Origin of the sequence: Streptomyces antnestii, from assembly GCF_004005495.1 — a bacterium.
Lineage (GTDB): Bacteria > Actinomycetota > Actinomycetes > Streptomycetales > Streptomycetaceae > Streptomyces > Streptomyces antnestii.
Map to the genome: position 1 here is coordinate 1 of NZ_RZYA01000032.1, position 54,303 is coordinate 54,303.

Sequence of the window (54,303 nt, forward strand, 5' to 3'; positions counted from 1 at the left end):
CCTGCTGCGACGAGAACGACCAGCGGCCCTGACGTTCCGGGGCGAACGCCCGGATGTCCTTGAGCTGTGCGGACTGCTGCCCGTACTTGATGCTCGTCTTCGAGACGTGTCGGTAGGCGTCGCGGCGCTCCTGCAGCGCACCGTTGTAGAGCGAGCAATGATCGCGCAGCATCTCGCCGAGCGCTGCCGCCTGGCCCACGGTGGGCCGCATGAGGAACTTGTACGCACGGATCATCCAGCCCACCCCCCTTCACATCGGTTCGCGTGATCTTACTACACTTGGTGTATGTCACCACGCTGGGAACCAAACCCCGATATTCGAGCTGGCCGTCACGTCGCCCACAACCTGCACGCACACTTGGTGTTCGTCACCAAGCACCGCAAGGACGTCTTCGATGACGCCATGCTGAAGCGGTGCGAGGAGATCATGCGGGAGGTGTGCGCCAGCTTCGAGACGGAGCTGACGGAGTTCAACGGCGAACGCGATCACGTACACCTGCTCGTGCACTACCCGCCGAAGGTCGCCCTGTCCAAGCTGATCAACAGCTTGAAAGGTGTCAGCTCCCGATACCTGCGAGCCGAGTACACCGGCCGTATCAACCGCATCGGGCTGGGCTCCGTGTTCTGGTCCCGGTCCTACTTCGCCGGATCGTGCGGCGGCGCACCGATCAGCATCGTCCGCCAGTACATCGAGGACCAGAAGCACCAGATCTGACCTCACCGAAGACACGGAGAGAACTCCGGCACTGCGCGCCTTCGATCCGAGGATGCGTATCCCTCCTCGCCTGAAGCCGGGGATACCCACGCTAGATCAGGGATGGCATCCTTGAACCGCTTTAGACGGTTCAAGAAGGGGCGCTTGGCGTGAGCAGCATCGCGGTCATCGGTCTGGGAGCCATGGGGAAACCCATCGCGCGCAACCTCGTGAAGGCGGGCCACGACGTCGTGGTGTGGAACCGTTCCGACGGGCCCACGGACGAACTCGTCGCAGCGGGCGCCCGTCCTGCCGCCTCGGTCGCGGAGGCCATGCGCTCGCCAGTGGTCTTCTCGGTCCTGTCCGACGACCGGGCCGTCGCCGAGACGTTCATCGACTCAGGTGTCCTGGCCCAGACCCCTGGCGGGACTGTTCACGTCAACCTCGCCACGGTGAGTGCCGACCTGGCCCGCCGAGCCGGCGCAGCGCACGCCGAGCATGGTGTCGGATATGTCGCGGCACCGGTCTTCGGCCGTGTTCCGGTCGCCGAAGCCGGAGCACTCAACGTCCTTGCGGCCGGTGAGAATGCGCTGCTCGACCAGGTGCAGCCGTTCTTCGACGTGATCGGCTCGCGGACCTGGCGACTCGGCGACCGTCCGGAGCAGGCCAACATCGTGAAGATCCTCGGGAACTACCTGATCGCCTGCGCGATCCAGTCACTGGGCGAGGCCGTCAGCGTCGCGGAAGCCGCCGGTGTCGACTCCGGGCAGTTGGTCGAGCTGTTGACCTCCACACTCTTCCCCGGAGCCGTGTACACCGGCTACGGGTCGATGATCGCCGAACGGCGCTACCGGCCGGCCGGATTCACCACAGTCCTGGGCCGCAAGGACCTCCACCTCGCGCTCGATGCAGCGACCGACCAAGACATTCCGCTCCCGATCGGTCAACTGCTGCGTGCTGTCTTCGACGAGGCCATCGCCGAGGGTCGCGGGGCGGACGACTGGGCGGTCATCGCGGAACAGCAGCCGCGGTGACTACCGCCGACCAACGGACGCCCGGGGTGGAGACGACCAGGTCGGTGTAGCCGTCCTGGTCGTAGTCGACGGTGGCCGGCGACTGACCGAAGCCGTCGTTCGGCTTGGCTCCGCCGGGCACCCGGCCCAGGTCCTGGTCGATCTGGGCCGTGCTCTCGCTGCCGCCGTACACGACCCGCACCAGACCGGCACCGGCGTCACCGCCCAGGCCGGCAGGTGGCGGATGTTGCGTACCCGCACCCGCACCCGCACCGGGGCCGCGGCCTGACGTCCGTTCAGGCGGGCGTGCGACTGCCCCGCGGCCGGTGTGGCCCGCGGGGCAGAACGCTCGGGTGGCGCGTACGTCATCCTCCGGACGAGTTGGTCACCACTCGCCGGGGCCGCCGCCCGGGTTGCACTTCTGGTTGACCGTCTCCCAGTAGCCGACGTCGGGGCGCCACTCGTCCAGGTTCCAGGTGGGCTTGTTCGGGGAGTAGAGCGCGACGAACTGCTGGTGGCAGATGTACTGGTTGCGCATGCTGCCCAGATTCGTGTTCAGACCGCGGTCCTTGTACTTGTCGTACAGCTCGTCCCAGCCCGCGGCACCGACGAGGTAGCCACCCGCGTTCGCGCGCGCCCAGCCGGTGGGTGTGACCATCAGCGTCCAGCCGCTGAAGTCGCTGCTCCATTCCCAGTCCGCGTGGTCGATCAGGTCGATCCACAGCCAGGGGTCGGCGACCACGGGATAGGCGGTGGACCGGTCGTGCGGGACCACCTGGACGACGGTGTCGCCGCGAACCTTGTAGTGCGTGGGCACGCTGCGCCCCGTGGCGTCCTTGGCCCACGGTGCGCTGAAGCCGCCGCGCGGCGTGCCGCGGGCGTCGAGGACGACGATGCCGCCGCCCTTGGCGAGTGCCAGTCGGCCGCCGGCCGGTACGTCGACGGGGTAGGCGAACTCGGACGGCGCGCTGTTGTCGCGCAGAACCGTGGTGATGCGGACGCTGCGGTCGAAGGATTCGACGGCGAGGTCGGTCGCCTTCGCGGTGTTCCGGTACGTCGCTGTGCCGTTGCGGGCGACGGTGGCCGGGTGTGGTGCACCGTTCGAGGGCAGAGCGACGGAGAGCCGGCGGTCCGGTCCGGTACCGCTGCGGCGGAGCTGGACCTGGCCCGCGTCGTCGGCCGGGATCCCGATGGAGACGGACCTTCCTTGTGCGGTGATCTGCTCGGCGGCTTGCTGGACGGGGATGCGGGTGCTGCCCGCCGCGTCCGGGGCGACGTGCTTTATCTGACGGACGATGCGGGCGGCGGCCGCCTGGTCGGTGTCGCCGGTGCCACCCGCGCTGTCGGCCAGGGCCTGCGGGGCGGAGGCGAACATCAGGGCGGCGGAGATGATGCCAACGCCTAAACGCATGCGTGATCTCACTGCTGTTCCTTTCAGCGGTCAGAATGTGGCACGAAGTGTCGAGGGCATGACAAGCCGCGATCGGTCGCGAGGGGCCGATCTCAACGTCTGCCTCGAGGTGGGGCGATTCAGGAGTCCGGAAGGGACAGCGTGCCCGGAAAGTTCTTCAGGTCCGTTGCTGGATCCGGACGCCCCGGAGCGTGCTGGAACTCGTAGACGAGGAATGCGTGCCCGGCCTTGTAGGGCTGCTTCTCGGTGCGCAGCTTCCCGATCAGGCCGGCCCTGTTGGACGGATCGGCATCCGCGCGGATGCCGAACATGCGGTCGGACTTCTGGCACGTGAACACCCAGTTGTCTCTGGCGTCCAGCCGGTAGTCCTCGAAGCCGTCGCAGTGGGCACGATCCGCCACCACTTGGGCCAGACTCCGGGCCGAATCCTCATCCTTGGGCCGGCTCCCCAACGACACGTCGGAATGCCCGCAGCCCGCCGCCAGCCCCGTCACCGCGACCACAACCACAGCGCAGAGACAGGCTTTTGCCGAAGCGAAGTGCACAACGCCTCCCCCGTCAGGCCATCAGGCCCTCTTTCGTGCATTGCCGTCCAATGCAAACGAATTGACCCTACAGTCGAACACAGGAGAACCGGCCATTCTGGTTGTGAATGCAAACGGCGGGCCCGGTGACAGACCTGAGAGCTTGGTAAACGATGAAGAACCTGCTGAAGCGGGAGCAGCTGCGCCGGAGGCCCTGACCCGGGCCCGGTTCGTGCTCTGCGCCCCACGAGGATGCCGACGGCCATTCAGCCCGCTCGGACGAACTCCATGTCGATCGAGTACATGAACTGGCCGACGCTCACGCACTTCCAGCCGACGGCTTCGACGGATCGCACGACCAGGTCGATCTCCTTGCGGATCTTCTTCATGGGGTTCCTGAGCCGGGCCATGGCTCGGGGGTCGATGTCGATGGACGCTTCGAAGGTGTCGTCGCCTTGCGCGTGTGCGTGCCTGGCGTCCGCGACGAGTTTCTGCATCCGGATCGCGTGCAGTATTCCCATGTGCGCCTCCCGCTCTGGGCTGCCGCGGGCCCGTTCGGCTTCCCAAATGCCTGACGGGCCCGCGTGATTGCTGACGGAAAATCTTCTTCGGGTGGTTGTTCTACTGGACGCGGTCGTGGCCGTAGCCGTGGCCACTACCGGTCGTTGGACGCACCGCCGGTAGCGATGGCGTGGTCGCGGGTTTGGGCAGGTGGGTGGGTGAGGTCGGGGGCGGGCGGTCTGGCGACGGGGCCTGGGGGGTGCGGGGGCGGGTGTGACTCGGGTGCACCGTCGTCGACGGGTGCGAGCCCCTTCCGTCTCCGCTTTCGCCCCCGCTTCCGGCCCCGTTCGCCGAGGAGCCGAGGAGATTGCCCGTCACCTGGACCGCGGCGCCGCAGACGAGCAGGGCTGAGGCCAGCACGGTCAGTCCGACGGAGGCGCGCAGGGGCCGGGATGCGGTGGAGCGCGGGTCGATGTCCGTCATCAGTCGACGTATTCCTGGGCGACCTCGACGTACTGGAAGCCCCTGACGTCGGTGGCGATCTGCATCTGACCGGTCTTCGACGAGGCGATCAGGGTGTTGAGCAGACCGGTGATCGCTGCGCTCAGCGCCGACTCGGTGTCCGAACCGTCGGCGATGAACAGCGCCTTGGTCGCCACCTGTTCCAGCACGTCGCGCTTCGCGCCGCCGAACCCGTAGGCGATCACGTGAGGGTGGCGCGGCCAGTCCCTGTCCACGAGCTGGCGGAAGGCGTCTTGCCAGCGCGCGTCGGTCGGACCGCCGTCGGTCAGGAAGAAGATCGTCGGCCGTAGCACGTCGAGGCCCTGCATCCGCAGGTTGCTGACGTCCTGTTCGATGCACTCCCGCACCCGGTCGAAGGTCTTGCCGTACTCCGTGCGCCCGCCGCAGATCACCTCGGGCATGGCCGGCACCTGCTCCATGTCCGACATCGGGATCACCACGTGCACATCGGTGGAGAAGGCGACCACGCAGACCTGGGCGAACTCCGAGACGCGGGGGTTCGTCGCCAGGTTGTAGTGCAGACGGGCGAGGGTCGCGTTGAGCACTCCCTCGTGCGGTTTCATCGACGTGGACGCGTCGATCACCACGTACGTAGGCAGGCAGAGTGACATGGTGCACCTCTGAGCTAGTGGTTGGAGGCGATGATGATCAGCAGGATCAGGCCGATGACGACCAGGACGATCCAGCCGGCCGCCGCATCGGTCTCGGGTTGCTTGGCGGGTGACGGCTCGGGCTTCTTCTCGGGCGTGTGAGGCTTCTTCTCTGGCGTGTGGCCGCTGGTGGAAGGCCGCGGGATCGGCTGCGTCGCCTGCGGAGGCAACGGAGGCAGCTCGGTGCGTGCCGGACGAGGAACGGTCCTGAGATAGGGGCCGCTGTTCAGTGCCTGGTTCAGCTGAGCGGCCGAGGGCCGGCGTTCGCGGTCGGTCGCGAGCAGCATGTCGAGCAGTACTTCGGAAACGGCGGGCTGTTCCTGCCAGGGGGACGCGGCGACACGGTGGAACGTGTGCGCGTCACGCCGGCCCGTCATGCATTTGGCGACGAGGAGCCCGAGCCGGTAACGGTCGGTGTACTCGTCCGCGTCGGTGCCCGGCGGTGTGAGCGGGTCGGCCCAGTTCGGCTGGTGGATGTCGGGCATCTTCTTCGGCTGGCACCCGTCTACATCGATGAGATAGACGGAGCGCTGGTCCGGGCTCCAGAAGGCGTTGGAGAACGACCAGTCCGAGTAGACCAGGCCCAGGTTCTCCAGGATCGCGGCGAGCGCTGTCAGTTGGCGACAGGCGGCGAGCCTGCCCGGGGAGCCGGGGGAGGGCAGCCCGACGCCCCGGATCGACTCGTCGGACTTCGCCAGCCAGTCGATCTCCACGAAGCGGCGCTCGCTGAATTTGCCGCGCCGCAGCTCGGATCGGTACTGCTCGGGAGCCATCGGGATCACGCAGCCGACGGCCGGGTTGCCGGGCTGGTGGATCCGGGCCGCGGGCCAGCAGGTGCCGGCGTACAGGAGCGCACGATCCGCCTCCGGCAGCGTGTCCGGAGCCGAGATCAGCAGGTCGAGCCGGTGGGCGTCCTCCGGGTGCTGGTCCGGCCGGTAGAGCTTGGCCAGCCAGCCGGGATGGTTCGTCAGTGGCTTCACGGCGATGGCCTGGCCGTTGTGTTCGGAGATCGGCTCGGCCAGTGGTCCGAGATCGCCGACGCTCACGGTCCGTGGCAGCACCCAGCCCCGCGGATCGGCCGCCGGGCCGGTGCCGGCACTGTCGTCGGCGCCGCCGATGACATGGGGTTCTGTCATGACCGGTCACCGTTCCACAGCACGACCGCGGTGCGGTCGTCGAGGCACTGCGGCGCGTCGAAGCCGACGTCGGCGGTGAACCGGGTGGCCGGGACCGGCGCGCGCCAGGCGTTCGCGAAGTACTCGTTGATATTGCCCGCCGGGTCCGCCCACGCGTCGCCGATCCCGTCCGTGACCAGGGCGAGGGCGGTGCCGGGAGCCAGCGTGACGTAGTGGTCCCTGGCCAGTTGCGGTGTGTCCGGCAGTCGCCCGGCGACCTCGTTCGAGACCACCGCGGCCGCGCGGTCCTTGGCCTCGCCGGCGGAGAACCGCCACAGCGCATCGTGCGGGTCGAGCGTCCAGGCGGAGCTGTCGCCGAGCCACGAGATCCAGGCCTTCGCGACGCCGTTCGCGTCCGGCTCGGCGAGCACCGCGGTGATCAGTACGGTGGCCATGTGCGAGGTGCCGACACCGCGGCCGGCCGCGTGCGCGGCGATCGATTCCGCGATCCGCCCGTACAGCTCTTTGACATCGAGCCCGTCGAAGCCCACGGTCGCGATCTGCTCGCGCAACAAGGTGACGGCCTGGCTGGAGGCCGTGGTGGCCCCGGCGTCGGACCAGGCCGCACTGGACAGGCCGTCGGCCACGGCCACGATCGCGTGCCGGCTGTCCGGGCTCCGCCCGATCCGGTAGGAGTCCTGGCGTGGTTCGGCGGGTCGGCCGCAGCGGTGGCCGGGGCCGATGACGGAGGCCGCGCGGAGGGTGAAGGCGCCGACCGTGGCCTCGTCGGCGGCGATCCCGTTCTGTACGGTGCGCTCCGGCAGCAGCCAGGGGTAGCCCTGGGCCCGGGCGCCGTCGCCGAAGCGGGGCACGCTCAGATCGGTCGGCCGCTCGCGCAGGAACGGCCGGGGCCTCGGGGGCTGGGGCTGAGGTTGTGGCACTGCCGGTCCGGTGGCGTAGCGGCAGATCGGAGCCGTTGTGCCGGCCCCGGATTCCGGTGCGAACCGGTCCCGGTCCCAGTCCCGCTCCCGTCCCTGCTCCCGGGCCGGCGTTGCGGCGGACTCGGACCCCAGTACGGCCGCCGCGCCGACGACACCCACGGCCGCGAGGGCGAACACGTCCACCAGTGGGCCGTATCGCCGATGCGGCATGCTGACCTCGATGAAGGCACCGATGACGATGGCCACGAACAGCACCGCCCGGAACCGCCCGTCCATGAGTCTGCCCGGCCGACTGTCGTGCCGGCTCACGGCCGTTCCCTGGAATCGCGGGAGTTCGGCCCGGAAGCGAAGTGCTGAGTGCCGTGTTGCACCGCGAACACCTCACCGGAAGTGGTGGCGGAATTGACCTGGACCACGATGTCCGGCCTTTCTCGGGATCGCAGCGAAGCCAGGGCCATGACGTCCTGGGCGAGATCCGGGTCCCGGTCGAGCAGCTGGGCCAGGGCTTCGGTCCAGTAGTCCACTGCGCCGGCGTCGACCGCTCCCCTCGCGGCGGTCGACGGCCGGTTCAGTGCGACGGACAGCTCGTTGCGTCGGCTGCCGCGTACCTGCGCGAGCAGGCGGTCCATCAGCCTCTTCGCCTCCTGCCAGAGGTCGGTGCCCATGGCGGAGACCAGAGCGGTGGCGCCGCTCGCGGCCAGCTCGGTGAGTTCCTCGTTCATCAGCGCGTATCAATCCCGGTCGTTGTGACGGATGTGCTGGTCGCCCCGGTGCACGGCGAAGACCGTTCCGTTTCCCGTGGCCCGGACGACCTGTTCCACGGTCCGCGGCTCGGGCGGCGCGGGCTGCTCACCCGGGCCGGAATCCCGGCCGGTACCGACCTGCGGCCCGACGGGGCTGCCCGGGTACCAGAGCCAGGCCCGCGCGGCGTACTCCTTGACCCGGACGTCCGCCGCGGTGAACGCGTCGGCTTCGAGCCCCTCGTGGCCGTGCCCGACTGTTTCCTCGTAGAAGTGGTGCGAAAGGATCGCGGCCAGCGGGGTGCCACCGGTACCGGCCAGGGTCGCGTGCCGCAGCGGGGCCGAGTCGAGCAGCCGGGCCAGCGCCTCGAAGGGGGAGCCGGAGACGGTGCCGTCCGGATCGAGCCGGATCTCCCCGGCGTGCACCGCGGCCCGCACCCGCAGTTGGGTGTCCGCGCCGGCGTGCCGATTGTGCTCCCGGATCCGTGAACACAGTTCCGGGAGCAGCGGGAACAGCAGCCCGGCCTTCGGCAGTGCGGCCGGGGCGACGAGCCGGCAGCCGTCGCCGGTGTCGGCGAAAGCGAAGTCCCGCGCGTCCAGATCCGCCACGCGCAGGGCGTCGAACAGCGCGGAACGCAGAACTCTGCGGATCTCCTGCAGCCGCTGCTCGCCGCGGCCCGCGGAGCCCGCGATGTCGCATGCCATCAGGGCTCGGTATTCGTACCTCGGATTCACTGTTCCTCCGCGATCACGACGGGCGCAGGCAATTCGACCAATTCGACGATCGAGTTGCTGTCGCCCGGACTGTCCGGTGTCGACCAGATCATTGACGAGACCGTAGAGGAGGGGTCCCCGGGTAGAACGGCTACTAATACGGCTTGTGCGGCTTCGGCCGCACGAGGAAGAGAGGTGTGGCCGATGAGCAACACACGTGTTCGCGGGGCCGTGGCCTACTGGCCGTCGGCCGGGCTGCTCGGCCGGGTCGACGACGCCGACCGCGGCATCCTCATGGGGCTCGGCCACGGCGTGGCCTACCCGGCCGGCCAGATCACCATCCGCGAGGCCGACACCACGGACTTCGCGCTGCTCCTGCTCGGCGGCATGGTGAAGGTCACCGCACGCGCGCAGGACGGCCGCGAGGCGCTGCTGGCCGTGCGGATGGCCGGGGACCTGGTCGGGGAGTTCGCCGGGATCGACGGTCAGCCGCGCGTCGGCACCGTGACCGCCTGCGGCAGGGTGCTGGCCCGCTACATACTGCGTTCCGAACTGCTGGAGTGCACCAAACAGCACCCCGCCATAGGACTCGCACTCAGCGCGAGCGTGGTGGCCAAGCTGCGCACGGCGACCGGCCGGATCGTCGACTTCACCGGTTGTGACGTGCTCGGACGGCTGGCCAGAATCCTGCACCACCTGGCCGTCACCTACGGGCGTCCCGGCCGGCCCCAAGCCCAACTCCCGCTGTCACAGCCGGAGATGGCCACCCTGGTCGGCGCGGCGGAGTCGTCGATCCACAAGGCCCTGCGGGCACTGCGGGAGTCCGGCGCCGTCACGACCGGCTACCGGAGGATCACGATCCTCGACCTGGACCACCTCGCCCGGATCGCCGTCGAGACGGGTGCCGACGGACCGCCGGGGATCTCACCGAACACGTCGAACACGTAAAAACGCCAGGTTCGCACGGCGGGGCGGCGCCAGCCTGACCGAAAGCCGTGGCCCGGGCGTTGGAGAGGACGAAGAAGCGGATGGCAGAGAACAACGGTGCTTCGGACCATTCCGGACGGTTCCGGTCCGGACGGATCCGGACCGGTGACGTGTCCGGAACGATAGTCATCGGCAACCACAACACCGTGAACAACCTGAACATCACCGCCGAGTCCGGTTCGACCCTCACCGTGCACGGGGGACCGCTGCCGGATCCGGTCAGACGTCCGTCGATCTCCCAGCTGCCGAGGGCCACCGCCGAGCCCCTGATCGGACGGGCGCGCGACGTGCACGTACTGCAGGAGGCGGTCAGGACCCGGCAGTTGGTGCAGGTCTGGGGCGAGTCCGGGGTCGGCAAGAGCGCGCTGCTGCGCCACCTCGCGTGCACGATGGCACGCGGGCCCGAAGGCACGGCCTATATCGAAGCAGGCGGTCGTACGGCTGATGACATCGCGCAAGCGATCTTCGACATCAGCTTCGAGGCGCCGAACTACAAGCCGTCACGAGAGGTGTTGAAGGAGCACCTGAAGACCCTGCGGCTGCGGATCTACCTGGACGACGTGGGGCTCGACGAGAACGACCTGCGCCGACTCGTGGACATGGCCGAGCACTCCACGTTCGTCTTCACCGCGCGGCAGCGGTCCGCGGTCGAGGGTGTGCACGCGATCCAACTCGCAGGGCTGACCGCCCCGGCGGCGGCGGAACTGGTGGCGGCGCTGCTGTCCCGCGAGCTGCGGCCCGACGAGGCACCGGTCGTGGCCGCGCTGCGCGACGCGGTGGACGGCAACCCGCTCCGGCTGCGGCGCATCGCCTTGTCGGCCGCGACCGGCAAGGGCCTGCCGGGCATCGCCGATCTTCCCGGACTGCTTCCCGCGCTGCTGAACAAGCTCCAGCCGCAGGAGCGCGACCTGCTGTACCTGCTCGGTTCGCTGTCCGGCGCCGAGTTGGCCCCCCGGCATCTCGACGATCTGCTCGGCCGGCGGGACACCGGCGCGCTCGCCGACGGTCTGGTGCGACACGGACTGCTGCTCGCCACGGAGACCGGCTACAGCTGTCCGCCGGATGTCGCCGCGTGCGTGCTGAACTCCCGGAAGACGGAGTTTCCCGCAGATCGGCTCTGCCGCGCGTTCACCGCGTGGGTCGAAGCGCGGGACACCACCCCTGACGACGTCGCGGCGCACTTCCAGGCCCTGGATGTCGCGGTACTGCGAGCGGAGCGGAGCGGACACGCGCGGCTCGGCGCGGCGCTGGCCCGTGCCGCCTCGCCGAAGCTGGCGCTGTCCCGGCAGTTCGACGCGTGGGGCAGTCTGCTGGGAGTCGGCTGGGCTGCGGCGAAGAGTGCGGGGGACAAGGCGGGGGAGGAGTTCTTCCTGCGGGAGGCCCGTGCCCGTAAGCGGGCGATCGGGCGGATCACGCAGGCGGCGGTCATGGGGATCGGGGCGGGCGTGCTGATGCATGAACTCGTCGCCCTGCATGCACATATGGCTGGTAGTCAGATCGCTGCCGCGATGTCGGCGGGTACGCAGGCGATCCCCGCGGCCATCCAGGGCGCGGCCCAGGCGCCGGTGACGCCGGTGCTCGTACATGGGCCTGCCGCCACGTCCGTCGGAACGGCTCACGCGCCTGCCGCCACGTCTGTCGGGGCGGCTCACGCGCCTGCCGCCACGTCCGTCGGAACGGCTCACGCGCCTGTCGCCCACGTGGTGAGGCCGGTGATCGACATGTCCTCGGCCTCCGTGCCGTCGCATGCCGCCACCCACGCGGCCCATGCATCCGCGACAGCCGCACAGGGACCACCGCCGATCGACCTCTCGGGCTCGGCGGTGCACTCTCACCCTGCCACCACGTCGGCCGCGGGCACGAGCCACCCGGCGCTCACCGCCGGTGGTGCCGCGAGCGCCAAAGGCGGAGTGTCGGCGCTGGCCCTCGCCTGCACGATCGGCGTCGCGGCGGTGCTGGGCGTGGGGGCCATGGCCTACGTGAACGACCAGCCGAGCCCATCTCCCACCGTCGCGGCCGACCCGATCGGCACGCCGGGCCCGATCGACGACACCTCTGCCTCGGCCGACCCCGTGTGTGCGAGCGTGCTCCCAGACCTGTCGTCGGAATCCGGGACGTTCAACACCGACAGCGCCCTCGCGAGCTCCGCCATCGATTCGTACAACACGGCCGTGGCCTCCTACAACTCAGGCGCCACGTCCACTGCTCCCGACGACAGCATGTTTCTCACCGAGACCGGCACCGTCGTCAGTGATCTGGAAGCCTTCGAGACCACGTTGCAGGAGGCCACCGCGCAGGCCCAGGACAGTTCTGTGTCATCGGACCTCGCCGACATGCTGACCGCCGCTCGGGACATCAAGAGCCAGTACGAGTCGTTCGGGGGCGATCAGGGAAGTTCGCAGATCGACACGACGAGTCAGGTTTCGGACCTGAACTCGGCCTGGTCCAGCCTGCAGACCGACTGCGGCGCGTGACCTTCCGCTCCAGGACCAATCGAGAAAGGCCGGCCATGTCCGCGGAATCAACCCACGGAGACATCCACACCGGGGACGTCTCCGGCATCTTCGTCGTAGGAGACAACAATCGCGTGACGCACACGATGCGTCACCCTGAGCAGCCGCAGCCGCAGCCGCCACAGCAGCAGAATTCAGCCGAGGGCCAGGCGGCCGTTTTCGCGGTCGAGCACGGCACCATGCACGTCACGTACAACGCCGCCGCCGCCGAGCGCCAGGCGGAAGATGGCTGAGTAACGCCGCGTGCCCCCCGGCCAGTGACCGGCCGAGGGGGTACGCACCTTGCACATCCGCTCAGTCCTTGTCGGCGAGCAGTTCCAGGTCCTGGGCGCTCAGTGTCGCTGTCTTCAGCAGTTCCCGGATCAGGTTGACGCTGAGGGTCGAGCCGACCGGCTCGCCGACCTCGTCACGGAGCAGGCCGCGCACGCCCCGGCGGTGCAGCCGCTCGCGCACGTCCTCGACCGTGTTCGCCACCGACTTGTGGGTCCAGGACTTGGTCGCGTAGAGGGAGGCGTTTACCAGACGGGCCGTGTCCTCCCAGGCAAGCGGGAGAGGGAAGGCGTCGTGGCCCTCCAGATAGCGCCGGGCGAGTGCGGTGAGCACCAGCCGTTCCTGCGGGGAGAGTTCGTAGACCGTCTCGGGATCCACGGTGTCCGCGCCGGTCGTGGACCGGGGGTTCCGGCTGTCCTCGTCCACGACGCGGACCTCCACCAGGTGGGAGCGCCGCTTGGACGAGTTGATCACCAGCGGGGTGTACCCAGGCCCGACGAGCCGCTTGTGGCCGGTGAGCATCAGCACGCCGTCGGGAAGCTCTATCGGCAGATTGCCGGTGTTGACCAGCCACCAGTCGCCGTCCGTCGCCGTGCAGGTGAACACCCCGTGCCGACGGCTGACGGTCGGGTCGTCGACCCCGACGGGCACATGTACGTCCTCACGGTCGCGCCCGAACAGTAACGTGTACCGGCGCGGTGGCACGGCGTACCCGCCCTCCGGGCCCAGTACGAAGATCGTCCCCGGCGGCGCCGAGGGCACCCGGTCGGAGGGGCTGCCCGGTGGCAGCATCTGGGGTGGGAAATTTCCGTTCGCCATGTCACATACCTCCGGATCGGATCGCGTCAGTGTAGGAGCACACCGCGGGGACCGGTCCTTCCGCAGATGGGTATACCGGGCATGGCGTATTCACGTCCAACTCGTTTTGTCTTGGCCTGACTTGCTCGATAACCTGCCCGCCTTGAGCGCGAGCGGGCGGGGAACTACTGATGGTGGATAGCGCGGTCGCCGAACCGCTCGGTTCGGACGATCCGCAGGAGATCGGCAGCTTCACCATCATCGGCCTGCTCGGCGTCGGCGGCATGGGTGAGGTCTACCTCGGGGCGTCCGGCAAGGGCTACGCCGCCGTCAAGCGCGTCCGCTCCCGGCTGGTCTCCCACGAACGCTTCGAACGGGAGGTCGGCATCCTCTACCGTGTGCCGGCCGGAGTCGGGCCGCGGGTACTGGCGAGCGACAGCACCGCGGAACGTCCCTGGTTCGCCACCGAGTACGTGCCCGGACTCACCGTGGACGAGGCGGTCCGGCTGCGCGGCCCGCTGCCCGCCGAGGCACTGTGGCTGCTACTGGCCGAGGCGGCCACTCATCTGGCGTCCGTGCACGCGTTCGGGATCGTGCACCGTGACGTCAAACCCGGCAACGTCATGCTGGTCCGGGACGGTGTGAAGCTGATCGACTTCGGCATCGCACGCGCCGCGGACCAGGCGAGGCTCACCAAGAGCGGTGGCAGCTACGGTTCGCAGGGATTCTCGGCGCCGGAACAGCAGGCCGGGGACGAGGACGTCGACGCGCCCGCGGACGTCTACTCGCTCGGGGCGCTCGTGCTCTATGCGGCTTCGGGCCGCACGCCCGGTGTCGTCCCCGACGCCGAGCCGCTGCGCGCCGTGGACGCCGGCCTCGCCGACGTCATCGGGTCCTGCCTCGCGACCGGCCCCGGAGCCCGCCCCACCGCCGGCGAGGTGGCGGAGGCGGCCCGCGCACACCTTCCTGTTCCTCCTCCCTCCTGGCCTTCCGAGGTCATGTCACGCATCGCCTCGCGGCGTGCCTTCGAGGCGACGCCGGTCAGCAAACTGGAGACCGTCCCACCGCCGGACCTGGATGCGGATCCGACACCGGACCTGGATGCGGATCCGACGCCGGTCCCGGGTGCGGATCCGACGCCGGTCCCGGGTGCGGTTCCGACGCCGGTCCCGGGTGCGGTTCCGACGCCGGAGGCCGTGACCCCGTCCGCCGCGGTACCTCGCCACCAGCGCAAACGCCTGCTTCTGACCGCCGCGGTGATCGCCCTCGGCGCCGTCGCAGGGTTCGTACTCGTCCCGTCCACTGCTCGTCACAACAGCGCTGCGCATACGTCCGACAGTGCGTCGCCCGGCGCCCGGTTCACGTCCGGGGCGCCACGGAAATCGTCCTCGAGCCCGAGCCGTTCGGGCTCGCCCACCAAGGAGTCCGGGCGCCCGACCCGGAGAGTCCCGGCCGCCGGCACGCACACAACCGTCCCGCCGCGCGCCTCCAGCGCGCGTTCGCCCTCCGGCCCCGTCGCGACCGCCGCGTCCTCGGCAGCCGCCACGCGCGTCACCTCGTCGTCGATCCCTGGGATCAACGGCAAGGACGACCCGGCGCAGGTCAAGGGCTCCGAGGCGGACACCTCCTGGGTCGGCAACGACGCCGCCTGCTCCGCGTGGCTGGACGACAACGGCTCCGCCGAACTCGCCGGCGTGCTCAACACCTCCCTGAACCAGAGCTGCACCGCCGAGCTCCACCGCAGCGACGGCATCGCGTACAGGTTCCATGCCTCCTGGGGCGCCGCGAAGACAAACTTCATCTCGGACGTCGGCCACACGATGTGGATCTGTGTCTGGAACGCGAGTGACCGATCCGACGAGCAGTGCTCCGCCCACTTCGCCATGAACGGCGGCACCCCGGTCAAGCAGTGACGCGAACGCTTCAATCGTCCGCCCCGGCCCACGTCGCGTTCCCAAAGGCCCCGGCCAAGGCCCCGGCCAAGGCCCCGGCCAAGGCCCTGGCAAAGGCCGCTGGCCTGGATGTTGAACTGATAGCGGCCCAGGAGGTCGGCGGACAGCGCGGGTAGTAGGGCTATCGCGCGTCGTCCGGGCGCGGGTGCTGGGGGCGGTGGTGCTCTGTCAGGACGGTGAGCAGGTGGGTGAGTTCGTCCTGCTGGCGGGGGGTGAGGGGGGCGAGGAGTTCGCGCTGGGCGTCGGTGATGAGCGTGTCGAGGCGCTCCAGGTGGCGGCGGCCGGCGGGCGTGAGTGTGATGACGTTGCGGCGGCGGTCGGCGGGGTCGGGTTCGCGGCGGATGTATGCGCCGTTGGCGAGTTCGTTGAGGACGGCGACCATGTCGCTCCGGTAGATGCCGGTGCTGCGGCTGAGATCGGCCTGGCTCGCGGCGCCGGACTCGGCGAGCGCGACCAGCACGGCGAAGTGCCACTTCCGGGCCCCTTCTGCGGCCAGGCGCTCGTTGACGAGCCGGTCGGCGACGATCGAGGCCCCGGCGAGCAGGCGGCTGGGAATGGTGCGCAGCCGCGCCGGCGCGGGTTCGGGGGTCGTGCTCATGAAGGCCCTCCGCATCTTGTGTTAGTGCCACTAACAGTCTACCTTTGTTAGTGGCACTAACGTTTTGCTTCGAACGAGACTCGCTGGAGTGATGGCCATGATCAAGCCGTTCCGTATCGACATCCCCCAGGCCGACCTCGACGACCTGACCGACCGCCTCTCCCGCACCCGTTGGCCCAACGAGGTCGCCGACGCCGGGTGGGACTACGGCTTTCCCCTCGCGCGGCTGAAGGAGCTCGCCGAGTACTGGCGCACCCGCTACGACTGGCGTGCGCACGAGGCCGCGCTCAACGAGCTTCCGCACTTCACCACCGAGATCGACGGCCAGAACATCCACTTCGTCCACGTCCGCTCCTCGGACCCGGACGCGCTCGCCCTGATCCTCACCCACGGCTGGCCCGGCTCGTTCCTGGAATTCCTCGACGTGATCGAACCGCTGTCGCGCGACTTTCACCTGGTGATCCCGTCCATACCGGGGTACGGCTTCTCGGGTCCGACCGACCGGCGCGGGTGGGACATCGTCCACGTCGCGCGGGCCTGGGCCGAACTGATGAGCCGCCTCGGGTACGAGCGCTACGGCGCGCAGGGCGGCGACTTCGGCGCCGGCATCTCCCTGGCACTCGGCGCCGTGGCACCCGAGCGGGTCGTCGGGGTGCACGTCAACTACCTGCCGACCCGTCCGGACCCGGACGCCCGCGTCGAACTGTCCACGACGGACGAGGCGCGACTCGACAAGATCCGGCAGCTGATGGCCAATCGCCCGCCGTACCAGGCCCTGCAGGCCACCACCCCGCAGACCCTCGGCTACGCGCTGACCGACTCGCCCGTCGGCCAACTCGCGTGGATCGCCGAGCGCTTCGCCCAGTGGACCGACCCCGCCTCACCGATCGGCGACGAGCGGATGCTCACCGACATCTCCTTGTACTGGCTGACCGCCACGGCGGCCTCCTCCGCTCGGCTGCACCGCGAGACGCCGCGGCGGATCGAGCCGTGCCCGGTGCCGGTGGGCGTGGCGGTGTTCCCGCACGACATCACGCAGTCGGTGCGACCGCTGGCCGAGCGCCTGTACGACATCAGGCACTGGTCGGAGTTCGAGCGTGGCGGCCACTTCGCCGCGATGGAAGTGCCGGAGCTGCTCGCCGAGGACGTCCGAGACTTCTTCCTCACCCGAATCAAGCACGACGAGCTGGTCGCCACCCGCTGAGAGGCCAATGGGTGGCATCCCCCTTGCCACGGCTCTGCTCAGTGTTCGGTCGCCGTGCGGTGGTGTCCCGTGCGGTGGTGTCCCTCGCGGTGGTGTCCCTCGCGGTGCGCGAGGACGTCGGCCATGTGCGTTTCGGCCCAGTCCTTGAGGCCGGCTATGACGTGGTTCAGGGACAGACCGAGGTCCGTCAGTTCGTATGTGACGGTGACGGGCACGGTGGGCGTGACGGTACGGGTGACCAGGCCGTCGGCTTCCAGGGAGCGCAGGGTCTGGGTGAGCATCTTCTGGCTGGCGCCCGCGAGCCGGCGGGACAGTTCGGAGTAGCGCATCGACCGAGGGCCGTCGCCGTGGTCCGCTCCCGGGCGGTGCGGGCCGTCGCTGCCGAGCGCCGTCGAGGTCATCGAGGTGCCCGTCGTCGATCCTGGCCCCGGCCAGATCCGCGTGGCCACCGCCGCTGCGACGGTCAACCCCACCGATCTCGGCGTCGCGGCGGGCTTCTTCCACTCGATCGGACTGGTTCAGCAGCCCGAGCACACGGGCCTGGGCTGGGAGTTCGCCGGCGTCGTGGACGCGGCCGGGCCGGGCGTCGACCTGACCGTCGGCACCCGGGTGGCCGGTCTGGTGGTCGGCTTCGACCGCGACTACGGCACCTACGCCGAGCAGATCGTGGTCGCGGCGGCTGATGTTGCCCTGGTCCCCAACGAGTTGGACCTGCTGGCCGCGACCACGGTCCCCCTCAACGGGCTGGCCGCCGCACATGTCGTCGACCTGCTCGGCGACGCGCCCGCCGGGGCCGCCCGGCTGCTGGTGACCGGCGCAGCAGGGGCGGTCGGAGCGAACGTCGCCGTCCTCGCCCGGGAACGCGGCTGGCAGGTGACCGGGCTCGCCCGCACCGGCGACGAGGAGTTCGTCCGCGGCCTCGGAGCCGACTTCACCACGCACGCCGAGCCGGAATGGGACGCGGTCGCCGACCCCGCCCAGTTGAACGAGGAAGCGCTCAAGCTGGTCCGCGACGGCGGAGCCTACGTCGGGCTGCGGCCAGGGCTCGGACCGTCCGCCGAGCGCGGGATCTCGGTCGCCTCCGTGGTCACCGCTTTCGACAGCGCGCGACTGGCCGACCTCCTCACCCGCGCCCGCCGCGGGCGAACTTCCGGCCCGCGTCCACGCGGTCGTCTCTCTGGACCAGGCCGCGGAAGCCCACCGGGCCACCGCCGAGGGCGGGCTCCGCGGCCGCTACATCATCTGCCCCTGACCAACCCGGTGCCGAGCACCCGGCCCCAATGCGACGGTCGAACTGCGGAATCGGGACACCGTACGATCGGTCGGTGATGGGGCCTGGCCGCCCGTCCTGGGCGGGTCACTGGTGGAGAACGGCCTGGATTTCGAGGCTGACAGACACCTTGTTGCTGAGCGCGACGCCACCGGTGTCGATGCCGAAGTCGCGCCGGTTGATCTCCGCGGTCGCGGAGAAGCCGGCCCGCCGTTCATCCCGCCGGCCCGAGGTGAAGGCGTTCACCTTGAGGGTCAGCGGCACCTGCCGTGTGACACCGTGCAAGGTCAGCTCACCGTCGACGGTCCAACCGCCAACGGTCTGGCGGATGCCGGTCGAGTGGTAGCTCATCGTCGGGTACGTGTCGACGTCGAGGTATCCGTCGGACTGGAGGTGGTTGTCGCGCTTTGCGTTGCCGGTGTCGATGGACGCGAGGTCGATCGTCGCGGTGACCGACGAGCGCAGTGGGTCCTCGTCCGTGACGAGCGTGACGTCGTGGGTGGTGAACCGGCCCCGCGTCTTGATGATCCCGAGCAGGCGGACAGAGAAGGCGATCTCGGAGTGCGCAGGGTCGGCCTTCCACGTGCCGGCCACATAGCCCGGAACCGCGGTGGTCGCGGGGGTGGTGTTCCTGGTTTCGGTCATGGCTTCCTCCATGGTTGTGCGGCCGCGACCACGGCCGCATGACGAGGGGGGATGGTGGGTCGGGGTCGGGGTCGGGGTCAGGGTCGGGGTCAGGGCTCGAGGCCGACCACTCCTTTGCCGCTCGCGATGTCGAGCGGCACCGAGACGTGGTCGTGCGTGAGCAACCACATGCCGTCGATCTTCCGGAAGCCGTACGTGACCCTGACCCACATACCGCCCATCGCCGTCCCGTCCTTCAGCGTGCCGCTGAGACGAGCGAAGGCGTGCCCGAAGGCCATGTCGTCGCCCACGGTGAGGGTCAGCTCGCGAACCTCGTAGGTCACGCTCTCGAAGAACGCGAACACGGGCGCCCAGTTCTTGAGTTTCTCCCCCACCCCCACGCTCTGGAGCGGCGGCTCGATGTCGAAGGACACGATGTCCGTTGCGTAGAACTTCTTCAGCCCTTCGGGATCCTTGGCCTGGAGTCTCTCGGCGATCATGCCGACTTGCCGGCGAATCTCGGCTTCGTCCATCTCGCGTTGTGCAGGCATCGCGACCTCACTTCTCCTTATGTACGCCGGACGAACTGAGCGCCGGCGTGCTCGCTGGGTGATGTGTTCGTCTCAGCGGTTCGACAACACAGCCCCGCAGAATGTGAGGCCGGTGTGAGGCCGGTGCGTCGCCTCACATTCCGCGGTGCTGTGCTGTCGAACCGGTAGGAGCAGACACGACGAAGAGCAGATACGCCAAAGAACAGATACGACGAAGGGAACGGTCGGCACGATGAGCACCCGATCCGAGCCAGGACACGGCCGGCCCGATCCGGGCCTGGACGCGCTCATGAGCGAGCGGCGCCAACTGATCAATCGCGCGTACCGGCTTCTGGGCTCCCTGACCGAGGCCGAGGACGCCGTCCAGGAGACCTACACGCGCTGGTACGCCATGTCACGGCAGCAGCAGGACGCGATCGAGAACCCCGGTGCCTGGCTGACGACCGTTGCCGGCCGTATCTGCCTCAACCTGCTCGGCTCGGCACGGGCCAGGCGAGAGACCTACGTGGGCGAATGGATCCCAGAGCCACTGCCCGAGCATTCGGAGTGGGCCAATGGGCGGGCGGACGGCGCGACGGCCGATCCGGCCGACCGGGTCACCCTGGACGAGTCGGTCAACCTGGCCTTCCTGGTCGTGCTCGAATCGATGACCCCGGCCGAACGCGTCGCGTTCATCCTTCACGACGTCTTCTGCCACTCGTTTGCCGAAGTGGCCGAGATCGTCGGCCGGACCCCGGCGGCCTGCCGCCAGCTGGCCTCCTCGGCCCGCCGCCGCATCAGGGCCGCGCAGTCCTCCACGACTGCGGCAGCCCAACGCGCCGCCGTCGTCAGGGACTTCAAGCAAGCCTGGGAGGCCAAGGACATCGACGCCCTGATCGGCCTGCTCGACCCCGATGCCACGGCGATCGCCGACGGCGGTGGCCGTGCCATCACCTTCCCGCACCCCATCGAAGGCGCCGAGCAGATCGCGTACGTCTGGCGAGAGATCGCCCGCCGCAAGCCCGACACCATGACGATCCTGGAGCGTACGGTCAACGGTCAGCCCGGTCTGGTGGCTCAGGAGGACGGCATCATCGTGTCGGTGTACGCGTTCGAGGTCGCGGACGACCGGATCAAGCACATCTGGGTCGTACGCAACCCCGAGAAGCTCCATCCGTGGACGACGGGTTGAGGCACGTACACCTGCAGTCGGGTGCGCGTCGCCTCAGTGCAGTTGCTCGGCCAGCCCGACGATGATGCCCTCCGGGCCGCGGACGTAGCAGAGCAGATAGCTGTCCTCGAACCGGGCGATCTCGCCGAGGAGTTCGGCGCCGTGAGGGCGCAGGCGGGCAACGGTATCCTTGATGTCGTCGACGGCGAACATGACGCGGTGTGTGCCCAGAATGTTGTGCGGCCTGTCGCGCGGACCGGCGCTGATCGCCGCGGGGTTGCGGTACTTCGCCAGCTCGAGCCGACTGTGACCGTCCGGGGTCCGGAGCATCGCGATGTCACAGCGGACGCCGTCGAGTCCGGTGCACTGGTCGGCGAAGAGGCCCTCGACCTCCGCCCTGCCCTCCAGTTCCATGCCGAGTTCCACGAAGAACGCGATGGCGGCATCCATGTCCTCGACGACGATGCCGACGTTGTCCATCCGCTGAATCGCCATGCCGTTTTCTCCTTCTTCCTCGTGCGGCCGGTGGTGACCGCTCTCATGAAGATGATCAGCCGCAGCGTGCCGTCTCCATCCTTACAATGCTTCCTCGGCGATTCGCAGCGTGCGCCCTTGAGTACTACGCCTCCCCAATCAATTCACGGTGCAGGGTCGTCCGCATGGCCGCAGGCTCCCTCACGGCCGCGGCGGCTGGCGGACCACGGACAGGAACACAGTGCCCCGAAAATCCTGAACCCCCTGATCTCGCGGCCATCACACCGGCCGGCGGCTGCGCTGAGGTTCACCGGAGCGATCCTTCTTCCGGGAACGCATGGGGCCCGTCCGCGCACTGAGCGGACGGGCCCCATGATCGAGCGCCGGGCAGGCCTTGCACCTGCATTTCCCCGCAGGAAGCGGGGCGTCTTTCCTTGGACCACCAACGCAACACCAGCCGACCGGAGTTGCGGCGACCAGCTCGTGATCAAGTGTAGCGGACACGGTCAGAGCCGCCGACCCGGCAGCGTGCTGGACCGGCCGCCGCCCCGGCGCGCAGCCATGCCCTTGAAGCCGTCGGCCGGCGAGAATTTCTCCGTCCGTCCGTCACATTCCCCGCTCGGCGCCCGTCAGGGAGGTGAGACAGACCGGCAGACGGAAGGACACCACAATGCTGACCAACATCATGTACGTGACGCTCTATGTCACCGACCAGGACCGCGCGCTGCGCTTCTACACGGAGCAGCTCGGCCTGGAGAAGCGCATCGACTTCCCCAACCCCGGCGGGCGATTCCTCACCGTGGGCGTCCCCGGCAGCCCCGTGGAGATCCTCCTGTGGGCGCATCCGGCGGCCGCGGGCCAGCCGGCCGAGGCAGGCGCCACGCCCGGCCCGGTCATCCTCGAGTCGGACGACCTGCGAGCGGACTTCAAAGTGTTCCGCGACCGCGGTGTGACCTTCGACGAGGCGGAGCCGGTGGAATACGGCTTCGGTGTTCGTATCGAGACGGCGGATCCGGACGGCAACCGCATCTCGCTGCGCGAGCGCAACAAGGCGGCCCGTGACAACGGCTGACGGTTCGTAGCCTGATGTGGCCGGCGCGGTCGGACGTGCCGGCCACAGACGCATGCCGGAAGATCGCGGTGCTCCTGGGCGTTGCCTCCAGGTATGAAGATCAGCGAGGCTTCCAGAGTCAGCGGTGTGAGTGCGAGATCGTTGCGGCACTACGAGGACGAGGGCTTGATCGTCCCCGGTCGTTTCAGTAACGGGTTCCGCGACTACTGCCAGTCCACGATCGACCGGGTGCTCGTCATCCGCACGCTGCTGGAGTCCGGGCTGCCCGTGCGATTGATCGGCCAGCTCTTCGGCGCAGGCCCCGGCCTTCAGGCCGGGGATAGCCGATCCTCGCACCGGAGCCGCGCAGTGGCGTAGTTCGCTGTGTTGTCAGTGGCCGCCGATAGAGTGGTCGCATCGGTTGGAGGGGGGTGTTCTCATGCTGTCGGGCCGCAGGTATCGGCTTGAGTTGACGGCCGAACAGGCGGAGATGTGCGAGGAGTTCGGCAACATCTGCCGGTCGGTGTGGAACACCGGCCTTCACCAGCGCCGGGAGTACCGGCGGCGCGGGGCGTGGATGAACTACGTGCCCCAGGCCGCCGAGCTGGCCGACGCGAAGAAAGAACACGCCTGGTTGAAGGCCGCGCCGTCGCATGTGTTGCAGCAGACCCTGCGGGACCTGGACCGGGCGTGCCGAGATCATGGCACGTTCAAGGTGCGGTGGAGGTCGAAGGTGCGTTGGTCGCCTTCGTTCCGGTTCCCCGCCGGGAACCACATCGAGGTGGAACGTCTGGGCCGTAAGTGGGGCCGGGCGAAGCTGCCGAAGGTGGGCTGGGTCCGCTTCCGCTGGTCGCGCCCCGTGGGCGGGGAGATCCGGTCCGCGACCGTGTCCCGAAAGGCCGGGCGCTGGTACGTCTCCTTCCTCGTGGACGACCAGGCCGTCACACCCGAGAAGCACGCGATGCCCGGCGCAGCGGTCGGGATCGACCGGGGAGTCAAGGTTGCGGCGGTCACCTCGGACGGCGACTTCCACGACCGGGAGTTCATCACCGCCGGTGAGGCTGGACGGTACCGGCGGCTTCAGCAGCAGTTCGCCCGCACCAAGAAGGGCAGCGCCAACCGGTCCAAGACCCGGGCGGCGATGAACCGGATCATGGGCCGGGTCACGGACCGGTGTGCGGATTTCTGTGCGCAGACCGCTTCCCGGATCGTCGCGAAAAACGCTCTGGTGGTGCTGGAAGACCTGCGGATCAAGAACATGTCCGCGTCCGCCTCGGGCACGATCGAGGCGCCGGGTTCCCGCGTCGCTCAGAAACGGGGCCTGAACAGGGCGATCCTCGACAAGGGATGGCACCGCCTCGAACTCGCCCTCGTGGGCGCCGCCCGGTACACGGGCACGACCGTGGTGAAGGTCAATCCCGCGTACACGTCGCAAAGGTGTTCCGCCTGCGGCTTCGCCTGCGAAGAAAACCGAGAGAGCCAATCGGTCTTCGTGTGCAAAGCCGAAGGCTGCGGACACACCGCACACGCCGACGTGAACGCGGCCGTCAACATCAAACACGCGGGCGGGCAGCCCGTGTCAGCCTGTGGAGACCTCGGCGCCAGCCGGTCCGCGAAGCAGGAACCCGTAAGCCGGGCGACCGGCCGAACCCCCTCATAGGGGAATCCCCCTCCCTTCAGGAGGGAGGAAGTCAACAGGGAACTCCTGCCCCGCCTCGCTGACGGATCCGGTGCCGGCACGGATGCGGTGTGCGCAGAGTTCCTGCAGGAGGTGCAGAGCTACCGCGATCGGCTCGCCGCCCGCATCTCCGTTCTCAGCGATCAGCAGGCGGCTCTCGACGGCTACCTGCGAGAGGCCCGAAGTGCTCGTCTCTGACCGCTACTTGACCTTGCCATAAGTGTCAGTCTTCTACGTTCGGTGCATGGAGATCAACGAGCAGCGGAACACCACCGAGCAGACGGTACGAGCACTGGTCCAGCGGACGCACCGGGGACCGGCGGATCTGGCCCTCACGGCCGATCAGCGGCGCCCCACCCCCGGGCCCGGCGAGTATGCGATCCGCGTAGGCGCCGCCGGGGTCAACTTCGCTGACGTCATGCAGACCCGTGGAACATACGGAGGAGGACCGCAGGCCCCGTATGTGGCGGGCTTCGAGGCCGCCGGCGAGATCGTGGGGGTCGGCCCGGACGTCGAGAGCCCGCTGCCGCTCGGCACCCACGTCGTCGGAGCCGGCCCGGGGACCTTCGCGCAGGACATGACGATGCCGGCCGCGGGTGTGCTTCCCGTACCGTCCGGCTGGAGCGACGCCGAAGCCCTCGGTTTGGTGCTGAACTGGGCCACCGCCTTGGCGGCACTGAAGCCGCTGGGCGAGATCAAGGCGGGTGAGGCAGTCCTCATCCATGCTGCCGCCGGAGGTGTGGGGCAGGCCGCCGTCCGCCTCGCCCGCCACTACGGTGCGCGTGTGATCGCCACGGCCTCACCGGAGAAGCACGACACCGTCAAAGCACTCGGCGCCGATGAAGTCCTGGACAGCCGACGCCCGGATCTGGCAGGGGAGATCACCCGCCTGACCGGCGGCGTCGACGTGGTCCTGGAATCGGTGGGACAGGCCACGTTCAAGACCAGCCTGTCCGTCACCAAACCCTTCACCGGACGCATCGTCGTGTTCGGCGCCGCTTCCGGCGACGCGACCCTCACCACACACGACCTGGTCTTCACCCACCAGGTCCAGGTCAAGGGTTTGCACATCGGTGCACTGGCGGTCGCGGCCCCGTCCGTCTACCGGTCGTTGCTCGTCGAGATCGAGGCACTCATCGCCCAGGGCGTGTACCCGCCCGGCACTCCCCGCGTCCATCCTCTGGCCGAAGGGCCGGCAGTGCTCCGGCAACTCGAAGCGGGCCGAAGCCATGGCAAGCTCGCCCTCGATCCCTGGCGCTAGGGCGTGTTTCGAAAGTCCCGCCTGCCCCGCGGCGTCTGGCACGCACGCTCGCGGCGTTGCCGAAACGTCCGAGTGGCTCCGCCACTAGGACGCTCCGGCGCCTTGCGATCGCACGCACCAGACGCCGCGGGGCCCGCCCTCCGGGCGGACGACGCTACTTTCGAAACACGCCCTAGGAACGGGTCAGAACCCACTCTCGTCAGGTGGCGGTCAGCTGCACTCCTAGAGCCAGCCCCGGCGCGCGGCCAGGGCGGCGGCCTGGAAGCGGGTGGCCGCGCCGAGTTCGGTCATCAGGCGGTGGATGCGGCGCTGTGTGGTGCGCTGGCTCCAGCCCTGGGTGCGGGCGATGGTCGCGTCCGTGGCGCCCGAGGTGAGCAGGGTCAGCAGCGCGCGGGTGTCGGCGTCGGGGCCGCCCGGTTGCTCGATGGTGTCCATGGTGTCGGTGATCGGGGCCGCCCGTTCCCACTCGGCCTCGAACAGCGCCTCCAGCGCGGTCAGCATCGGTGAATGGTGGACGAGATACGCCGCCGAGTGGCCGCCGGGCGCGAGGCTCAGCGGGATGACCGCCGACCGGTCGTCGGATATCAGCAGCTTCAGCGGCAACTGGGCGCGTACCCGGGCCTGTTCGCCGGTGCGGACGCTCGGCAGGATGTCGTCTAGGAGCCGCCCGGGCCAGGCGACCGCGGCCCGGTCGTAGATCACCCGGTAGGTGACACCGGTGCGCTGGCGCTGCACCTGGAGTTCCAGGTTGCTGCCGGGACGGTCGATGTACGGGGGCCGGTCGAACGTACGGACCTGCCGCCGGGAGCCGTTGTACAGCCGGCGGACCGCGGCGCTGACGTCCTCGCGCCCCGTCAGCAGCTCCACCGCGATGCCCGGATCACTGATGCGCTGTGCCTCGCGGTGCTTCTCGGTGAGCCGTTGCACCAGGGAGCGCGCCGCGTCCAGACGGTGTTCGCGGTCCTGGATGAGCGCGGTGACGGCGACGTCGGGGGAGGCTGCGGTGAACAGCGGCGGGCGGCTCGCGGACCGGATCGCCAGACCGTCCTTGACCAGTGCGGACAGCAGCCGACCGGTCCTGCTCACCGACAGACCGCACCCGGCGGCGAGTTGGGTCGCCGTGCTCCGCGGGCGTCCGACCAGTGCCGTATAGACCAGTTCTGTTTCGCCGTCGAGTCCAACAACGTCAAGTTCCATCTACGCTCCGGTCGTCCCTGGCCACTGGCCGCCACCTGGCAGAAGTCGGCCACATCAGTCATCTTGCGCCACTTCCACGCCCGTTGACATCTTCCCGGGAGACAAGGGCGCCGTCCCTCACCGGTACGCCCCTGTCGTATGCGCACCCACTTCTCCCACGGAAGGTGGCCCATGCCACGTGCCAATCCCTCGGGCAGACGACTCGTCCGCGTCTGCACCGTGTTGCTCCTCGCCGGCTCCTCCTTCGGTCTGGCCGTGCCCGCCGGTGCGGAACCCGCCGGTGCGGCACCCGTCGGCACGATGCCCGTCGGTAAGGCGCCCCGACCGGACAGCGCGCCGCTGCAGATGCCGGCCACGAAGGAATCGCCTCCCAGACCGCTCAAGGAACGTCAGGGCGTGGTGCCCGGCCGGATCCTGGTCACCCTCGACCAGGGCACGTCCGTCACCGGCGGTTCCGTGCCCGGCACCCGCGTCGCGGCCCGCACCGCGCGCACCAGCAACACCCGGCTGAACGCCAAGCTCCGTACGGTGGGCGCCACATCGCTGCACCCGCTCCTGCGAAAGGCCGACCCCGCGCTGCCCGGCGCCTACGTCGTGCAGACCAGCCAGAAGGATTCGGTGGCCGTGGCCCGCGCACTGCGGGGCACACCCGGAATCGCCCGCGTCGAGCCCGACCGTTACGTGAACACCATGCACACCGGGGGATCGCCGCTGCCGTCGGCCACGACCCGGGCGTTCGCGAAGGCCACCCGCGCGGACGCTGCCGGACCGGCAGCCCGTAGCGACGGCAACCCCCCGGCGGCCCCCGCTGCGGACGTACCCGGCAACGACACGCTCACCAACTCCGCCCAGGCGTTCCTCAACGCGGGCGGGGTGAACGCGGTCGGCGCCTTCTCAATGCTCCAGGGCCGGTACGGGCAGCAGCCCGGCGCCGGCGAGACCATCACCAACGTCTCCCTCGGAGACCTCACCGACCAGTCGATGGCCGACGCGGGCGACGACTACGTCAAGTCCTACGGCCCGACGACCGTGCTCAAGGACGGGCAGCGCTATCTCGACCTGCCGTCGATGCCGCTGATCCCGGCCTACGTGGCGAAGGACTCCGGCGGTCTCGACGGCGCCGCGTCCACGAAGAACCAGGACCCCGCGCTCGGCGAAGTCCTCCTGGACTTCAGCGTGATGGCGCCGCTCGCCCACGATCGCCAGCGCCCCGAAGCCACCGGCAGCGGCTACACCGACCTGCTGGGCATAGCCCCCGGGGCCGACTACCGCCTGGTCGTCCCCGAGCAGCCGACCGTGGACCGGATCGCCGGCGCCCTGCTGGCCGCGGCCCACCAGTCGCCCCGGCCCTCCGTCATCACCGCCAGCCTCGGCTTCGGCACCGACACCGAGGGGTTCCCCGGCCGGTACCTGGAGGACGACCCGTACATCCGCTCCGTGGTCGCGTCCATCGTGCGGGAGGGCGTCGTCGTGACGATCGCCTCCAACGATGGCACCCGCCTCTACACGCCGGCGGCCGTCGGGCCGGACGGCGGCAGCACGCCCACGGACCTCGCCCCGGGTGACCGGTCGGCGACCACCATCGACGACGTCGGTGAGTCCACCACGCCGTCCCGGATACCCGACAGCGGCGCCATCGCCGCGGGCGGCACCACCCTGGACGACACGCTGGCCGGCGGCCCGGACGGTGACGCGACCACAGCCGAGACCCGGATCAGCGGCTCCGGCACCTTCTCCTCCGGCTTCGGCAGCCGCGTCGACCTCTCGGCGCCGAGCGACAACATCCTCGCCTTCTCGCACGGCATCGGCGGCGGCGCCGGGGCCGTGAGCGTCTCGCTGAACGGCGGTACGTCCGCCTCCGCGCCCGAGATCGCCGCCGCGGCAGCGGTCGTCCTGCAGTCCGGCCGCCTCGCCGGCCACCGCCTGACCCCGGCCGCCGTACGGCAGATCCTCGAAGCGACCGGCCGCCCCGTCTCCACACCGCCGCAGATCGACCGGCAGCTGCACGTGGGCCCGCAGATCGACGTAACGGCCGCCGTGCAGAAGCTGATCGGCCGCAAGGTGGACACCAGCACGGACCCGTCCGCCGCCTCGGGCCCCGCCGCTCCGGCGATCGTCCGGCTCTCCGTCGCGCACCGCGTCACCAGGGGCAGCCTGGGCGGCTCGTTCCTGGAGACCACCGACCAGGACCGGATCGACCTCGGTAACCGGGCCTCAGGCGGCAACGGAGCGGCACTCCTCGGACCGGTCACCTTCGCGGGAGACGTCACGGGTGCCACCGGCCGTGAGACGTACACCCTCATCGTCGGCTCGAAGACGTTCCGCTCGGACACCCCGGCGATCCGGCTGACCCCGACGCAACTGCTCGCCGCAGCGGGGCTCCCCGTCGTCGCCGACGCCGACCGCGAGATCACTGTCACGTACCGGGTCCTGACCGACGGCCACACCAGCGCGAGCGTCACCCGCACCCTCACAGTCGGCCCCAGTGACGGCACGCACGCCCAGGTCCCCGCCCCCCAGGTCCCGGCGACCGTGCCGACCGGGAAGTCCGTCACCGTCTCGTACGACCTGACCGGTGTCACGGGCACCGACACGCCACAGCTGGTGCTGTCCACGGTCGGCCACTGGAACCCGATGCTCGCGCCCGTCTTCAGCGCCGCCTGGCACCAGGAACTGACCGAGAAGAAGGGCACCGTCACAATCCCGGCCGACGCGTTCACCGGCGGCGCCGGCATCTACGGTGTCGGCATCGTCAGGTCCGGCTTCGGCGACGGCCCGAGCCGCACGGTGTACGGCGAGTTCGCGCCCTTCCGGGTCGGCGGCTCCACCGCTTCGGAGCGCCCGGACGCGCCCACTCTCACGGGGACGAACGGCGCCACCGGCCACCGGGCCGAGGCGAGCCGCGCGAACCCCGGCGTCGCGGTGCACTACGACGTACGGGCCGTGCCCGGGGCGTACGCGACGGAGCTGGAGATCTCGGCACCCGCTCCCACGCTGTTCGGGACGGTGAACACCTTCACCAACGTCAACGGCGACCGGCTCGACCACAACGGCGTCGACAGCCCCTCCGTCCACCACCAAGTGCTCACCCACACCTCGGGAACGACGCGCCTCAACGCGGCGGAACTCGGTCTCGGCAGCTCGAACACCTACGGGGTCCGGGTGCTCGCCCTGGACCACGACGGCAACGTAATAGGCCAGGCCTCACCCCTGTCCTCCCTGACCTACGACGACGGGGTCGCCCCCGGCGGCTCCGGCGTACTGAACTTCGCCGCGGCCGGCGAGCACTCCGTGGCGGCGCTGGTCACCCCTGCCGGCAGCACCGAACTGCGGCACTACTCCACCGCGACGGGCCACTACGGCGACGTCATCACGTCCGACTCGAGTGAGAACGGGTCGTACTACAACGTCGTCGGCGCGACCGGAGACCGGGCCCTGGCGGTCCACTACCTGGACGGCGGCAAGGAGGTGCGGGTGGAGACCTGGAACACCGCCACCGACACCCTCGCCGGCTCCACCACGCTGCGCGCGGGCCAGGACTTCTACCTCACCGGCCGGGTGGACCCCGTCCACAACCGGGGCGTCCTGCTCCTGCGCACGGACGGCAAGGACGCCGTGCTGCCCGTGGACCTCGCCACCGGCACCGCGGGAGACCCGGTCCCCGGCGACCCCGCAGGAATCACCCCCGGCCAGTTCACCCTGCTCACCATCGACAACGCGTCCGGACAGGTATTCCTGGCCCGGGCGGCGGGTCCCTACAACTGCCTCAGCAACGCCAGTGTGGCCCGGATCGACCTCGACGCACGGACGGCGACGAAGGGGGGCAGCACCTCCGCGTGCAGCCACGGCATCGCGTCGGACGGGGCCGGATCGCTGTACAACCTGTCCGCCAGGGTGGTCAGCGTCAACATCGTGCCGAACGCCTCACTGGGCGCACTGGACGAGCAGACCGGCACCACCGGCAGCGCGTTCACCGTACGCAAGGGCCTGCCGACCAGTCTCGCGGTGGACGGCACGAACCAGGTCGCCGTGGTGTCCTTCCGGACTCCGGTCGGCCCCGCGTACTTCGGGTCCACGGCGATGGCGGTCGTCGACAACAACGCCACCAGCCAACTGGCCGTGGTGGACCTGAAGACCGGCAAACCCATCCGGACGTTGTCCGGCTTCATGACCGGACAGAACGGGGCGTCGGAGAACGCCATCCAGCTGGATCCGAAGACCCGGACGGGCTGGACGGTCGGCCCCTACAACGAGCAGATCCAGCAGTTCAGTTACTGAGCAGCCGCTCGCCATCGATCCGCTGCTGATCAGCTGATCAGCTGAGCTCCGCCGGAGACACCTGAGGCCGTGCCGGGCGTACGAGAGCGCGTACGCCCGGCGCGGCTGTGTGCGTGGCGAGAGGCAGCGGAGGAGGGGAGTGCTCACCCCGACGAGTGGAACGCGCTCTACAACGAGGGGGCACGTAGCGGGTCGTGATCGGCGCGGGGGTTTCCCCTCGGGTGACATTCGATCGGGTAGATCGTCTTGCGCGGCGCGTGGTGGTCGCGCCTCTGCAGCTGCTCTGTCATACGTCGACCTGCTCGAAGATGTGCGGGTACGACACGACGTCGTCGGGGGACTCGGCAGCCATGCGCTGGAACTCCGGGTTGCCGAACGCCGTGGCGAGAGCCTCGGTCGACTCCCAGACCGCGACGTTCATCAGAAGTTGACCGGAATTCTTGAGAGCTACCCCCTCCCTTCGGGGAGGGGTTGGCTCATTCTCGTGCCGGAGCCGCGCAGCGGCGGAGTTCGCTGTGTTGTCAGTGGCCGCCGATAGAGTGGTCACATCGGTTGGAGGGGGGTGTTCTCATGCTGTCGGGCCGCAGGTATCGGCTTGAGTTGACGGCCGAACAGGCGGAGATGTGCGTGGAGTTCGGCAACATCTGCCGGTCGGTGTGGAACACCGGCCTTCATCAGCGTCGCGAGTACCGGCGCCGTGGGGCGTGGATGAACTATGTGCCGCAGTGCGCCGAGCTGGCCGACGCGAAGAAAGAACACCCCTGGTTGAAGGCCGCGCCGTCGCACGCACTTCAGCAGACACTCAAGGATTTAGACCGGGCGTGCCGGGATCACGGCACTTTCAAGGTGCGGTGGCGGTCGAAGGTGCGTTGGTCGCCTTCGTTCCGGTTCCCCGCCGGGAACCACATCGAGGTGGAACGTCTGGGCCGTAAGTGGGGCCGGGCGAAGCTGCCGAAGGTGGGCTGGGTCCGCTTCCGCTGGTCGCGCCCCGTGGGCGGTGAGATCCGGTCCGCGACCGTGTCCCGAAAGGCCGGGCGCTGGTACGTCTCCTTCCTCGTGGACGACCAGGCCGTCACACCCGAGAAGCACGCGATGCCCGGCACAGCGGTCGGGATCGACCGGGGCGTCAAGACCGCGGCGGTCACCTCCGACGGCGACTTCCACGACCGGGAGTTCATCACCGCCGGTGAGGCTGGACGGTACCGGCGGCTTCAGCAGCAATTCGCCCGCACCAAGAAGGGCAGCGCCAACCGGTCCAAGACCCGGGCGGCGATAAACCGGATCACGGGTCGGGTCACCGACCGGCGTGCGGATTTCTGTGCGCAGACCGCCTCCCGGATCGTCGCGAAGAACGCGCTCGTCGTCCTGGAAGACCTGCGGATCAAGAACATGTCAGCATCCGCCTCGGGCACGATCGAGGCGCCGGGTTCCCGCGTCGCCCAGAAACGGGGCCTGAACAGGGCCATCCTCGACAAGGGATGGCACCGCCTCGAACTCGCCCTCGTGGGCGCCGCCCGGTACACGGGCACCACCGTGGTGAAGGTCAATGCCGCGTACACGTCGCAAAGGTGTTCCGCCTGCGGCTTCGCCTGCGAGGAAAACCGAGAGAGCCAATCGGTCTTCGTGTGCAAGGCCGAAGGCTGCGGATACACCGCGCACGCCGATGTGAACGCGGCCGTCAACATCAAACACGCGGGCGGGCAGCCCGTGTCAGCCTGTGGAGACCTCGGCGCCAGCCGGTCCGCGAAGCAGGAACCCGTAAGCCGGGCGACCGGCCGAACCCCCTCATAGGGGAATCCCCCTCCCTTCAGGAGGGGGAGGAAGTCAATGTCCGCGGTTCCCTGGTGCATCTGCAGGGAGACGAATCCCGGCTGATCCTTCATGAATTCGGCCTGCCTCCTGAAGAGGGCCAGGAACGCTGCAGCCCTCTCCTTCGGAACGAAGAAGGTGTTGGCCAGGACGATGGGCCCGGTCTTCTCCTTGAACTGCGCGAACAGCGGCGTATTCGGGTCAAGGCTCTGCAGCTTGGCCATCTTCGGTACTTCCTCTCGCTATGGGGCAATGGGTGACGCTGGGGCCCGAGTTCCCGGGGGTACCAGCGGAGTTCGAGGGTGCTGGGGTCCGGGCCTTGCGGCTCAGGCGAGGGCGGTGACCAGCAGGGTGAAGGCGGCGATGATGACGGCGACGCGGACGTAGTGGAAGCGGTCCCAGCGGTTCATCTGCTCCTTCCAGTCGGCGGGCCGGTTCTCGGGGGTCCAGGTCTTGCCCTGGTTGTTGATCGGGACGAGCAGCAGGAGCGACATGATCACGCTGAGGATCAGCAGCGCGCCGGCGGTGACGACGAGGCCGGTGCGGTGGTGGTGCCAATCGGCGACGGCCCAGACCGCGACGAGGGCGACCGAGCCGATGTACCAGACCGGCATCACGGCGCCGAGCATCCGGCCGCCGTGACTTCGGGCGAGTTGGTCGTTGTCGTCGGGGAGTGCGTCGAAGATCCGGTTCATGACGAAGGCGACGGAGAACTCCACGCCCACCATCAGGCCGACGATCACGGTGGTGACGATCTCGAGTGCGTTGAGCATGACTGCCCCCTCCTGGGGTCTAGCGACGCTAGCCGTCGAGGCAACGCTAATGCTACTGCCGCTTGATTGTCTAGCGGCGCTAGGGTCGAATCATGTCGGTACAGGAACGCAAGCAGCGTGAACGGGCGGAGCGCGAGCGGCTCATCGTGGCGACAGCCCGCGAACTTGCCGAGCAGCAGGGCTGGGACGCGGTCACCACCCGCCGGCTCGCCGAGCGCATCGAGTACAGCCAGCCCGTCCTCTACAGCCACTTCCGCGGCAAACGCGAGATCATCGGCGCCGTCGCCCTCCAGGGCGCCACCGAACTTGCCGGGGCGCTGCGGGCCGCGACCGTTACCGCGGACGGCCCCCGCGCCCGGGTCGCCGCCCTGGCCCGCGCCTACCTCGACTTCGCCGCACGCAATCCGGCGGTCTACGACGCCATCTTCCAGCTCGACGGCGGTCTGGCGTACGCGCAGGAGGACACCCCCGAGCCGCTGAAGGGCGCCTTCGCCGCCCTGCAGGAGAGCCTCGGCGAGGTCGCCGGGAACGGTGTCCACGCGGGGCTGTTCACCGAGACGTTCTGGGCGGCCCTGCACGGACTTGCCACCCTCACCCGGGCGCGACGGCTCCCACCGGAGTACATCGAGCAGAGGGTGGAGCTGCTCGTGGACCGGCTCGCCCTCGTCTGACACACCGTCCTGACGGGCGCGCAGCGAATGGCTGTGGCCGGCACGTTCACAACAGACTCCAGCCCGCCTTCTCCTCCAGCCTCGAATAGTCGGATCTAGCCTCGAATGGTCGGACGCTCGCGGCCCCAGGCGGCCAGCGGCTGGAGTGCCTCGTTGAGGCGCTTGCCGTCCTCGGTCAGCGAGTACTCGACGCAGGGCGGCACCTCGTCGTAGGAGACGCGGTGCACGACGCCGTCCGCTTCCAGCTCACGCAGGTGAGAGGCCAGCACCTTCTCGGTGATCCCGGGAAGCAGCCGACGCAGCTCGCCGAAGCGACGGTGGGGATGCTCGTGGAGCGCCCAGAGGATCAGTACCTTCCACTTGCCGCCGATCACCTCCATCGCGGTGTCGATCCCGCAGACGTGTCCGTCTGGTGTGCTCGGCCGGTTCAGCGTCGTCATGCCCCACCCTTCTGACGTGCTCGCTCACCCCGAGGTAACCACCCACTACCAAGTACGTACTTGATCACCTCCGGACCTGGGGCCAGCCTAATCGGCATGGCACAGAACACTGTTGAGAAGACCCCCGTCACGCTGCTGGGCCTCGGCGCGATGGGCGCCGCGCTGGCCCGCACCTGGCTTGCCGCCGGCCACCCACTCACCGTCTGGAACCGCACCCCGTCCCGCGCAGCGGCGCTCGCCACCGAGGGCGCCGACGTCGCGGGCACCGCCGCCGAAGCAGTCGCAGCGAACACCTTGATCGTCCTGTGCCTGTTGGACGACACCTCGGTCGCCGATGTGCTGGCCGGCATCGACCTGACCGACAGGGACCTGGTCAACCTGACCACCAGCACCCCCGCCCAGGCCCGCGCCCGCGCCGAGTGGGCCCGCGAGCGCGGCGCCCGCTATCTGGACGGTGGGATCATGGCCGTCCCTCCGATGATCGGCGTCCCGGAAGCCGGAGGTTACGTCTTCTACAGCGGCTCGCGGGAGCTGTTCGAGCGGAACCAGGAGACCCTGAGTGTCCCGGCCGGCACTACCTACGTGGGCGAGGACGCGGGCTTCGCGGCCTTGCACGACGTGGCTCTTCTCAGCGCCATGTACGGGATGTTCGCCGGCGCCGCGCACGCCTTCGCCCTGATCCGCAAGGAGGACATCGACCCCGCGGCGCTCGCCCCGCTGCTCGCCGACTGGCTCGTCGCGGTGGCCCCGGCAGTTCACCAGACCGCGGGCCAGTTGCGGAGCGGCGACTACGCCAAGGGCGTCGTTTCCAACCTCGCCATGCAGGTGGCCGGCATCCCGACCTTCCTGAGCACCGCCGAGCAGCAGGGTGTCAGCCCGGAACTGCTCAGCCCGTACTTCGAGCTGATGCGCCGCCGCCTGGCCGAGGGCAGCGGGGAGGAGGACCTGACAGGAGTGATCGACCTGCTGGTGAACTGACCAGCCACTTCCGCCACAGAAGCGACCGTGCTGGTCACAGTCCTCAACTAGTTGCTGAGACCGGCACTTTCACCACACGCCCTGTCGTCGACGGAACGTATTCATGCGTCGTCCGCCCGGCGTATCAGCGGAAAACGTCGGCGTTCTCCACGGCCCACTGCTGGAACGGCCTGGCGGGGGAGCCGGTGACCCGTGAGACCGTGTCACGCACCATCAGCAGCTCGTCGTTGACGTCTCCACCCGTGACATCGAGCACCGCCTCCGCGGCCTCGTCCCCGAAGACCGCGGCCATCTGAGCGTGCGCCTCCTGCCGGCTGATCTCCATGAAGGGCACGTCCCGCCCGAGCGCTTCCGCGATGGCCTCGACCTGCTGCCGGGCGGTCACCCGCGCTGGACCGGTCAGGGCATACGTCCGCCCCCGATGGCCGGACTCGGTCAGGGCCACCCGTGCCACCGACGCGATGTCCGCGGGGTGGATCGTGGGCAGCCCGGTGTCCGCGTACGCCGCACGGACCGCCTCACCGCCACGGATCGACGCCGCCCACATCTGAGAGTTCGAGGCGAACTGCGTCGGCCGCAGGATCGTCCAGGCCATACCGCTGCCCTGGAGCAGCCGCTCGACCGTCAGGTTCTCGCCTGCCGGGCCCAAGTGCGGATGGGTCCGGACCGTGATGGACGACACCAGCACCACATGCTCAACCCCCGCCAGCCTCGCAGCATCGAGGATGTCGGCATCGGGCCCCAGGCGCGACACGAGGAACAGCGCGCGCACCCCGTCCAGAGCGGCCTTCAATGAGTCCGGCTCCGCGAAATCGCCCTCGACGGCCTCGACCCCTTCGGGGAACGCGGCCCGTGCGGCGTCACGGGTGAATGCTCTCAGCGGCCCCGCACCGCATTCGTGCAACTCCCTCAGCAGCGCACTTCCTATGTTTCCGGTGGCTCCGGTCACGAGGATCATGAGCGCGTTCTCCTGTCGTCAGGTGATCAACTCAAGGGAACGCTAGAAGCTCAAGCGCACTTCAGGTCAAGGAGAGCGGAGTAATCGGCAAGTCCTGTGGATCAGTTGATCGCTTCAGGCTGCGTCGGCGGCGCGGCCTGCAGGTGCTGGACGGCTTCAGCTTCGGCTTCGATTGCGGCTTCGGCTGCCGTGTAGGAGGAGGCGAAGGTGAACGCGCGGGCGGACGGCCCGTGCGCCTGCAGGTCCGCCAGCCGCTCCAGGGCCTCGTCGACGGTCGGGACGTGGCCGGCGGGAACCCACCAGAGCACCAAGTGCGCCTCGACGTGCCGTTCGAACCACTCGCGGCGCCGCCGCATCACCTCCAGGTGCCCGCTCCGGTAGGCGAAGTCCCACAGGGCTTCCGGGGTCTCCCACACCGACAGGTTGACGATGACGTCCTCGCCCGCCGGGCGCAGGCCGGTGGCGTCGGCCGCCCCCTCCTCCACGAGCCGCCACACGAAGCCGGGCGCGCTGTCGGCGGCGGCGTTGACCGGCTCGAGCATCTCGACGAACGGCGCCACGCGCGGGTCGTCGAAGGGATGGCGGAGCGTGGCGACGTTGAGCTGGGCGAGGTGGGCGGCATGCGTGGATGCGGTCATGCCCTCATCCCAGCACGGCCTACTTTTCTATGTCAATCATCATTGTTTTTAGAACTCTCCACCACCACACAGCAGTTGCCCGGCCGGGCGTCCATGCGGGCGTGGACGGGACCGTCCGTGCCGAGCAGCCCCTCCAGCAGCGCGAGATTCATGCCGCAGACGAGCGGCGGGAAGCGTTCGGCGACCGCGTGGAAGGGGCAGTTGCGCATGCGGACGACATCTGCGGCCGCCCCGCTCGCCCCCTCGACGCCTTCCAGGTGCGGTTCGTAGCCGCGGGCAGCCAGCATCTCCATGGCCTGTTCGAGGTCGCCGCAGGGTGCGGCCGAACCGCGCAGGGCCTCGCCCCGACGTCGCGCGGCCGCGCAGAGCCCGGCGTCAAGGCCGGCCTGCTCGGCGGCCTCGGCGAGCAACTCGGCGGCGGTGCGGTAGTCGCGGGCGGGCAGCGAAACCGACCGCTCGGCCCGCGCCCGCGTATAGACCTTGGCGGGACGGCCCGCCCCCGGCCCCGAACGGCCCGTCAGGCGGCGGCTGCCGCTCTCCAGCAGCCCGGCCTCGGCCAGCCTGTCCAGATGGTGCGCGGCGAGCGTGCGCGCCACCCCGGTCGCCTGGGCGGCCTCGTTACGGCCGACCTCGCGGCCCTGCGCCGCCACGTACTCGTACAGGCGGCGCCGCACCGGATCCTGCAACGCCGCAATCGCGTCGATGTCTTCCACCCGGCCATTCTAGGAACAACACAGGTTGGAGATAGAACGTCGGGATCCGGCCCCCGGCCAGTGCGTCCGGCGCTCTCAGGTGCTGGCTCAGGCGGGACAAAGGCGCGCACCGCATCTCGCGGACGAGGGGGAGTCCTGGGAGATCGTCGAGGAGGTCGACTTCACGTCCGAGGCAGGACGGTCCAACTGCGCGCCTGGGACTGGGATCTGGCCGGCGAGCCCTTGCGGATCGGTGGCGTCGGCGCCTGTCGGCTCGGAGTATCTTCCAAGGGATGGGAGCAGGCTGCCGCCGTCGTCGAGCCTGTGCCAGGGGACGAAGCGGCCTGACGTTACTGCTCGCGTCGCAACGCGGTGTGCCGGATGATCAACTGGCTGAGTTCGGAACCCGGCAGTCGGGACATGAGGCGGCGTAACGCCGTGGCGTGCTGCCCAACTCGCTTGAGGGTCGACCGTCGGTTCGGGGCTTGGCCGGGAACGTCCTGGGGCGGCCCGCATCCGGCAGCAACGTAGAGCTCATCCAGCGCAGCCCTCCGGACCCTGGCGCCGTCTGGTCCGACGACCTCCAATCTGGTGACGACCTCGGGTTCCCGGCCGTCGTAAAGCTGCACTTCCACGTCCAGCCCAGCGCCGCGGAACAGTAGTCCAGTCCCGCTGAAGAGCTGGGATTCCGTCGTCACCGGATGCGTGAAACCCGCTTCCTCGAACAGGAATGAGAACGCCACCGTGACTTCGGTCCGGAACTCTGCCTGCAGATCCAAGTGGCGGCTCATGACCTGATCATCCGCCCACCCGACCACCTCCGGAAGCCCTTTCACATCCGGAAGTTGAAGCAGTCATGTGGCCCAGTCAGAGGGACCGGGCCGCTCGCATTTGCTTTTCGACGTCACCGCGGTGAACTTGCCAACGCTTCAAGGGCAACAGCCCGGGAGCCCGTTCGCTCTACGGGTGATCGACGCCGATGGCGCCCACGAACCGCGCGGCGGTTGGCGGGAGGCGGACGGCGTGGCTGAGGTCACCCTCGGCGCATTCGAATCGACTTGGGCCGCTCGGCGAGGGATCCTCCATGCGGACCGCGCAGAGGAGACGTGTTGATCACGGAGTACCAGCAGAAACTGCGAGAGCGTTACATCGGCGCCCCAGTCATGACCGTCCCGGAACCCTGGCAGCCGGTTTTCGACCGCAGGACTCCCATCGGGGGCCTGCTCGGCATCGGCTTCGCCGTCCATCCCGACAGCGGGAACGACCTCGTCATGGTCGTGTCCAGCGACGGCCACGGACTCTTCGACGCGGTCACCGGCGAGAAGATCGCCCGCGACCGGGACCCCGACCCTGAGACCAGCACCCCGGACGCGCACCCGGATCTCACCTGTCCCGGCCTCGGCCCGATCACAGGCACCCAGGTCCGCATCGCGGGCCTCTTCGGCGGTGGCCTGCACACCACCACACCGGACGGCTGGTCCATGGACGTCGTCAGCCCCGAGTGGCCCCACGACCGCATCATCCTTTCCGCCGACGGCGGCAGTCATCGAGGCCCTGCGGGAGGGGCCTGGTGGCACGTCTTCCACTCCGATTACTCAGAACTGCGCGCCGCCGGATTCTCGCCCCCTGGCCTCACCCTGGCCGTCGCCACCAGCAGCGACCTCACCCTCTGGACTCGTCAGCAGGTGTCTTTCAGAACGGACAACCCGGCGGCCGTCCCTGCCTGGACCGGGATCCGCCAAGGGGGCGATGAGTTATTGCGGTGGATCGGTGTCGTAGTCGTGCCGGGCCTGCTCGACCTTGTCCAGGTTGGTGGCAGCCCATTCGGCGAGGTGCGCGAAGAGCGGGGCCAGGCTCTGGCCAAGGTCGGTGATCTCGTACTCGACCCGCGGGGGGACCTCCGGGTGGTACGTACGCACGACCATTCCGTCGCGTTCCAACTGCCGTAGCCGCTGGGTCAGTACCTTCGGTGTGATCGTGCCGATGTGTCGTTGCAGCTCGACGAACCGTTGTCGGCCGTGCATGTGGAGAGTCCACATGATCGGCGTGGTCCACCGGCTGAACACGATGTCCACAACTGAACTGGTCGGACAGGCGAGTTCAGGATCGGTTGCGGCGTCCGCCACCCACTCGGTGTTGCCGGCCATGCGCACCCCTCGGGGTAGTCACTTTCCTCTAGGTACCTACTATATCGACGGTGTTAGCGTCCCCCGTGTCGCCCGGAGAGCAGCTCTCCGCGACGGTCCCGCCCACTCGGGCGGCGGCAACCATGCTGAATTGACACGGGAGTTGTTCATGTTCGTAGTGACAGGGGCGACCGGCAACGTCGGTCGATCGCTCGTGCAGTCCCTCGCGGCAACGGGTGCGCAGGTGATCGCGACATCCCGCGGGATCTCGGCGCCCGATGTGCCAGAGAACGTCGTGCACAGGCGGGCGGACCTGATCGATCCTGAGAGTCTTCGGCCCGTGTGCGAAGGAGCCGACGCGCTGTTCCTGCAGAGCGCGGGTCCCAGCGCGCACCTGCTCAGCCCCCAGGACATCCTCGACGTGGCCAAGGCCGGCGGCGTTCGGCGCGTTGTCCTGTTGTCTTCTCAAGGAGTCGCGACCCGGCCGGAGTCGGCCTCTCACGGCAGCACGGCCCGCTCCATCGAAGAAGCCGTCCGGCAATCAGGCATGGCCTGGACGATCCTGCGGCCCGGAGGCTTCGACTCCAACACGTACGCCTGGGCCGAGTCGGTCCGCACCCGAAGGGCCGTCGCGGCGCCGTTCGCCGACACGGGCCTGCCGACCATCGACCCGGACGACATTGCCGAGGTCGCCTCCGCGGCCCTGCGGGAGGACGGCCACGCCGGACAGGTCTACGAGCTGACCGGTCCCGCGCTCAGCACCCCTCGCCAGCAGGCCGAGGCGATTGCGAACGCGCTCGGTGAACCTGTCGGGTTCACCGAGCAGACCCGCGACGAGGCCCGCGCTCAGATGCTGCAGTTCATGCCCGAGCCCGTGGTCGAGACCACGCTGGCCATCCTCGGCGCGCCCACCCCCGCCGAACAGCGCATCAGTCCCGACGTTGAGCGGGTACTCGGCCGTGCGCCCCGCACCTATGCCGACTGGGCGCGGCGCTACATCGCCGCATTCCGATAAGGCGGCCCCGGCTACGGCGGCGATCTCTTCCGTCCCCCTGGCGAACGCGCCGCGGGCCGGTGTGATGGATGTTTCCTCGTGAGCCGCGATGTCGGTCTCGCGATCACGCTAGCCTAGCAAGCAAGTGACATACATCACATTGATTGGGCCACTGGTGATCCTGCTGAACCCAGTCTTCTGAGATCAGCATCTCGCTCATATGGCCCAGGAGTTGAAAGTCGACCGCGGCACGGCAGACCTCCTCGACGACGTCTTCGGTGGACCACGTGGGAACATCCCACGCCCCGGACTCCCGTAGAACTCCGTCGTCTCCAGCAGGGGTGTGGTCCAGGTACACGGCGCTCATGACCTCATCCAGGAGGTCGGCCAGGTCGACCACCGCCCAATGATTCCTCGCAGCCCTCCAGTTCCAGGCAACACGTGCCCAGATGCTGGGAATAGCCCTCCATCTCACGCCGCAGCGCAGCATCGGCGATGTACCGCAGACGGACCTGACTGTCCTCCGCGTGGACCGAGATGTCGCATCGGGGGACCGGCCAGATGCCTGACCGGTCCCATCGAGCCCGAGAAGACGGCGTCATCCTGCCGCCGGATACGGAAGCAGCTCCGCGGCCGTCTTCTCCCAGGACGCCTTGAGCTCCGCGAGCAGCTCGGGCCGGTCCGGTGCCAGATCGGCCTGCTCACGGGAGTCCTGGGCGAGGTTGTACAGGTGGTCCTTGCCGCTCGCGTCCTGGTAGTACTTCCAGTCGCCGCGCCGCAGCGCCCGGTTGGCCCGTACGCGCCAGAACAGTTCGCGCTCGGGCAGCTCCTCGCCCCGCAGCAGGTAGCCGGCGAGGCTGGTGCCGTCCAGCGGGTACGCGGGGTGGGGCCGGGCGCCGGCCAGTTCGAGGAAGGTGGCGGTCCAGTCGGGGGAGTAGTTGGGCTCGGGGCTGACCTGGTGCGTGTCGATCCGAGCCGGCCAGCGCACGATGGTCGGCACGCGGATGCCGCCCTCCAGCAGCTGGGATTTGTTGCCGCTGAGCGGCCAGTTGTGGGAGAAGCGCTCGCCCCCGTTGTCACTGGCGAACAGCACCAGCGTGTTCTCCTCCTGCCCGGAACGCCGCAGCGCCGCCAGCACTTCGCCAATCGCGGCGTCGAGGCTCTCGACCATCTCCGCGTACTTCTTGACGGAACCGCCGTCGTTGTGGAGCAGCGCGCTGAGGACCTGCCCCTGGTTGCTCGCCGCGCGTATCTTCGCGGCGATCTCCGCCGCGTTCTTCGCGTCGTCCTCGGCGAGCCAGGGCCAGTGCGGGGTGGTGAAGTTGAGGTTGAGCAGCCACGGCTTGTCGTGGTCGCGGCTGACGTACTCCACGGCCCGCTCGGTCAGGACCGTCGTGTAGTAGCGCAGGTCCTTGTAGGTCGCGTCGCCCTCGTAGAGGTCGTAGTCGCCGAGCTGTCCGAGCTTGGAAAAGTACTCCAGTACGCCGCCGAAGTTGCCGAAGAACTCGTCCCAGCCGGACTTGGTGGGGCTGTAGTCCGGCAGCCAGCCGCAGTGCCACTTGCCGATGAGCGCGGTCGAGTAGTCCGCCGCCTTCAACAGGGAGGCGAGCGTGGGGTGGTTGGGGTCGAGCCCCTGGGACTTGTCGCCGACAGGTTCGGCGAGTCCACCCTTCGTGCGGCCCGGGTAGCGGCCGGTGTACAGGCTGAACCGGGTCGGGGAGCAGGTCGCCGAGCCCGAGTACGCGTCGGTGAAACGCACACCCTCACGGGCGAGGCGGTCCAGGTTGGGGGTCTTGATGTGCGGTGCGCCGTACGACGACAGGTCGGCCCAGCCGAGGTCGTCGCCGAGGATGACCAGCAGGTTCGGCCGGCGGCCGTGCCCTGCGCCCGCGCGGGCCCGGAAGGGCTTCTCCTCGGTGGCGCCGGAGGTGGTCGTGCCGGACACGGCTGTGCCTGTCTCGGTCGTGCCCGACGCAGCCGCAGCCGGTGCGGCCACAGCGGTCAGGGCGCCACCGCCGACGAGCCCGCCGAACAGCCGCCGGGAGATGCCGTCACGGGCGTCGGCGGGCGTGGCGGCCTCGGAGGACAAGGAGGAGGTATCGGGTATACGCGGTAGATAGGACATGGGTGTTCCTTGAGAGCGTAGGGGGAGCGCGCGAGGGCAGGGGCCGACCCGTCAGTGCGCGCGGACGCGCATGAGTACGGAGGCGCGCGCGGCACGAAGGAGGAGGAGCCTGCGCAAGGCCAGAAAGACGAGAGAGATCTGCGGGGTCAGCGACAGATGGCGCTGGACTGCCGGCACAGATCGACATGGCGCCGCTCCACCAGCGCGGAGGCCGCGCACGGGTGATCAGCGGAAGCATTCATGATCAAGACCTTGCCCATGGGGCACTCGGGGTGTCAAGGGGGCGTCCGCACCGTGAGCGAGAAGATGTCTGTGTCCGCCGGTGACATACGCAGAGACGCGCCGCAGGGCCTGATCCTCTCCTGCCGAGGGTCAGGCCCCGCCCACCTGGCAGCGGTGTCACTTCTCACGGACGGCGAGTGGGCGGTCCTCGAACCGCTGCTGCCCAGGAGCAACACAGGTGCCGCTGGTGGCGGGACCACCGTCAGGTGATCAACGGGATCATCCACCGGCTCAGTACCGGCAGTCAGTGGCGCAAGCTGCCCGAACGCTTCGGCCCGTGGAAGACCGTCCACAAACGCCATGCGCTGTGGTCGGCCGACGGCACCTGGGAACGACTGCTCCAGCACGTCCAGGCCGCCGCCGACTCAGTGGGGCGACATCGACTGGAATATCAACGTCGACTCCACCTCGATCCGTGCCCACCAGCACGCCGCCGGCGCCCCGACCAATCCGCCACCAGCACCTGGCGATGCCTCAAAGGGGGCCCTGCAAAGATCAGTTCACGTGGGTGCGCACATGAGCCTGGGACGGTTCCCGGCGGAGGTGGTGCGGCGGGCGAGGCTCTCGGCCGCTCCCGCGGCGGGCTCACCATGAAGATCCACCTGAGCGCGGACGGCAGATGCCGCCCGCTCTCCCTGGTCCTCACCCCGGCCAGCGGGCGGACTGCACGCAGTTCGAGCCGGTCATGGGCAAGATCCGCGTCCCCCGCCTCGGCGCCGGCCGGCCCAGGCGGCTGCCGGACAGCGTCGCGCCGACAAGGCGTACAGCAACGGTCTGATCCGCTCCTACCTGAGACGACGCGGCATCCGACACGTCATCCCGGAGAAGCGTGACTCCAGAACCGCCCGCTGGCGCAGAGGTTCGGACGGCAGCCGACCGCCCGGCTTCGACAAGACCCGGTACAAAGCCAGAACACCGTCGAGCGAGCGATCAACAAGATCAAACAATTCCGGGCCGTCGCCACCCGCTATGACAAGCGCCAGTACGTCTACCTCGGCACCGTCACCGCCGCCGCACTCCTCATCTGGCTTCGCTCGTGATCACAACGCCCTGGCGGGATCCGAGGGCTGTGGCGTGATGGTCGATACCAAAGAGGGCCGCACAGCCTGCCAGTCCGCTCACGGTCACGGACAGATGCTTCTGAGAGTTCCAACCCTGCTGGGAGAGGCGCAAGTACTGAGACTCGACGACGTTTCCATCGAGGACGTCCCGGGATAGGCCGTCAGGCTCGTAACCGAGCTTTCGCGAGATGGACAGCGATGCGTGATTGTCGGTGAAGGACACCGACCTGGCGAACACTGCGCCAAGTTCCACGAACGCCAGGTGCAGCAGAGCGATCCGCATCTCAGTGCCGAGCCCCTGGCCCTGGTGATCAACCCCCAGCCATGAACCCGAGACGATCTCGCGTCGGATGCCGAAGTTCTCAGCCCGCATCTCCTGGATGCCCACGGGGTGCCCCTCGAAGAACACGACGAGCTCCAGAGCCCAGTCATCGGGTGACCATGAACCCAAGCGGCTCCAATGCTGCTGCACGACGTGACGAGCGCGCTCAACCGGCGGACGATCCGTCCACGGCGTCAGAAATGGACGTGCGCCAGGGGCATGCACTCCTCGTGATGCCACTTCGGCCACCGCCGCGAGCTCTTCCTCGGAAGGAAGCCGCAACTCAAGACGGGGCGACCGCACACGCAGCGCCTTGAGCGGCCAGATGTCGATCAACATGCGTGCCAGTGTGCACAGATGTACGTGGGGACGCCCTGCCTTTCAAGATCTTCGTCTGTCTCAGAGCAGATCGGCGAGACACCCCCTAGTCGGGCAGGTCCTCCGATCGCGTCCGTTGTTCATGGTGACGCGCGACGGTGCGAGTACTGAATGGGACTCGATGCCCTCCGAGGAGGACGGCGTGGCCTCGTTCAGCCGCCCACTCCACTGAGCGCAGCAGACCCCCTCCGGTGCACGCCGGACGACGTGCACCGATTGGAGCGGCGCCATCAGGCCATCCTCCACCACCGCTGCGTCCTCCCGGGCGGGCTACCGCGGCTTGGAGGGCACACGCAGTTCCTCTTCGCTCGCAAACGGACCTCACCGCGCTGGGCGCCCCGCTCGCAGTCGTGCGCGTGTATCGGGAGCTGCCGCCAACGCCACGATGTTGTTTGCCGGGACGACGCGTGCGGGGCCCAGTGTGACTCCGGAGTTGAGCTTGCAGCCTCGGCCGAGGGCGACGCCTGGGCCGAGGCTGATGTTGTTGCCGGTCTGGACGTGGTCGCCGATGAGTGCCCCGAACTGTGGGGTGCCGCATCGGTACAGGCCGTCAGGCAGGCGCAGGATGACTTCTCTGTCGGGGTGGCGCATGTCCTGGCTGAGGTGGATGGCCGCGACGGTGACGAGTGCGGACAGGTGGGCCTCGGCGCCGATGAGCGTTCGGTTGATGCCGATGCGGTGGCCCAGGACGCTGCCTTGTCCGACGTAGGCGTTGGTGACCTCGCAGTTGAAGCCGATGCCGGCGCCGGGGCCGATGACGGTGTGGCCGCGTACGGTGCTGAACTCCCAGACCTGGGCGTGGGGTCCGACGATCACATCGTCGCCGACGAGGGCGTACGGGTGGATGCGGGCTGTCGGGTGGATGCGGTGCCGGGTCCGCTTGAGGGCGTCGGCGTGCAGGTCGGGCCAGTGGGCGAGGAATTGCGCGAGGTCCCGGTCGGCGAGTTCTCCGTAGGGGGTGCGGGCGAGGTCGGGGTCTTGCGGGGACCGGATGTAGTCACCCAGCGGTAGTACGGGCATAGGGGTCTCCTGCCGGCGCGTGGCCGGACCTGAACACCGCAAACGGTTCTTGGCCGCTGTCCGACAGGCCCTCGGCGCCCAGCCGGACCTCGGGTCAGGTAACCAGCGTCATGCCTGATCTGGGGGTTGAGACTGGTGAGCTCGCATGTTGATGTGTCGCGTATTCGCTGGGATTTCACGGCATCGGTCACGGTGATTAGCTGGTTCAGGGTGGTTTTCCGTGGGCCAGGTTGGGGCGATGTGGGGATGGCGAGTGATTTGGCGGAGCCGTCAGCTTCGGAGTTGGCAGAGGGCATGCGCGCTGCGCTCATGCATGCCCGGTGGGATCCGGACGGTGATCCGGCGGTCGCCGTTGATGTGCTGGGCGCCTTGGTCGAAGGCGTGTGTGGTCCGGTCGGTTCGGTGGCGGCCGGACAGATCGTTTTCGACTCGGAGGCTCTGGGAACGGTGTACCTGTTCTGTGCTTCGGTGAACAAGTCCCTTGATCGGAATCACCCGGCGCGGCCGCCCGCTCACCGGGGTTTGTCGCCTGCGGAGCATCTCGCCTTCGTGCAGCCCTTGCTGCCCGGATTTCATCGGCGGCAGCAGGAGGTACTACAGCTTCTGGATCAGGAGTTTCCGCCAGACAACTGATCTCGCGAGCGTGCGGAGCGGCGAACCCGAGCTCAGGCGCACTCACCGTGTGTGGTCGCCCGGAGCGTATCGGCTCCAGGTCCCTCCGGCTTCGGTGACCCGGGGCGCTGTCTTGTCGTGGTAACCGAGCGCCTTCGCGATGACGGGGGCCTAGGCATGCAGGACGAGTTGGCGGATCTCGGAGGTCGTGCCGCGCTGTGGCGGGACGCCGATCTTTCGCAGGTGGACTTGGAGACTGACCGGGTTCATCGGCTGTCCGGGCTGGCGGCCAGGGAAGAGCCACTGTGAGCTTCTGCTGCTGGCATAGGGCAGGTGCCTGCAGGCCTGGACGTATGCCCGCATGAGGTCAGCGACGATCTGCGGAAGTGGGGACGGTGGGTCTCCCAGCCGGACGATGCGGGTGACGGGTTGCGCATAGAGAAGAACGAGGCGGCGGCAACCCGGGCTCGCAAGGGCAGGGAGTCGTCGTTGAGGGCCCGCCGTAGAATGGCGAGCCGACGATGCTGGTGCAGCGATGCTTGGTCCTGGTTGATGACCTGGGGTGGCAGGGTGAGGCGGGACATCCGGCTCGTCTTCATGCACCAGCGCAGGAACGTCTGGGCCGGGCGCCGGGTGGCCCTTCTCGGTGTGCCAGGCGTCGAGGTCGGCCTGCTGGCAGTGCCCGCCCACAAGGTGCCCCGCGGCCGGCCGGTTCTGGCTCCACGCACCCTACGGCCGCGGTCAGCTCATTGACCCCGTGCATCTCGCCTCCGCGCTCGGCCCCGGCGGGCCCCGCATCCTTGCGGAGGCGTTCGTATGACGACGGTTCTCAGAGGCACTGCGTTGCCGACGCCCACGGCAAGCGAGGTGATCGAGGCGGCGCTGTCCGCGCCGCGCGACTACCCCGGCCCTGATCGGCTGCGGTATCTGTACGCGGCGGCACGGCAGATGATCCAGGTACGGCTACCGGTCGTGGCCGCTCAGGTCGAGGACGCGCCCAGCGGACCGGAGCGCGCATCACGGGAGCGCGCGATGGACGAGGCGGAAGCAATCCTGTGCGACGGCCTGAGCCCGAGTTGCCTCGCGGCGTCCCTCACGGTGAGCGCCCTGGGGCGCGCACTGCTCGGCCTCGAACAGTTCACGGGAGCCGACCGATGAGCCCGAAGCGCACCGCCACAGCCGAGCACATCGAGATCCCCGGCATCTGCTTCATCCGTCAGCCCGAGGGCGTACGGCGCTGCACCCTGTCGGCCGGCCACTACGGCGAGCACCGGCACCCCCCAGGGCCGCACCCTGGTCCTGGACGTGCTGCCGGCGACCTTCCCGTGGGTGCGCTACCTCCCCGCGCACGAAGTGCGCGAGTTCTCCGTCGAGCTGGTCGACGCGCTCGGCGCCGCAACGTCCCTGGACAACACAGCGGGCGTGGCCCAGCTGCTCACCGAGTGGCGGCACACGGCCGAGGTGCATGCCGATCCCGAGCTCTACGCCGCGCTGACCACCGACTCGGGCGAGGACTACGGACCGGTGCCCGAGCCCGGAACCGCCGCGTGAGCCCGACGCGCGGAGACCGCGCCGCCCCGCCGCCGGGTCCCGACGAGTGGGATATCCGCTTCGCCAACGGCGAGGCCGCCAAAGGATGGGAGCAGTTGGGCGCCCAGGCCGCGGGCAAAACCCGCGCCGCCTGGCACCTGATGCGAACGGACCCGGCCCCGGCCGCCCGCACCGAGCGCCACCACCGGCTCAAGGGCGAGCTAGCCCGCGGCGAGCACCGCGGCGAGACGATGGACCGCTGGCAGATCGAGGTCACCGCCGGCGGCCGCGTCTGGTACCTGCTCGACGTCGAGCGCGCACGGTCTGGATCGACCGCGCCTCCACCGGCCACCCCAAGGCCACTGACCGCTGACCGCGCCGCGGGCCGACGGCCTCGCAGCCGCCGGCACAGACAAGAAGACCGCGGCGAAGAAGACGACCAGCAAGTCCAGGCGCAGCGCCTAGGAGCGTGGGTCAGTAATGGGGAGCGGTCGCAGTCGTGCGACTACCGCAGCCTGTCGTTCCGTAGATGCGTCGGGAAAAGTTGACGCGTCGGAACCTTCCGACGCATATTGGTGGGCGTGGCAGCAGTCGATGTGTTCAGCGCGCTGGCCAATCCAGTGCGGCGCAGGTTGCTGGAGGCGCTGCGGGACGGTCCGAGCGCGGCCGGTGATCTCGCTGGCCAGTTCGCGCTCAGCAGGCCCGCGGTCTCCGAGCATCTGTCGGTGCTCAGGAACGCGGGGTTGGTGCGGGAGGAGCCGCGGGGGCGGCATCGCTACTACCACCTCGAGGCGAAGCCACTTGCCGAGGTAGGCAACTGGCTGCATCCCTTCGAGCACTACTGGCGTGGCCGGATGGCGGCGCTGGCCGACCTGATCGACGAGGAGAACCCGTGACCACCAGTGTCCCGGCCGTCATCCGCTGCGACCAGTTCATCGCCCATTCGCCCTCGGCGGTCTGGAGGGCCTTGACCGACCCCGGCCTGCATGCGAAGTGGTGGGCCGCCGGTGATGTGCAGCCCGTCGTAGGTCACCGCTTCACTCTGGACATGGGGCCATGGGGACACCAGGCGTGCGAGGTGCTCGCCGTCGAGCCCGAGCGCCTGCTGCGCTACAGCTTCGCCCCGGGCTCGCTGGACACCACGATCACCTGGCAGCTCGTCCCGGAGGGGGCCGGCACGCGCCTGTTCCTCGAACACGCCGGCTTCGACTTGGACTCCCCGCTGGGCAAGGCCGCATTCGAGGGCATGGGACGTGGATGGCCCGACGTCCTGCAGCGCATCGAGCCGGTCCTCGCCGCGGCGACCCAGTAGGGAACCAGCGCGGCCACCCCGCCGCCCGCCAGGGTGCGAGAGCCCTCCCATGTCTCGTGATCACTGGTGCGGGTCGAGTCGGGCGAGGTGAGGCGGCCACAGGGCCGTCTGACAGCGGTGGACAAGCGGTCCTGGCCGAGTCGTTTCTCCTGCTCGAGCCGTGGTGGGCGCTGCGCACGGGCTCGGTGCCGTACTGGGCGTTCTTTGGCACCGAGACCTCCCGCGCCGGCTTGGAGGCATACCTGGACGCCACCACCCCCTACGACGAGATCCGGATCCTGCTGTTCAACCACGGCACCGACTCCATCGGCCTGGCCGGCGCGCAGGACTGGCAGCGCACGGCCGCCCGCGCACGCAAAGTTGGCGTTCTGACCGGCGTGGACGCCACCGCATACCCACGCGACTTCGCCAGCTTCGTCCGCTCGCACCGGGAACTGAGCAAGATCCGCACCCGCTATCCATTGGCGCTGCCGCTCGATGCCGCCAACGCTGCCGCAGCACTCGCCGTGCGAAAGGAGATCACCTGGCGCCCGGCGATATGAATCACGCAACGCGGTGCCACTACGGCTTCGAAGGTTGCACCGGTCACCGGCTCGTAGCCAGTTCCGGCTCGTGCTGCGGCGTCTGGTCCTGTCGGGGAAGCAGGAGCGGTGTGGTCAAGATGAGCAGTCCTGCGACCGTGAGAGCGGTACGTGGGCTGGTGACGTCGGCGAGCAGTCCGGCGAGCGCGGTGAGGACCGCAATGGACGCCTGCTGGCCGATCGACCAGGCCGACAGGGTGCGGGCCACGAGCTGCCTGGGGGTGTGTTCGAGCCGGTAGGTGGCGAGCACCGGGCTGTACAGGCTCATGTTGATGATGATGGCCAGCTCGACGGCCATCACGGTGACGAGGCCGACGATGCCGGGACGGACGAAGGCCAGGCCGATCAGCCAGATGGCGCGCAGGGTGCCGACGGTCCGGAAGACCGCGTGCTGGCCGTAGCGGGCCACGACACGGCGGGCCAGCCGGGAGCCGATGAGTCCGCCGACACAGGGCGCGGCGAAGGCGAGGCCGTACTGCCAGGGCGGGAAGCCGAGTTGGCGGAGCAGGAGCACGGCCAGCAGCGGCTCGGTGGCCATGATCAGACCGCCGACGAGCATGTTGTTCAGGTAGAGCGCCCGCAAACCGGGGTGCCCCATGAGGTGTCGCCAGCCGTCGAGCAGTGCGCCCGCCCGGACCGGGCCCTTGTCGGTCGTTCGCGGCGCTTCTTCCTGGCCGCGGATCGCGGTGATGCCCAGCGCGGAGAGCAGGTAGCTGAGCGCGTCGGCGACCACGGTGGTGACCGGCCCGAACAGGCCGATCGCCGCCCCGCCCAGTGGTGGCCCCACCGCGATGGAGCTCCAGTTCGTGGACTCGAACCGCGCGTTGGCGACGAGCAGGTCGTCCGGCCGGACGAGGGCCTTAAGGTAGGCGCCGCTGGCCGCGTTGAAGGCGATCTTGGCTGCGGCGACCACGGCCGAGACCACGAGCAGTTGGACGAAACTGAGCCATCCGAAGGCGTAGGCGACCGGAATCGTCGCCATGGCCGCAAACCGGGCCAGGTCCATCATGATCATGACCGGGCGCTTACGCCGGAACTCCACCCACGGCGCGAGCGGCACCGCGATCAGCGCACCCACCGCAGGCCCCACCGCGGACAGCGCGGACACCTCAGCGGGTCCGGCATGCAGCACCAGCACGGCGATCAGCGGCAACGCCCCGAACCCCAGCCCGGACCCGTAGGCGCTCACCGCAGATGACGCCCACAGTCGGCCGAACTGCCGGCCCAATCGTCTCCTGCCCACCATGCTCAGCGCACTCCCCTTGAGGTCCCACCCGAACAAACTGACGTTGACCGATGAGAGATAAGCGGGCAGGACAACAGCAGGTCAAACAACCGACCCGCCAGCAATCCACAACAATCAGTTGTTCACTAAGGTGGGTCGGCGTGGACCTCGAAGCAGTACGTACCTTCGTCGCCGTCGCGGAAGCGGGCCAGTTCCAGAAAGCCGCCGCCGACCTGTCGATCACTCAGCAGGCCGTCTCCAAACGCATCGCCACGCTGGAGCGCACCCTCGGCGTGCGGTTGTTCACCCGTGCCGCACGCGGCGCTGAGCTCACCATCGATGGGCAGGCGTTCCTGCCCCACGCACGCGAGCTGCTGCGCGTCGCCGAGCGCGCGGGCGCGTCCGTGCGCCCCGGTCGCCGTCCGCTGCGCGTCGACGTGCTCGCCTCGCGCAGCGCGCAGTCGGGCCTGATGCGCGGCTTCCACCGGGCACACCCCGAGATCGACCTCGACGTGATGATGCTGTTCGACATCGAGACGGCCGTCACTGCCATTCGCTCCGGTGCGATCGACGCGTCCTTCCGCGCCGTCGCCGCGCCCGGCCGACCCGTTCCCGAGGACATCGCCTCCGTCCGGGTGCTGGACGAGCCGCTCCAACTCCTCACCGGCCCCGCCCACGCACTGGCAGGCGCCCAGTCGGTGACCCTCGCCCAACTCGTCGGTCACCGGATCTGGATGCCCGGCATCGCCCCCGGCACCGAGTGGGCCGCCTACTACGACGACCTCGTCGCCGAGTTCGGCCTCACCATCGAGGCCACCGGCCCCAACTTCGGCTCCGACGCCCTCCTCGACACCATCGCCGACACCCCGGCCCTGGCCACCTTCATGGGCGAGCCCACCCGTCTCGTCTGGCCCGCCGGCCACGGCCTGCGCCGCATCCCGGTGACCGACCCGACGCCCGTCTACCCGCACTCGCTCCTCTGGCACCGCGACAACCCCCACCCCGCGCTGGCCACCCTCCGCACCCACCTCGCCGCCACGACAACCGGCCACGACACCACCGGGACCTGGACACCGAGCTGGGCGATTCCGCGCTGAACGCCCCGCCCCTGCGGGCCAGCCCTACCCTGCCCGGTGGCCGGGGCTGGCCCTACCCTGCTGACGTGTGCGCTGCGTCCGCGGCGCGGATGCGCTGGCCGAGGAAGAATGCTGCCCGGTCCAGTGCCTCGTCCGCCTCGTCCAGGACATCGGCGAACGACTGGAACACGTGCGGCACGTCGGCGGTGATATCCAGGATGACGTCCACTCCGGCTGCCCTCGCACGCTCGGCCAGGCGCGTGGAGTCGTCCAGCAGGATCTCGTTGGTGCCCTCCTGGATCAGCATCGGGGGGAAGCTGGTCAGGTCGGCAAGGACGGCCGGGCTGAGCAGGGGCTGATGCGGGTCGGCTCCGGCGAGGTACATGGCTCCGGTGTGTTCAACGGCCTCGCGGGTGAAGATCGGGTCGATGCCCGTTTTGGTGTCCATGCTCTCGCCGGTTCGGGTGGCGTCGAGGCCCGGGGAGAACGCCACGATGGCGGCGGGCAGCGGGAGGCCCGCGTCGCGGGCGGCGAGGCAGGTGGTGACGGCGAGGCCGCCGCCGGCGGAGTCGCCGGCGAACGCGATGGCCGAAGGGTCTTTGCCGCTGTCGAGGAGGGCGCGGTAGGCGCTCAGCGTGTCTTCGATTGCGGCCGGGAACGGGTGCTCGGGGGCAAGCCGGTAGTCCAGCGAGTACGCCCCGAGGTTGGTCTTGGCCACGAGGTGTCCCGTCAGCGACAGGGCGGTCTCGGGAGAGCCGAACACCCAGCCACCGCCGTGGAAGTACAGGATCGTCCCGGCGCGCGGCCCGTTGTCGGGCTCGACATACAGTGCGGGTCGGTCGCCGAGCGTCGTCTGCGTGGTGCGGATGCCGTCGGGCACCGTCATCTGGGTCATCAGCGCCTTGAATCCGGCTCGGATCGCCTCGACCGACCGGGGACCTTCGGGTCGGGGCTGCCGCAGCATCGCGTCGACCTTCGCGCGCTGTTCCTTGCTCATAGGTACGCTCCCACCATAGGTAACTTCCATGGAACTATATGCCGCGGAATCTAAGGTAGACTATATGCCATGGCATCCACATCGAGCGGAGGGACGGTCGACCTCCCGGGCTTCTTCGCCGACCTGGTCCGGTGCGAGACGCGTCTGTACAACGCCCTCAACGATCGTCTCCGCGAGCGGCACGGGATCGTCACCTCGCAGTTCGAGGCCCTGCGCTACCTGCGCGACCACCCAGGGTCCCGCGTGGCGGACCTCGCCGCCGAATTCGCCATCGGTATCGGGGCGACCAGCAAAACCATCGACCGCCTGGAGAAGCAGGGTTGGGCCGCCCGACAGCCGAACCCAGCCGACCGTCGCTCCTCGCTGCTGGCCCTGACCGACAACGGCACCCAGCTCGTCGACGCGGCAGAGAAAACCTTCACCGCCAAAGTGGCCGAGCTGATCGGAGGCACTCTCGACAACTCCTCAGCAACGGCCGCCGCACAGGCCCTCTCCAAGCTGCGCTCCGTGCTCGAACGCAACCAGATCGGCACACCTACGGGCTGACGGAGCGGCGGCACCCGGCCTGGACGGGGTACAGGGAGCGGCCCAACGGGTCGGATGCGTGGGATCAGTCGTCCTCGGCGTCCTCGATGGCGTTGGGTTCGCGGAAGGGGCGCAGACCCTGGCCGGGGCCGCTGGCTTTGATGTGGAACAGATAGCGGCCCAGGAAGTTGATGTGCCGGTCCTTGAGCGGGGAGAGCCGGGCCACGTCCTCGTCCTTGATGTCGTGGCCCTCGGCGCGGAGCCGGGCCACGGCGGCGTCCAGGTAGCGGGTGTTCCACAGCACCACCGCGTTGAGGACCAGGCCCAGGGCGGCGAGCTGGTCCGCCTGGCCCTCGCGGTACGCCTGACGGATCTGGCCCCGGCCGCCGTGACAGATCGCGCGGGCCAGGCGGTGGCGTGACTCCTGCACGGTGAGCTGGAGCTGAGACCCCCGCTCCAGGAAGCGCTCCGTTCAACCGGTCCGTCCCCGCCGGAGG

The 54,303-nt window shown here is 69.1% G+C and carries 57 protein-coding genes and 6 pseudogenes; 29 read left to right on the forward strand and 34 right to left on the reverse strand.

Translation table 11 applies throughout. The features are described 5' to 3' along the window. The coding region (locus EOT10_RS38630; RefSeq protein WP_148671505.1) for a helix-turn-helix domain-containing protein at nucleotides 1-235 on the reverse strand (235 nt) is incomplete at its 3' end. Between the two features lie 51 nt (nucleotides 236-286). Here EOT10_RS38630 and tnpA point away from each other — a divergent pair. Together tnpA and EOT10_RS38640 are read left to right on the forward strand one after the other, a co-directional pair. Then, on the forward strand, nucleotides 287-715 hold the full coding sequence (gene tnpA, locus EOT10_RS38635) for an IS200/IS605 family transposase (protein ID WP_127833065.1): 429 nt from the start codon (nucleotides 287-289) through the stop codon (nucleotides 713-715). Nucleotides 716-864: 149 nt separating this feature from the next. After that, nucleotides 865-1,728, forward strand: a complete 864-nt coding sequence (locus EOT10_RS38640; protein WP_127833066.1) for an NAD(P)-dependent oxidoreductase — start codon at nucleotides 865-867, stop codon at nucleotides 1,726-1,728. Nucleotides 1,729-1,750: 22 nt separating this feature from the next. Here the strand turns inward: EOT10_RS38640 and EOT10_RS38645 are convergent. From EOT10_RS38645 to EOT10_RS38685, 9 genes and pseudogenes are all read right to left on the reverse strand, one after another. Next, nucleotides 1,751-1,948, reverse strand: a pseudogene (locus tag EOT10_RS38645) (FG-GAP repeat protein); the annotation flags it as partial. A 144-nt stretch (nucleotides 1,949-2,092) separates the two neighbouring features. Beyond that, entirely contained in the window at nucleotides 2,093-3,118 is a 1,026-nt protein-coding gene (locus EOT10_RS38650) for a DUF2599 domain-containing protein (RefSeq protein WP_127833068.1), read from the reverse strand. A 119-nt stretch (nucleotides 3,119-3,237) separates the two neighbouring features. Further along, complete coding sequence (locus EOT10_RS38655) at nucleotides 3,238-3,663, reverse strand: hypothetical protein (RefSeq protein WP_127833069.1); 426 nt, start codon at nucleotides 3,661-3,663, stop codon at nucleotides 3,238-3,240. A gap of 245 nt (nucleotides 3,664-3,908) precedes the next feature. Continuing rightward, nucleotides 3,909-4,163: a hypothetical protein gene (locus EOT10_RS38660; RefSeq protein ID WP_127833070.1), complete on the reverse strand. Its 255-nt coding sequence runs from the start codon at nucleotides 4,161-4,163 to the stop codon at nucleotides 3,909-3,911. Nucleotides 4,164-4,625: 462 nt separating this feature from the next. Further along, entirely contained in the window at nucleotides 4,626-5,276 is a 651-nt protein-coding gene (locus tag EOT10_RS38665) for a vWA domain-containing protein (protein WP_127833071.1), read from the reverse strand. Nucleotides 5,277-5,290: 14 nt separating this feature from the next. Beyond that, nucleotides 5,291-6,451 (reverse strand): hypothetical protein, encoded by a 1,161-nt coding sequence (locus EOT10_RS38670; RefSeq protein WP_127833072.1) that lies wholly within the window; start codon nucleotides 6,449-6,451, stop codon nucleotides 5,291-5,293. Then, nucleotides 6,448-7,680 carry a protein phosphatase 2C domain-containing protein gene (locus tag EOT10_RS38675; protein ID WP_127833073.1) on the reverse strand — a complete coding sequence of 411 codons (1,233 nt, stop codon included), beginning with the start codon at nucleotides 7,678-7,680 and terminating at the stop codon, nucleotides 6,448-6,450. The genes EOT10_RS38670 and EOT10_RS38675 overlap by 4 nt, the downstream gene beginning before the upstream one ends. Beyond that, nucleotides 7,677-8,093 (reverse strand): hypothetical protein, encoded by a 417-nt coding sequence (locus tag EOT10_RS38680; protein WP_127833074.1) that lies wholly within the window; start codon nucleotides 8,091-8,093, stop codon nucleotides 7,677-7,679. Before EOT10_RS38680 ends, EOT10_RS38675 begins: the two co-directional genes overlap by 4 nt. Nucleotides 8,094-8,102: 9 nt before the next feature. Then, nucleotides 8,103-8,816, reverse strand: a complete 714-nt coding sequence (locus EOT10_RS38685; RefSeq protein WP_127833075.1) for a hypothetical protein — start codon at nucleotides 8,814-8,816, stop codon at nucleotides 8,103-8,105. A 213-nt stretch (nucleotides 8,817-9,029) separates the two neighbouring features. Here EOT10_RS38685 and EOT10_RS38690 point away from each other — a divergent pair, with 213 nt between their 5' ends. From EOT10_RS38690 to EOT10_RS38700, 3 genes are all read left to right on the forward strand, one after another. Next, the gene (locus EOT10_RS38690; protein ID WP_223281466.1) at nucleotides 9,030-9,773 is read left to right on the forward strand and encodes a Crp/Fnr family transcriptional regulator; all 744 of its coding nucleotides are present in this window, start codon (nucleotides 9,030-9,032) and stop codon (nucleotides 9,771-9,773) included. Nucleotides 9,774-9,922: 149 nt separating this feature from the next. Beyond that, entirely contained in the window at nucleotides 9,923-12,286 is a 2,364-nt protein-coding gene (locus tag EOT10_RS38695) for a hypothetical protein (RefSeq protein ID WP_127833077.1), read from the forward strand. 35 nt (nucleotides 12,287-12,321) lie between these two features. Beyond that, the gene (locus EOT10_RS38700) at nucleotides 12,322-12,558 is read left to right on the forward strand and encodes a hypothetical protein (protein ID WP_127833078.1); all 237 of its coding nucleotides are present in this window, start codon (nucleotides 12,322-12,324) and stop codon (nucleotides 12,556-12,558) included. Between the two features lie 61 nt (nucleotides 12,559-12,619). On the opposite strand, the gene EOT10_RS38705 is transcribed toward EOT10_RS38700, so the two are convergent. Then, nucleotides 12,620-13,414, reverse strand: a complete 795-nt coding sequence (locus EOT10_RS38705; protein ID WP_223281467.1) for an FHA domain-containing protein — start codon at nucleotides 13,412-13,414, stop codon at nucleotides 12,620-12,622. A gap of 170 nt (nucleotides 13,415-13,584) precedes the next feature. On the opposite strand from EOT10_RS38705, the gene EOT10_RS38710 reads away from it, so the two are divergent. After that, nucleotides 13,585-15,306 (forward strand): serine/threonine protein kinase, encoded by a 1,722-nt coding sequence (locus EOT10_RS38710; protein WP_127833079.1) that lies wholly within the window; start codon nucleotides 13,585-13,587, stop codon nucleotides 15,304-15,306. Nucleotides 15,307-15,466: 160 nt separating this feature from the next. On the opposite strand, the gene EOT10_RS38715 is transcribed toward EOT10_RS38710, so the two are convergent. Then, complete coding sequence (locus EOT10_RS38715) at nucleotides 15,467-15,943, reverse strand: MarR family winged helix-turn-helix transcriptional regulator (protein ID WP_223281468.1); 477 nt, start codon at nucleotides 15,941-15,943, stop codon at nucleotides 15,467-15,469. A 97-nt stretch (nucleotides 15,944-16,040) separates the two neighbouring features. On the opposite strand from EOT10_RS38715, the gene EOT10_RS38720 reads away from it, so the two are divergent. Then, nucleotides 16,041-17,147, forward strand: coding sequence for an epoxide hydrolase family protein (locus EOT10_RS38720; protein ID WP_127833081.1), 1,107 nt, complete (start codon nucleotides 16,041-16,043; stop codon nucleotides 17,145-17,147). 38 nt (nucleotides 17,148-17,185) lie between these two features. Here EOT10_RS38720 and EOT10_RS38725 read toward each other — a convergent pair. Continuing rightward, nucleotides 17,186-17,536 (reverse strand): annotated as a pseudogene (locus tag EOT10_RS38725) (winged helix-turn-helix transcriptional regulator); the annotation flags it as partial. 16 nt (nucleotides 17,537-17,552) lie between these two features. On the opposite strand from EOT10_RS38725, the gene EOT10_RS38730 reads away from it, so the two are divergent. Next, nucleotides 17,553-18,476, forward strand: a complete 924-nt coding sequence (locus EOT10_RS38730) for an alcohol dehydrogenase catalytic domain-containing protein (protein WP_223281469.1) — start codon at nucleotides 17,553-17,555, stop codon at nucleotides 18,474-18,476. Nucleotides 18,477-18,504: 28 nt separating this feature from the next. Here EOT10_RS38730 and EOT10_RS38735 read toward each other — a convergent pair whose 3' ends face one another. Both EOT10_RS38735 and EOT10_RS38740 read right to left on the reverse strand, forming a co-directional pair. Then, nucleotides 18,505-19,062 (reverse strand): YceI family protein, encoded by a 558-nt coding sequence (locus tag EOT10_RS38735; protein WP_127833082.1) that lies wholly within the window; start codon nucleotides 19,060-19,062, stop codon nucleotides 18,505-18,507. A gap of 89 nt (nucleotides 19,063-19,151) precedes the next feature. Further along, nucleotides 19,152-19,592 (reverse strand): YybH family protein, encoded by a 441-nt coding sequence (locus tag EOT10_RS38740; protein WP_127833083.1) that lies wholly within the window; start codon nucleotides 19,590-19,592, stop codon nucleotides 19,152-19,154. A gap of 232 nt (nucleotides 19,593-19,824) precedes the next feature. Between EOT10_RS38740 and sigJ the strand changes: the two genes are divergently transcribed. Next, the gene (sigJ, locus tag EOT10_RS38745; RefSeq protein ID WP_127833084.1) at nucleotides 19,825-20,763 is read left to right on the forward strand and encodes an RNA polymerase sigma factor SigJ; all 939 of its coding nucleotides are present in this window, start codon (nucleotides 19,825-19,827) and stop codon (nucleotides 20,761-20,763) included. 33 nt (nucleotides 20,764-20,796) lie between these two features. Here sigJ and EOT10_RS38750 read toward each other — a convergent pair whose 3' ends face one another. Continuing rightward, a complete protein-coding gene (locus EOT10_RS38750; protein ID WP_127833085.1) occupies nucleotides 20,797-21,237 on the reverse strand; it encodes a VOC family protein in 441 nt (146 codons plus the stop codon). Between the two features lie 649 nt (nucleotides 21,238-21,886). Between EOT10_RS38750 and EOT10_RS38755 the strand changes: the two genes are divergently transcribed. The 4 genes from EOT10_RS38755 to EOT10_RS38775 all read left to right on the forward strand — a co-directional run bounded on the left by EOT10_RS38755 (nucleotide 21,887) and on the right by EOT10_RS38775 (nucleotide 25,206). Then, on the forward strand, nucleotides 21,887-22,288 hold the full coding sequence (locus EOT10_RS38755) for a VOC family protein (protein ID WP_127833086.1): 402 nt from the start codon (nucleotides 21,887-21,889) through the stop codon (nucleotides 22,286-22,288). A 93-nt stretch (nucleotides 22,289-22,381) separates the two neighbouring features. After that, a complete protein-coding gene (locus tag EOT10_RS38760; protein ID WP_223281470.1) occupies nucleotides 22,382-22,645 on the forward strand; it encodes a MerR family transcriptional regulator in 264 nt (87 codons plus the stop codon). A gap of 61 nt (nucleotides 22,646-22,706) precedes the next feature. Beyond that, nucleotides 22,707-23,927: an RNA-guided endonuclease InsQ/TnpB family protein gene (locus tag EOT10_RS38765; RefSeq protein WP_127833087.1), complete on the forward strand. Its 1,221-nt coding sequence runs from the start codon at nucleotides 22,707-22,709 to the stop codon at nucleotides 23,925-23,927. A 262-nt stretch (nucleotides 23,928-24,189) separates the two neighbouring features. Next, nucleotides 24,190-25,206 (forward strand): NADPH:quinone oxidoreductase family protein, encoded by a 1,017-nt coding sequence (locus EOT10_RS38775; protein WP_127833088.1) that lies wholly within the window; start codon nucleotides 24,190-24,192, stop codon nucleotides 25,204-25,206. 222 nt (nucleotides 25,207-25,428) lie between these two features. On the opposite strand, the gene EOT10_RS38785 is transcribed toward EOT10_RS38775, so the two are convergent. Beyond that, nucleotides 25,429-26,403, reverse strand: a complete 975-nt coding sequence (locus EOT10_RS38785) for a helix-turn-helix domain-containing protein (RefSeq protein ID WP_127833090.1) — start codon at nucleotides 26,401-26,403, stop codon at nucleotides 25,429-25,431. Nucleotides 26,404-26,574: 171 nt separating this feature from the next. Here EOT10_RS38785 and EOT10_RS38790 point away from each other — a divergent pair, with 171 nt between their 5' ends. Continuing rightward, complete coding sequence (locus EOT10_RS38790; RefSeq protein WP_127833091.1) at nucleotides 26,575-30,681, forward strand: S8 family serine peptidase; 4,107 nt, start codon at nucleotides 26,575-26,577, stop codon at nucleotides 30,679-30,681. 286 nt (nucleotides 30,682-30,967) lie between these two features. On the opposite strand, the gene EOT10_RS42740 is transcribed toward EOT10_RS38790, so the two are convergent. Further along, nucleotides 30,968-31,102, reverse strand: coding sequence for a hypothetical protein (locus tag EOT10_RS42740; protein ID WP_262985472.1), 135 nt, complete (start codon nucleotides 31,100-31,102; stop codon nucleotides 30,968-30,970). Nucleotides 31,103-31,251: 149 nt separating this feature from the next. Between EOT10_RS42740 and EOT10_RS38800 the strand changes: the two genes are divergently transcribed. After that, a complete protein-coding gene (locus EOT10_RS38800) occupies nucleotides 31,252-32,472 on the forward strand; it encodes an RNA-guided endonuclease InsQ/TnpB family protein (RefSeq protein WP_127833092.1) in 1,221 nt (406 codons plus the stop codon). 50 nt (nucleotides 32,473-32,522) lie between these two features. Here EOT10_RS38800 and EOT10_RS38805 read toward each other — a convergent pair. Then, nucleotides 32,523-32,714, reverse strand: a pseudogene (locus EOT10_RS38805) (antibiotic biosynthesis monooxygenase family protein); the annotation flags it as partial. 102 nt (nucleotides 32,715-32,816) lie between these two features. Continuing rightward, nucleotides 32,817-33,263, reverse strand: coding sequence for an anthrone oxygenase family protein (locus EOT10_RS38810; RefSeq protein WP_127833093.1), 447 nt, complete (start codon nucleotides 33,261-33,263; stop codon nucleotides 32,817-32,819). A gap of 92 nt (nucleotides 33,264-33,355) precedes the next feature. On the opposite strand from EOT10_RS38810, the gene EOT10_RS38815 reads away from it, so the two are divergent. Next, nucleotides 33,356-33,934, forward strand: a complete 579-nt coding sequence (locus EOT10_RS38815) for a TetR/AcrR family transcriptional regulator (RefSeq protein WP_127833094.1) — start codon at nucleotides 33,356-33,358, stop codon at nucleotides 33,932-33,934. Between the two features lie 95 nt (nucleotides 33,935-34,029). Here EOT10_RS38815 and EOT10_RS38820 read toward each other — a convergent pair whose 3' ends face one another. Then, nucleotides 34,030-34,374, reverse strand: coding sequence for a winged helix-turn-helix transcriptional regulator (locus EOT10_RS38820; protein ID WP_127833095.1), 345 nt, complete (start codon nucleotides 34,372-34,374; stop codon nucleotides 34,030-34,032). Between the two features lie 96 nt (nucleotides 34,375-34,470). Between EOT10_RS38820 and EOT10_RS38825 the strand changes: the two genes are divergently transcribed. Beyond that, the gene (locus tag EOT10_RS38825) at nucleotides 34,471-35,352 is read left to right on the forward strand and encodes an NAD(P)-dependent oxidoreductase (RefSeq protein WP_127833096.1); all 882 of its coding nucleotides are present in this window, start codon (nucleotides 34,471-34,473) and stop codon (nucleotides 35,350-35,352) included. 124 nt (nucleotides 35,353-35,476) lie between these two features. Here the strand turns inward: EOT10_RS38825 and EOT10_RS38830 are convergent, their stop codons facing one another. The 4 genes from EOT10_RS38830 to EOT10_RS38845 all read right to left on the reverse strand — a co-directional run bounded on the left by EOT10_RS38830 (nucleotide 35,477) and on the right by EOT10_RS38845 (nucleotide 38,431). Then, nucleotides 35,477-36,310, reverse strand: a complete 834-nt coding sequence (locus EOT10_RS38830) for an NAD(P)H-binding protein (RefSeq protein WP_127833097.1) — start codon at nucleotides 36,308-36,310, stop codon at nucleotides 35,477-35,479. Between the two features lie 101 nt (nucleotides 36,311-36,411). After that, complete coding sequence (locus EOT10_RS38835) at nucleotides 36,412-36,948, reverse strand: DUF3291 domain-containing protein (RefSeq protein WP_127833098.1); 537 nt, start codon at nucleotides 36,946-36,948, stop codon at nucleotides 36,412-36,414. Nucleotides 36,949-36,980: 32 nt separating this feature from the next. Beyond that, nucleotides 36,981-37,661, reverse strand: coding sequence for a helix-turn-helix transcriptional regulator (locus tag EOT10_RS38840; RefSeq protein WP_127833099.1), 681 nt, complete (start codon nucleotides 37,659-37,661; stop codon nucleotides 36,981-36,983). 329 nt (nucleotides 37,662-37,990) lie between these two features. Continuing rightward, nucleotides 37,991-38,431: a hypothetical protein gene (locus EOT10_RS38845; protein WP_127833100.1), complete on the reverse strand. Its 441-nt coding sequence runs from the start codon at nucleotides 38,429-38,431 to the stop codon at nucleotides 37,991-37,993. A 318-nt stretch (nucleotides 38,432-38,749) separates the two neighbouring features. On the opposite strand from EOT10_RS38845, the pseudogene EOT10_RS38850 reads away from it, so the two are divergent. After that, nucleotides 38,750-39,328 (forward strand): annotated as a pseudogene (locus EOT10_RS38850) (hypothetical protein); the annotation flags it as partial. 66 nt (nucleotides 39,329-39,394) lie between these two features. On the opposite strand, the gene EOT10_RS38855 reads toward EOT10_RS38850, so the two are convergent. Beyond that, on the reverse strand, nucleotides 39,395-39,787 hold the full coding sequence (locus EOT10_RS38855) for a winged helix-turn-helix transcriptional regulator (RefSeq protein ID WP_127833101.1): 393 nt from the start codon (nucleotides 39,785-39,787) through the stop codon (nucleotides 39,395-39,397). A gap of 148 nt (nucleotides 39,788-39,935) precedes the next feature. On the opposite strand from EOT10_RS38855, the gene EOT10_RS38860 reads away from it, so the two are divergent. After that, nucleotides 39,936-40,781, forward strand: coding sequence for an NAD(P)H-binding protein (locus EOT10_RS38860; protein ID WP_127833102.1), 846 nt, complete (start codon nucleotides 39,936-39,938; stop codon nucleotides 40,779-40,781). A gap of 103 nt (nucleotides 40,782-40,884) precedes the next feature. Here EOT10_RS38860 and EOT10_RS38865 read toward each other — a convergent pair whose 3' ends face one another. From EOT10_RS38865 to EOT10_RS43335, 3 genes are all read right to left on the reverse strand, one after another. Next, complete coding sequence (locus EOT10_RS38865) at nucleotides 40,885-41,160, reverse strand: hypothetical protein (RefSeq protein ID WP_127833103.1); 276 nt, start codon at nucleotides 41,158-41,160, stop codon at nucleotides 40,885-40,887. A gap of 198 nt (nucleotides 41,161-41,358) precedes the next feature. Then, complete coding sequence (locus tag EOT10_RS38870; RefSeq protein WP_127833104.1) at nucleotides 41,359-42,885, reverse strand: sulfatase family protein; 1,527 nt, start codon at nucleotides 42,883-42,885, stop codon at nucleotides 41,359-41,361. Between the two features lie 146 nt (nucleotides 42,886-43,031). Next, nucleotides 43,032-43,145 carry a putative leader peptide gene (locus tag EOT10_RS43335; RefSeq protein ID WP_431313368.1) on the reverse strand — a complete coding sequence of 38 codons (114 nt, stop codon included), beginning with the start codon at nucleotides 43,143-43,145 and terminating at the stop codon, nucleotides 43,032-43,034. 136 nt (nucleotides 43,146-43,281) lie between these two features. On the opposite strand from EOT10_RS43335, the pseudogene EOT10_RS41585 reads away from it, so the two are divergent. After that, nucleotides 43,282-44,207, forward strand: a pseudogene (locus tag EOT10_RS41585) (IS5 family transposase). Here EOT10_RS41585 and EOT10_RS38880 read toward each other — a convergent pair. Together EOT10_RS38880 and EOT10_RS38885 are read right to left on the reverse strand one after the other, a co-directional pair. Next, the gene (locus tag EOT10_RS38880) at nucleotides 44,188-44,889 is read right to left on the reverse strand and encodes a GNAT family N-acetyltransferase (protein WP_127833105.1); all 702 of its coding nucleotides are present in this window, start codon (nucleotides 44,887-44,889) and stop codon (nucleotides 44,188-44,190) included. The pseudogene EOT10_RS41585 and the gene EOT10_RS38880 sit on opposite strands and share 20 nt — an antisense overlap. Nucleotides 44,890-45,249: 360 nt before the next feature. Next, a complete protein-coding gene (locus tag EOT10_RS38885) occupies nucleotides 45,250-45,948 on the reverse strand; it encodes an LbetaH domain-containing protein (RefSeq protein WP_127833106.1) in 699 nt (232 codons plus the stop codon). 135 nt (nucleotides 45,949-46,083) lie between these two features. Here EOT10_RS38885 and EOT10_RS38890 point away from each other — a divergent pair, with 135 nt between their 5' ends. From EOT10_RS38890 to EOT10_RS38920, 7 genes are all read left to right on the forward strand, one after another. Then, entirely contained in the window at nucleotides 46,084-46,581 is a 498-nt protein-coding gene (locus EOT10_RS38890) for a hypothetical protein (RefSeq protein ID WP_127833107.1), read from the forward strand. 795 nt (nucleotides 46,582-47,376) lie between these two features. Further along, entirely contained in the window at nucleotides 47,377-47,718 is a 342-nt protein-coding gene (locus EOT10_RS38895) for a DUF6415 family natural product biosynthesis protein (RefSeq protein ID WP_146003146.1), read from the forward strand. Between the two features lie 147 nt (nucleotides 47,719-47,865). Then, the gene (locus EOT10_RS38900; RefSeq protein ID WP_223281471.1) at nucleotides 47,866-48,111 is read left to right on the forward strand and encodes a DUF6247 family protein; all 246 of its coding nucleotides are present in this window, start codon (nucleotides 47,866-47,868) and stop codon (nucleotides 48,109-48,111) included. Beyond that, entirely contained in the window at nucleotides 48,108-48,638 is a 531-nt protein-coding gene (locus EOT10_RS38905; protein WP_317617389.1) for a hypothetical protein, read from the forward strand. Before EOT10_RS38900 ends, EOT10_RS38905 begins: the two co-directional genes overlap by 4 nt. A 33-nt stretch (nucleotides 48,639-48,671) precedes the next feature. Continuing rightward, entirely contained in the window at nucleotides 48,672-48,986 is a 315-nt protein-coding gene (locus EOT10_RS38910) for a metalloregulator ArsR/SmtB family transcription factor (protein WP_127833110.1), read from the forward strand. Then, nucleotides 48,983-49,402 carry an SRPBCC family protein gene (locus EOT10_RS38915; protein ID WP_127833111.1) on the forward strand — a complete coding sequence of 140 codons (420 nt, stop codon included), beginning with the start codon at nucleotides 48,983-48,985 and terminating at the stop codon, nucleotides 49,400-49,402. Before EOT10_RS38910 ends, EOT10_RS38915 begins: the two co-directional genes overlap by 4 nt. Nucleotides 49,403-49,458: 56 nt before the next feature. Beyond that, nucleotides 49,459-49,944 carry a hypothetical protein gene (locus EOT10_RS38920; RefSeq protein ID WP_127833112.1) on the forward strand — a complete coding sequence of 162 codons (486 nt, stop codon included), beginning with the start codon at nucleotides 49,459-49,461 and terminating at the stop codon, nucleotides 49,942-49,944. A 43-nt stretch (nucleotides 49,945-49,987) separates the two neighbouring features. Here EOT10_RS38920 and EOT10_RS38925 read toward each other — a convergent pair whose 3' ends face one another. After that, on the reverse strand, nucleotides 49,988-51,229 hold the full coding sequence (locus EOT10_RS38925; protein ID WP_127833113.1) for an MFS transporter: 1,242 nt from the start codon (nucleotides 51,227-51,229) through the stop codon (nucleotides 49,988-49,990). A 140-nt stretch (nucleotides 51,230-51,369) separates the two neighbouring features. Between EOT10_RS38925 and EOT10_RS38930 the strand changes: the two genes are divergently transcribed. After that, on the forward strand, nucleotides 51,370-52,305 hold the full coding sequence (locus tag EOT10_RS38930) for a LysR family transcriptional regulator (protein WP_127833114.1): 936 nt from the start codon (nucleotides 51,370-51,372) through the stop codon (nucleotides 52,303-52,305). A 52-nt stretch (nucleotides 52,306-52,357) separates the two neighbouring features. Here the strand turns inward: EOT10_RS38930 and EOT10_RS38935 are convergent, their stop codons facing one another. Next, nucleotides 52,358-53,281: an alpha/beta hydrolase gene (locus EOT10_RS38935; protein ID WP_127833115.1), complete on the reverse strand. Its 924-nt coding sequence runs from the start codon at nucleotides 53,279-53,281 to the stop codon at nucleotides 52,358-52,360. Between the two features lie 69 nt (nucleotides 53,282-53,350). On the opposite strand from EOT10_RS38935, the gene EOT10_RS38940 reads away from it, so the two are divergent. Continuing rightward, complete coding sequence (locus EOT10_RS38940) at nucleotides 53,351-53,827, forward strand: MarR family winged helix-turn-helix transcriptional regulator (protein ID WP_127833116.1); 477 nt, start codon at nucleotides 53,351-53,353, stop codon at nucleotides 53,825-53,827. Between the two features lie 64 nt (nucleotides 53,828-53,891). On the opposite strand, the pseudogene EOT10_RS38945 reads toward EOT10_RS38940, so the two are convergent. After that, a pseudogene (locus tag EOT10_RS38945) lies at nucleotides 53,892-54,278 on the reverse strand (Tn3 family transposase); the annotation flags it as partial. Nucleotides 54,279-54,303: the final 25 nt, after the last annotated feature.

Bases quoted from the DNA above. Each gene is read 5' to 3' on its own strand.
- tnpA (WP_127833065.1), top strand. From the start codon at position 287: ATGTCACCACGCTGGGAACCAAACCCCGATATTCGAGCTGGCCGTCAC.
- EOT10_RS38650 (WP_127833068.1), bottom strand. From the start codon at position 3,118: ATGCGTTTAGGCGTTGGCATCATCTCCGCCGCCCTGATGTTCGCCTCC.
- EOT10_RS38660 (WP_127833070.1), bottom strand. From the start codon at position 4,163: ATGGGAATACTGCACGCGATCCGGATGCAGAAACTCGTCGCGGACGCC.
- EOT10_RS38665 (WP_127833071.1), bottom strand. From the start codon at position 5,276: ATGTCACTCTGCCTGCCTACGTACGTGGTGATCGACGCGTCCACGTCG.
- EOT10_RS38670 (WP_127833072.1), bottom strand. From the start codon at position 6,451: ATGACAGAACCCCATGTCATCGGCGGCGCCGACGACAGTGCCGGCACC.
- EOT10_RS38680 (WP_127833074.1), bottom strand. From the start codon at position 8,093: ATGAACGAGGAACTCACCGAGCTGGCCGCGAGCGGCGCCACCGCTCTG.
- EOT10_RS38685 (WP_127833075.1), bottom strand. From the start codon at position 8,816: ATGGCATGCGACATCGCGGGCTCCGCGGGCCGCGGCGAGCAGCGGCTG.
- EOT10_RS38690 (WP_223281466.1), top strand. From the start codon at position 9,030: ATGAGCAACACACGTGTTCGCGGGGCCGTGGCCTACTGGCCGTCGGCC.
- EOT10_RS38700 (WP_127833078.1), top strand. From the start codon at position 12,322: ATGTCCGCGGAATCAACCCACGGAGACATCCACACCGGGGACGTCTCC.
- EOT10_RS38705 (WP_223281467.1), bottom strand. From the start codon at position 13,414: ATGGCGAACGGAAATTTCCCACCCCAGATGCTGCCACCGGGCAGCCCC.
- EOT10_RS38710 (WP_127833079.1), top strand. From the start codon at position 13,585: ATGGTGGATAGCGCGGTCGCCGAACCGCTCGGTTCGGACGATCCGCAG.
- EOT10_RS38715 (WP_223281468.1), bottom strand. From the start codon at position 15,943: ATGAGCACGACCCCCGAACCCGCGCCGGCGCGGCTGCGCACCATTCCC.
- EOT10_RS38720 (WP_127833081.1), top strand. From the start codon at position 16,041: ATGATCAAGCCGTTCCGTATCGACATCCCCCAGGCCGACCTCGACGAC.
- EOT10_RS38735 (WP_127833082.1), bottom strand. From the start codon at position 19,062: ATGACCGAAACCAGGAACACCACCCCCGCGACCACCGCGGTTCCGGGC.
- EOT10_RS38740 (WP_127833083.1), bottom strand. From the start codon at position 19,592: ATGCCTGCACAACGCGAGATGGACGAAGCCGAGATTCGCCGGCAAGTC.
- sigJ (WP_127833084.1), top strand. From the start codon at position 19,825: ATGAGCACCCGATCCGAGCCAGGACACGGCCGGCCCGATCCGGGCCTG.
- EOT10_RS38750 (WP_127833085.1), bottom strand. From the start codon at position 21,237: ATGGCGATTCAGCGGATGGACAACGTCGGCATCGTCGTCGAGGACATG.
- EOT10_RS38755 (WP_127833086.1), top strand. From the start codon at position 21,887: ATGCTGACCAACATCATGTACGTGACGCTCTATGTCACCGACCAGGAC.
- EOT10_RS38760 (WP_223281470.1), top strand. From the start codon at position 22,382: ATGAAGATCAGCGAGGCTTCCAGAGTCAGCGGTGTGAGTGCGAGATCG.
- EOT10_RS38765 (WP_127833087.1), top strand. From the start codon at position 22,707: ATGCTGTCGGGCCGCAGGTATCGGCTTGAGTTGACGGCCGAACAGGCG.
- EOT10_RS38775 (WP_127833088.1), top strand. From the start codon at position 24,190: ATGGAGATCAACGAGCAGCGGAACACCACCGAGCAGACGGTACGAGCA.
- EOT10_RS38785 (WP_127833090.1), bottom strand. From the start codon at position 26,403: ATGGAACTTGACGTTGTTGGACTCGACGGCGAAACAGAACTGGTCTAT.
- EOT10_RS38790 (WP_127833091.1), top strand. From the start codon at position 26,575: ATGCCACGTGCCAATCCCTCGGGCAGACGACTCGTCCGCGTCTGCACC.
- EOT10_RS42740 (WP_262985472.1), bottom strand. From the start codon at position 31,102: ATGAACGTCGCGGTCTGGGAGTCGACCGAGGCTCTCGCCACGGCGTTC.
- EOT10_RS38800 (WP_127833092.1), top strand. From the start codon at position 31,252: ATGCTGTCGGGCCGCAGGTATCGGCTTGAGTTGACGGCCGAACAGGCG.
- EOT10_RS38810 (WP_127833093.1), bottom strand. From the start codon at position 33,263: ATGCTCAACGCACTCGAGATCGTCACCACCGTGATCGTCGGCCTGATG.
- EOT10_RS38815 (WP_127833094.1), top strand. From the start codon at position 33,356: ATGTCGGTACAGGAACGCAAGCAGCGTGAACGGGCGGAGCGCGAGCGG.
- EOT10_RS38820 (WP_127833095.1), bottom strand. From the start codon at position 34,374: ATGACGACGCTGAACCGGCCGAGCACACCAGACGGACACGTCTGCGGG.
- EOT10_RS38825 (WP_127833096.1), top strand. From the start codon at position 34,471: ATGGCACAGAACACTGTTGAGAAGACCCCCGTCACGCTGCTGGGCCTC.
- EOT10_RS38830 (WP_127833097.1), bottom strand. From the start codon at position 36,310: ATGATCCTCGTGACCGGAGCCACCGGAAACATAGGAAGTGCGCTGCTG.
- EOT10_RS38835 (WP_127833098.1), bottom strand. From the start codon at position 36,948: ATGACCGCATCCACGCATGCCGCCCACCTCGCCCAGCTCAACGTCGCC.
- EOT10_RS38845 (WP_127833100.1), bottom strand. From the start codon at position 38,431: ATGAGCCGCCACTTGGATCTGCAGGCAGAGTTCCGGACCGAAGTCACG.
- EOT10_RS38855 (WP_127833101.1), bottom strand. From the start codon at position 39,787: ATGGCCGGCAACACCGAGTGGGTGGCGGACGCCGCAACCGATCCTGAA.
- EOT10_RS38860 (WP_127833102.1), top strand. From the start codon at position 39,936: ATGTTCGTAGTGACAGGGGCGACCGGCAACGTCGGTCGATCGCTCGTG.
- EOT10_RS38870 (WP_127833104.1), bottom strand. From the start codon at position 42,885: ATGTCCTATCTACCGCGTATACCCGATACCTCCTCCTTGTCCTCCGAG.
- EOT10_RS43335 (WP_431313368.1), bottom strand. From the start codon at position 43,145: ATGGGCAAGGTCTTGATCATGAATGCTTCCGCTGATCACCCGTGCGCG.
- EOT10_RS38880 (WP_127833105.1), bottom strand. From the start codon at position 44,889: ATGTTGATCGACATCTGGCCGCTCAAGGCGCTGCGTGTGCGGTCGCCC.
- EOT10_RS38885 (WP_127833106.1), bottom strand. From the start codon at position 45,948: ATGCCCGTACTACCGCTGGGTGACTACATCCGGTCCCCGCAAGACCCC.
- EOT10_RS38895 (WP_146003146.1), top strand. From the start codon at position 47,377: ATGACGACGGTTCTCAGAGGCACTGCGTTGCCGACGCCCACGGCAAGC.
- EOT10_RS38925 (WP_127833113.1), bottom strand. From the start codon at position 51,229: ATGGTGGGCAGGAGACGATTGGGCCGGCAGTTCGGCCGACTGTGGGCG.
- EOT10_RS38935 (WP_127833115.1), bottom strand. From the start codon at position 53,281: ATGAGCAAGGAACAGCGCGCGAAGGTCGACGCGATGCTGCGGCAGCCC.
- EOT10_RS38940 (WP_127833116.1), top strand. From the start codon at position 53,351: ATGGCATCCACATCGAGCGGAGGGACGGTCGACCTCCCGGGCTTCTTC.